Here is a 55538-nt window from a genome sequence, read left to right as displayed (position 1 = left end):
TCATACCGACGATGAATTTCGGCAAAGACATGACCGCCGCCCTCTCAACCGAGACGAGCATGCAGAAGCTGCGACTTACCCACCCGCGTAACTCCCCGTTGCGCCAAAGAGCTCTTTCTGGCTGCCCAATCCGGCCGGTTGCTTCCGACCTTCCTTACCCGTGCAGACTATGACAGGAACAATTTGCGACTCTATTAAGGCCGGCCTGCCGGAGCAAGGCCGTGCAGGTATGGTTTCCAACGATTTTACGAGATCGACTCTGCCATGCTGCGCCGCACACTCTGGCTCCGAGAGCTATTCAATGAGACGTCTGCCGCTTCAGTTAAACTCATGACTTTGATTAGTATTTTATGTGAATAACTTACCATTGCGAGTGCTTCCAGCGGCCTGCAACCGCGTTTCTTCTGCAGCAAAGAATGCACTGTCCAAAAATGGCCCGAAAAGCGGACTACATTTTCCTGGTTTTCTCTCACCTTGTCATAAACGCGCCACAAAGGTGAAAATTTGGGCAAGGCAGGTTTATTATTTAGTCAATTCATGACGTGAACATTTCAACGCGATGGGAAATTGTGTGTTGCGCTGCAGCATTTTTTTGGTATCTTGCCGTAAACCATCCGTTCAACGTATGGAGCTTCTGCATGAGGGACGTCGCCAAGTCGGCAAATGCGAGTTTTGCGCAGGCCGGCGTTGATTTTCCACCCCCCATCGGCGGTCTGCTCAAACGCAGTTTCGATGTCGTTGGTTCCCTGGCTGGGCTGATACTGCTGAGCCCGCTCTTCCTGATGGTCGCGCTGCTGGTCAAGCTTTCGGATAATGGTCCGATCTTCTATGGCCACAAGCGTATCGGCCGCGGCGGCAGGATTTTCTCCTGCCTCAAATTCCGCACCATGGTGCCGGATGGCGAGCGCGTGCTCGCTGCGTATCTGGCGGCCAATCCGGAAGCCAACGCCGAATGGATAGCGACGCGCAAGCTGAAGAACGATCCGCGCGTCACCCGCGTCGGCCAGGTGCTTCGCAAGCTCAGCCTCGATGAGCTGCCGCAGATCCTCAACATCCTGCAGGGCGACATGAGTCTTGTCGGCCCGCGCCCGGTCGTGCGCGACGAATTGGAAATCTACGGCAGCGCGGCGGTCTATTACCTGAAATCGCGCCCTGGTCTCACCGGGTTGTGGCAGGTGAGCGGCCGCAACGACGTATCCTACGACACGCGCGTCGCCTTCGATCGCCATTATGTCGAGAACTGGTCGTTGTCCGGGGATATTCGCATCATCTTCAAGACTGTCCCTGCCGTGTGGATGTCACGCGGCAGCTATTGACCGACGGGCCTGCTCCGCCAGATTCGGGGCAGGCATCCGGCAGTGATCTCATCGGGCGGATGGGGCCAAAGCGAATCGGAAAACGTATTTGACAAAAGACCTCTTCGGACTGCCCTTCGCATGCAGTCTCATATCCAGGACCACAGCCCGCTTCGGCGGCGTCTTGCTTGCTGCGTTGCTGGTCATGCCGCAGGTCGCTGCCGCCAGCGACTATCGGCTTGGACCGCTGGACAAGCTCAACATCCGGGTCGCCGAATGGCAGACTGTCGACGGCACGTTCCGCGATTGGTCGGCCCTCAATGGCGAGTATTCGGTCGGCCCGGGCGGGATGCTCTCGGTGCCGTTCGTCGGCGACATGCAGGCCGCCGGCAAGACGACGGCCGAGATCGCTTCAGCGATCGGGCTCGCCCTGCAACGAAAGCTGGCGCTGCCCGACAGGCCGGAAGCCTCGGTCGAGATGGCGCAGTTCCGGCCGTTCTACATTTCAGGCGAAGTCCAGAACCCCGGGCAGTTTCCCTTCGTGCCCGATCTGACCGTGCTCAAGGCAATCAGCATTGCTGGCGGTATCCGGCGCAATGCCGACTATGGTCCGCAGCTCGAAAAGGATCTGATTACCGCCAAGGGCAGCTATGAGATCTATGACGACCAGCGCTTGCGGCTGATGGTCAAGCGAGCCCGCATCGACGCCGACCTCGCCGGGAAGACGACTTTCGAGGTGCCTCAGGAAATTCAAGGCGATCCGAGATTGCCGACCATCGTCGCCGACGAAACGGCGATCCTGGTCTCCGACCAGAAATCGCTGAAGCTGAAGCTCGACGCACTCGACGACCTGAAGGGTGTTCTGCAGTCGGAAATCGAATCGCTGCAAAAGAAGATCGCCAACCAGCAGAAGCAGGTCGATCTGGCCTCGAAGCAGGCCGACAGCATCGGTCCGCTGGCGCAGAAGGGCCTGGTCGCCAATGCGCGCCTGCTTTCCTCGCAGCAGTCGGTCACCGACCTGCAGGGCAAGATCCTGGATTATGAGACGGCGATCCTCACCGCCAAGCAGTCGATCAGCAAGGCGGAGCAGGACGCTATTGATGCCCGCAACACACTGAGTTCGAGCCTCACCGCCGATCGGCAGCAAACGGAAGCGAACCTTAATGAGGCGGCCTTGAGGGTCGGCATGCAGAAGGGCCTAATCGCACAGGCATCGGATCCGGCAACGGCTGCCGCCTACACCGGCAATGAAGAGCCAGCCCTGCTCTATTCGCTGGTGCGCGTCGTCGACGGCAAGACCAGCGAGGTCGAAGCCAAGGAAGACACGCCTATCCTGCCGGGCGACGTAATCAAGGTGAAGCTGGCGCCGACGGCCAGCCAATAGCGCCGCCGGCCCGGGTTTGTCCGAAGCGAACCGGGACGAAGGCGGGAGGGACAAGCCAGGCTCGTTCGCGCGCAGCGCGGGCGAGCGATCTGTTTGGACCGCTTGAAGGCATAACATGCAGCCCGCAGCCCAGCGTCACGTGTATCTGAACCTCGACGCCATCCGCGGCGTGGCGGCGATCAGCGTCATGCTCTACCATTTCTCGCCATTCCTCGCCGACGGCAAGGTGCTGCCGTCGAGCTATCTCGCGGTCGATCTGTTCTTCCTGCTCAGCGGCTTCGTCATCGCGCATGCCTATGACCGCAAGATCGAAACCGGCATGGGCTTCGGCACTTTCGTGGCCATCCGCCTGATCCGGCTCTATCCGCTCTATCTAGCCGGCACGCTGCTCGGCTTCTTCTATTTGCTGGTCAAGAACAGACTGATGCCGGCGGAATATATGCCGCTGTCCGAGATCGGCATGCAGCTGACAACCGGCATGCTGTTCATACCGCTGGTCAGCGACGCCTATCATACGATCTTTCCTCTCAACCCGGCATCGTGGTCGCTGTTCTTCGAGCTCATCGTCAACATCGCCTATGTCGCTGTCTTCGTGCTCTTGTCGCGGCGGGTGCTGACGGGGATCGTCGGCGCCAGCCTCGTGCTGCTCGTCGTCGCCTCGGTTTTCGCCGGCACGCTCGATTTCGGCATGACCGGGAAGACCATCGTCAGCGGGCTGCCACGCGTAACCTTCTCGTTCTTCCTTGGCGTGCTGCTCTGCCGATCGATGGCGCGCTGGCAGGGCAGCTTCGGCTTCCTGCGGCGCGGCTTCTGGGTCGAGGGCGCGATCCTGCTCACGCTTGCCGTCTTCGCCATCGCCCCGGCTGCCGGCGCCGCGCGCGTTGCCTACGACCTCTGCGCCATCGTCATCGTCTTCCCGATCATGGTGATGACCGGCGCGGTGGCGCCGACCGCGCCACGACTGTCAGGCGTCTATGGCTGGCTCGGGCGGATTTCCTACCCGATCTACATCATCCACACGCCGATGCTGATGATCATCGCCGGGGCCGGCAAGGCCTTCTCGATCGATCCGTTCGCGCATCATCCCTTGTTCGGCATCGTGATGGCGGCGATGGTTGTCGTCATCGCCGACATCGCCACGCGCGTCTATGATGAGCCGGTGCGGCGCTTCCTGCAGCGGCAGATGCAGCGCGCCCGGGCCGTGGCTTAGCGCGGGACAAAAGCCGGTATGAAGATTCCGAAATCCATCCTGATCGATCCCGATCGCAACGAGACCTACGGCATTTTCGCCGTCGCGGTTTCCACGCTCGCCTTCGCCTACTCGCCCAATTTCGGCCAGATCCTGATCCTCGCCTACTACGCCGTCTGGCTGCCGCTACTGTTCGTCGACTACCGGCGCTTCACCTGGAAACTCTCCAGCGCCTGGCTACCCATTCTGCTTGCGGCCTATGTCTGCCTCTCGGTGTTCTGGTCGCAGGCGGCGGGCATCAGCGCGCGCGCGGCCGTGCAATATTCCTCGCACATCGTCTGCGCCTATGTCGCGGCGCGCACCATCAGCGTGCGCACGCTGGTGGTCGGCTCGCTGATCGGCATCTTCTTCGTGCTGCTCTATTCACTCGGAGTCGGTGGTTACGCGCTCGACACGATCGACGGCACGGTCAATTTCGTCGGCGCCTTCGGTTCCAAGAACCAGGTCGGGTTCTTCTCTTCGCTCGGCATCTTCTTCTGCCTGGCGTTCCTTGTCTTCTACCGGCGCAACTGGCTGAGCTTCGTCTGGACCGCGCCGATCATGCTTTTGTCGGTCTATATGCTGGCAATCGCCCATTCGGCGACGTCGGTGGCCTCGCTGCCGGCGGTGATCGGCATCGTGATGCTGCTCACCATGACCAAGGTCCTGTCGCGACGCTATCGCCGGGTGCTGTTCATCGTCGGCGCCGGGGCGCTGGTGACGGGCGTGGTGGCAGCGCTCAACCTCGGGCTGCTGGATGTCGTGCTCGGCATCTTCGGCAAGGATTCGACGCTCACCGGCCGCACCTATCTGTGGGAACAGGGCTGGAAAGCAGCGCAGCAGCGTCCGCTGCTCGGCTATGGCTATGCCGCCTATTGGGTGCAGGGTTTTGCCGATCCGGAGCGGCTGTGGGCGGAATTCTATATCTCGACGCGTTCCGGCTTCCACTTCCACAACACCTATGTCGAGACGCTGGTCGAAATCGGCTTCATCGGCGTCACCTTGCTGGCGCTGGTCATCCTGCGCGCCTTCTACGGCCATGTATCGAAGGTGGTGTTCGGCGGGTGGAGTGCCGATTCGGTGGTGCTTGCCGGCGCGACCGGGCTGATGCTGATCCGCTCCTTCTTCGAGGTCGAGATGCTCGGCCCCTATTTCATGGCGTCCTTCATCGTCTATTACGGCCTGTTCAAGCTGAACCCATTGCCGGCTTTCCGGCGCCGCCAGATGGCCGTTGCCGCCGAGGACGAGAGGCCGGCCATCGGCCGCATGCCGGCGCCGACCTGAGGGGCTTTTGGCGTGCTCGCCAGCGATCTGGGGATACGCCCGAGCGGCTTGCCCAAGCCCGAAATCCCGCACATGCCGTGTGTAAACCCTATGTTACATCGGCCTGCCGCGCCAAGCAGCTTTCCAACGGCGCAACCTGGTACGCAGAAATGCCTTGCCCCCAAACGGCAGCGAAGGTTTGCCTGGCCGCCGGCCCGTACTCTGCTGCGTCAGGCGCTGAGCGATGAGGCGGGCAAGCCGACAGCGCGGATGCATGTCGAGATCAGCCACTTGACCGGCCAGCCTCTCGGGCAGCGGCCCCGATCGCCAGGCAAGATAGGCTGCGTAGGCCTGCGGTGTTTCGATGAGATGGTGAAGATAGGCCGCCAGTTCCGCCGGTGTGCTGAAGGATGCGACGTCGATGTAGGAATTGTCGGGAACGAACGCCGCGGCATTTGGCGCGCCGAGATAGACCGGCACCGTGCCGGCCTCCAGCGGATCGAACATCTTTTCGGTGACGTAGTCGGGCGCGATCGAATTCTCCAGCGCCAGACAAAAGCGATAGCGGCCAATGGTGTCGAGCTTGGTTTGCCGGCCGAGATCGGGGCCAGTGATCTCGCGGTTGGGCCGGTAGCGGCCGTAGCAATCGACCGCGATGTGCCGGGACAGTTCGGCGGTGAATGTATCACGACCGCTCTTATTGATGCTCGATGACTGGAAGTGCACCGTCGGGCGCGCTCGGGCTTGGGCGGTATCGGCGCATGTCGGGCGGCTTCCCACCAGCTTGCGTCAGGCAGATAAGGCGTCCAGACGTCCGCCCCGGTTTCATAGGTCATGACGATGTCGAAGTGCTGCATGACGGCCGCGTCAGTCATGACGGGATAGTTGACGACGCTCTCCATCGACCAGGCAACCCAAAGCTGGCCGGGATATTTGCGGGCGTCGCCGGCCTCACGAAAATTCGGCAAATGGAAAACTACCGCATCGGCCTCGGCAAGCCGTCGCCGGTCGTTGGTCCATTCGACGGGCACTGGACATTGCGGCATGGCCGCAATGTCGGTCGGTTTGTTGAAGCAGCGCGTCCAGAACAGGATCAGCGGAGTATCAGACGGCATCGGGCCCTTCCGCTCTGGCAAGGCGCCGTCTTACCCTTATCGCGGCAATCGCGAAAGAACCACGCGGTTCCGCACTCACCCATGCAGGTCCCTTGCAATCGCCGGCCCGATCGTGAAGCCGGAGAAGGTCGCCTCAAAGCCTTCGCGCTGCGGCGAGCAGCACATCATGCCGACATCGACCGTTTTCGAGATCGGGAAATAGGCCAGGCGCACCGGTTTCCAGTGGCCGTCCGAGGCGTCCAGATACTGGATGCGGATCGCCTCGGCGTGGCGGGTCAGGCGGATCCTGACGCCGTCCTTGCCGGCGGCAATGGCGACCAGCGACCAGTCGGATGTGTCGTTGGTGACCACGACGGAGAAGTATGCCAGCCCGTCGGTGTATTCGATGCCGGCCTTGATCCAGTGCGTTTCGCTCAGGCGCAGCATCAGCCCCGCCTGATCGTAGAGCACCTTGTAGTCGCCCCTGACGGTGACTTCGACGCTGAAATCACCCTCGACGGAACGGTAGAGGAAATGGCCGTTGTCACGCCAGAAGCCGTAGAAGGTCTCGCGCCAGAAGTCGGTGTCCTTGCCTGTTCGGACGGTGAGCGTGCCGTCGCCGACCGTGTGCTGCGGCGGCGGGTTGAGCCATGTCATGTCGGCCACGCTCATCGATCTCCTCCCGGATTGGACTAGTGCGTTTCACCATTTCATGGAAACGGCGAAACGCCCTATCTCCTTGTTTTTGCGCAATTCCGGACGGAAAACCGCCAACACTTTTCCTGGAATTGCTCTAGCCGGCGAATGTATAGGCGGTTTTCACCGTGGTGTAGAACTCCATCGCGTAACGGCCTTGTTCGCGCGGGCCGTAGCTCGAGCCCTTGCGGCCGCCGAACGGCACATGGAAATCGACGCCCGCCGTCGGCAGGTTGACCATCACCATGCCGGCTTCGGAATTGCGCTTGAAATGCGTCGCGTGCTTCAGGCTGGTGGTGCAGATGCCGGAGGTGAGACCGAACGGCGTGTCGTTGGCGACAGCCAGCGCTTCGTCATAGTCCTTGACGCGGATGACATTGGCGACGGGGCCGAAAATTTCCTCGCGCGAGATGCGCATAGCATTGGTCGAGCCGACAAACAGAGCAGGCTGCAGATAAAAGCCAGGCGCGCCGCGTTCCAGCCGGTCACCGCCGAAGGCGAGCTCGGCGCCTTCCTGGCGGCCGATGGCGATGTAATCCTCGTCCTGCTTGAGCTGGTTCTGGTCGACGACAGGACCGATCTGGGTCTTGGCATCGAGCGCATCGCCGATGACGAGCTTGTCCAGGCGCTCCTTGATCGCTTCGACAAAACGGTCGTGGATGCCGTCGGTGACGATCAGGCGCGAGGATGCCGTGCAGCGCTGTCCGGTCGAGAAATAAGCGCCGTTGACCGCGCAGTCGACGGCCACCGCGAGATCGGCGTCGTCGAGCACGACGAGCGGATTCTTGCCGCCCATTTCGAGCTGAAATTTGCGCATGTGCTCCACACTTGCCGCGGCGACGCGCTTGCCGGTCCCGACGGAGCCTGTGAAGGAGATGGCGTTGACATCGGGATTGTCGAGCATCGCCTGGCCGACCACCGATCCCTTACCCATGACGAGGTTGAGCACGCCCTTGGGCAGGCCGGCGCGGTGCAGGATATCGACGATGGTCCAGGCGCTTTCAGGAACCAGTTCGGCCGGCTTGAAGACGATCGTGTTGCCGTAGGCCAGCGCCGGCGCGATCTTCCAGGCGGGGATGGCGATGGGAAAATTCCACGGCGTGATGATGCCGACAACGCCGACGCCTTCGCGCGTCATCTCGACGCCGACGCCAGGCCGAACGCTCGGCACCATCTCGCCCGACAGACGCAGCGTCTCACCGGCGAAGAAGTCGAATATCTGCGCGGCGCGGATCGTCTCGCCGACGCCCTCTGCCAGCGTCTTGCCTTCCTCGCGCGCGAGCGACCGGCCGATCTCGTCCTTGCGTGCCATGATCTCGTCGGAGGTTTTCTTCAGCACGGCATGGCGGGCCAGCGGGCCTGAGCGCGACCAGGCCGGAAAGGCCGCCTTGGCGGCCGCGATGGCCTGCTTGGCTTGCTCAGGCCCGGCCGAAGCATATTCGCCGACGATGTCGTTGGTGTTCGACGGATTGATGTTGCGCGAGCCGGCCTCGCCAAGCCACTCGCCGTCGATCAGGTTCTTACGCAGCACGGTCATTGTCTTGTTCCTTGAAGCTGGGGTAGTGGCAGTCCGTCGGCCGGTCAATTGTCGGACAAATGATATAATGATTGTCCCGTGGCAGGTCTACCGGCCTTCTGCGACAAACCTAGGGCCTTGCCGCGTCAGGTCGAGAACGACCAGAACAGGCAGGCGAGCGTGACCGCGCCGAAGGCGACGAAGAACAGGCTTCTGAGCAGGATGTTGCGGCGAAGCTCGTTCATGGTGAGATGCGCTGCAACGATCACAGCCACGAACAGGAAACGCCAGTTGAAAAGCGCCCAGAGCACCTCGTGCTGGCCGAAGGCCCATCTGGCAAGCAGCGAGCCGACGATGATCGCGAACAATACGATCGTCGCCCAGAAGATCGCATCGGCCGCATGGGTCAGTACGACGCCGGCGGCGCGGATGGGCAGGATCATCATCAGCATGGCTGCGAAGAAATAGACGGCGGCGATCGCCAGGAACGAGCCGGCGTCGGCGATGCCGTCGAGACGCTTCACGCCGAACGCGCCATAGGGATAGCCGTGCCTCGCCACGGCCAATGACAGCGCCATCAGCAAAGCGCTCAAAACCGTGACCAGTGCGAATGTGCCGAGGGCCTTGCTCATGCCTTTTCCTGTCGAGACGAATCAACAGGAGTCTAGCAGAGCATGGCCCTCGAAAGCCGCAATTCACTGCTCGACATTCTCGAAGACGTCAGGGCCTTTGCGAAGCCGAGACGAGATCGGCCTTGCGCCGGGCCGTCTCCAGGCCGACCGCGATGAAGCGGCGCGCATGACGAGCAAGCTCCATATTGTCGGTCCACAGATTGCGCCAGATCGCCGTCTTCCGCGACAGATTCTCGTCGACGATCTCGGACGAGAAGGATTCGAAGCTGAGATCGTCGCTGTAGCCGATCGCCGCCAGCGCATCGAAGATCGCCGAGAAATCGATGCTGCCGGTGCCCAGAAAGCCGCGATGGCTCTCGCCGACATGGACATAACCGATCTTCCTCGCGGCATGGCGGATGGCCAGGCCGACATCGGCCTCCTCGATGTTCATGTGGAAGGTGTCGAGGTGCAGGAAGATGTTGTCGGAGCCGGTGTCTTCGATGAAAGCTAGTCCTTGCGCGGCGGTGTTGAGCAGGTTGCTTTCGAAGCGGTTGACGATTTCGAGATTGAGCGTCACGCCGGCGGCCTTGGCCGTTTCCGCAACCCCGGCAAGTGTAGCGGCGCTGCGGTTCCACTGATCGCGCGTCGGCGGTTCGGTTTGCAGGCCGTGACTTGCCGAGAGAATGCCGCCGATCTTTTGGCCGCCGAGATCGCGCGTGAGGGCGACGGTGCGGTTCAGGATCTCGACGCCGCGCGCGGCGACCGCCTTGTCTGGGCTGGAGATGTCGCCGTCGGCAGGCAGGCCAATGCTGATCGCTACGCCCAGGCCGAGATCGGTGATGCTTTTGGCCAGCCTGCCGATATCGACATCCGCCGGATCGAGATAGGAGAATTCGATCAGGTCGAAGCCGGCTTCCTTCGTGTTGGCCAGCGTGCGTTCGAGATCCGCCTGCGCCGAACTCGCAGACCAGACGAAAGAATGGATACCAATGCGCGACATGATCGTCTCCGTCCGATGAATGAGGCGCGGCCGGACCGATCCGGCCGCGCCAGCCTTGGGAGCAGGCTTTTTAGCGGGCCGCCGTCCAGCCCTTGTAGTCCTTCAGGTTCTCGGCGGTAATCAGCTTCGGATCGAGCAGCACGGTCGGCTCGGCCGGCTTCTTGCCGGCAAGCACATCTGCCGCCATCGTCAGCGACTGGCCGGCCATGACATAGGGATCCTGCGAGGCCGAGGCCTTGATCAGCGAGGTGCCGGACGCGAACTCCTTCTCAATGTCCGGGGCGCCGTCGACCGCGGTGATGATGAATTCCGAGCGATTGAGCTGCTTGGCGGCGAGCTGCGCGCCGATCGCCGTAGGATCGTTGATGGCGAACACCGCGTCGATCTTGTCGAAGCGGGTGAGCAGCGACTGGAACACTTTCAGGCCGCCGTCGCGCGATCCCTCGGCGTTCTGGTCGTCGGACAGGATTTTGATGTCGGCGTGCTGCGAAAGAACGTTCTTGCAGCCCTTGACGCGCTCCAGGATCGACGACGAGGCCGGGCCGTTGAGGATGACGTAGTTGCCTTTGCCGCCGGTGTGATCGACCAGATACTGGCAGGCCTCCTCTCCGGCCTTGACGTTGTTGGTCATCACGGTGACGTCGGCGCCCGGCGCCGAGACGTCGAAGGCAGCGACGACGATGCCAGCCGCCTGCGCCTTCTTGACCGCGGGCGCGATCGCCTTGGCATCGACGGCATTGAGCATGATGACATCGACGCCGGCGGCGATGAAGGAATCGATCTGCGAGACCTGCTTGTTGAGGTCGTAGTCGGCCGACACCGACGTCACCTCGACCTTCGGATTGATCTTCTTGGCCGCGTCCTCGATGCCCTTGATGGTGGCGACGAAGAACGGGTTGCCGAGCAGGCCGACCGAGATGCCGACCTTGTTGAGGTCTTTGGCCGATGCCGGCGCGATGGCGAGGGCCGCGAGGGCTGCGCCGCAGAGCAGTTTGGCGATAGTCTTCATTTACTTGCTTCCTCCGATTGCCCCGCGCCTCTCACGGTGCGTTACACACAATCCGGCCCGTCTAGGCCGGCGACCGAGGTCAATCACGTTCTTGCTCCGGCCTGCAACCGGTAACGGTCGAGGGCGACCGCCACGATGATGACCAATCCCTTGATGATGTACTGCCAGATGTCCGAGACACCGGCCAAAATGAGCCCGTTGGAGAGCACGGCGATGATCAGCCCGCCGATCAGCGTGCCCCAAATCGAGCCGACGCCGCCGACGAAGCTGGTGCCGCCGAGAATGACGGCGGCGATGGCATCGAGCTCGTAGGACTGGCCTAGCTGCAGGCCATTGGCGGCGTAGAGTCTCGCCGCCGACATGACGCCGCCGAGGCCCGCGAGCAGGCCCGACACGCCATAGACGAAGAGCAGCACCAGCGGCACCTTGATGCCGGTGAGGCGCGCCGCCTCGGCATTGCCGCCCACGGCATAGATCCAGGTGCCGAGCACGGTGCGCTTGAGCACCAGCCAGGACAGCACCACCACGGTCAGCGCGATGATGACAAGCCAGGGAATGCCGAACAGTGAGCCATTGCCGATGAAGTCGAAAGGCAGGTCGGAATTGAAGACTGTCGTATCCTCGCCGAGCAGGCGGGCGACGCCGCGCACGGCGGTCAGCGAGCCCAGCGTGACAATGAAGGGCGGCAGCTTGATGTAGGCGACAAGCAGCCCGTTGATGACGCCGAAGCCGAGGCCGAGCAAAATGGCGGCCGGAATGCCGAGCATGCCCCAGTCCGGCACCAGCGACACCAGCACAGCGACCATCGCCGAGGCCGCGAGGATCGAGCCGACGGATAGGTCGATGCCGCCGGTGAGGATGACGAAGGTCATGCCCGCGGCCAGCACGATATTGATCGACGACTGCTGGCTGACGATGAGCAGGTTGGTGCCGGTAAGGAAGCGCGGGTTGATGAACTGGAAGCCGACAGCAAGCAGCACCAGAACCGGCAGCATGCCGAGCGCGGCGAAGGCCGTGCGCAGCCGTCGGCTCCTGACCGCTGCCTGATCCGCCGCTTTCGCCACTGTTGAGCTGTCGGTCATCTTGTCGGTCCTTCCTTGGCCGCCCCCGTCGCAAGTTCCATGATTTCTTCCTGACGCAGCGGCCTGCCCTCCGACGCCGTCACCTCGCCGGCGATGGCGCCGTCGCGCATCACGAGCACGCGGTCGGCCACCCCGATTACTTCGGGCAGTTCGCTGGAGATCATGAGAATGGCGATGCCCCGGCCGGCAAGACTGTCAATCAACCGATAGATCTCCGACTTGGCGCCGACGTCGACGCCGCGCGTCGGCTCGTCGAGGATGACGACCCTGGGCTCGGTCTCGAGCAGGCGGGCAAGCAGCACCTTCTGCTGGTTGCCGCCCGACAGTGAGCCGGCATTGGCCTGCGCCGAGCGCGTGCGGATCGAGAGATCGGCGATGGCCTTGGCGGCACGCCGCTCGGCGGCGGTGAAATCACGAAAACCGCCGGCGCGCGCGTCTTTCGCAAGCACGCCCATATTGATGTTGTCGGCGATCGACATGTCGAGAAACAGCCCGAGCTCCTTGCGGTCCTCGGTGAGGTAAGCAATGCCGGCCTCCAGCGCCTCGCGTGGCGAAGCGATGGCAATCGGCTTGCCGTCGAGCTCCAGCTCGCCCGCGCTGCGGCGGTCGGCCCCGAAGATCAGCCTCGCGAGTTCGGTGCGGCCGGAACCAACCAGCCCCGCCAACGCCAGCACCTCCCCGTGGTAAAGATCGAACGAGCAGTCCTTCAGCAATCCGCCATCCGACATGCCGCGCACCGACAGCGCAACCGGGCGCTGGCTGTCCGGCGGCCGGTGATCCTTCTTGTAGAAGGCCGAGAGATCGCGGCCGACCATCATCGAGACCAGGCGCGATGCATTGAGATCGGCGCGTTCCAGCGTGCCGACATAGCCGCTGTCGCGCAGCACGCTGACGCGGTCGGCGAGCTGGTAGACCTCCTCCATGCGGTGGCTGATGTAGATGATGGCAATGCCTTGCGCCTTCAGCGCCCCGATCACCTCGAACAGCCGGTCGGTCTCGCGCGAGGTCAGCGAGGTGGTCGGCTCGTCCATGACGATGATGCGGGCGCTGGTCGACAGCGCGCGGGCGATCTCGACCAGCTGGCGCTCGCCCAGCGACAGGCTGGAGACCAAGGCGCGCGCCGAAAAGGAGACGCCGAGCCGCTCGATGATTTCCTTGGCGCGACGGTTGCACTGGTCCCGGTCGACGATGCCGAACCTACGCGGCTCGTTGCCGAGGAAGATGTTCTGCGCCACAGTCAGGTTCGGCGCCAGCGACAGCTCCTGGTAGATGACCGCGATGCCCTGGGCGCGAGCCTTGATCGGATCGCCGCTGGCGACCGGCGCACCGTCGATCAGGATCTCGCCGCCGGCATCCGGCCGATAGGCGCCGGACAGCACCTTCATCAGTGTCGACTTGCCGGCGCCGTTCTCGCCCATCAGCGCATGCAGTTCGCCGGCATTGACGGTGAGCGATACGTCGTGCAGGGCCAGGACGGGACCGAAGGTCTTGGAGATGTGGCGCATCTCCAGCACCGGCCTTTGCGACGCCTCGACGTGAGCGGCGGCGCTCATTGCGCACCTCCTGCCGCCGCGCCGGCGATGTGGCGTCCGGCAATAAGGCCGCGCCAGTCGTCGCGGTAGCGATCCAGGCCTTTGAAGTCCGCGGCGCGTACCGGCTCCGGCCTATTGGCGGCGAATTCGCGGCCGATGCTCTCGAAGGCGAGAGCCGCGGCGCCCGTGGCGCTGCCTTCCAGCGTGGCCCCCTGCAGGAAGGATTGGCCGGGCCGCAGCGCCGCCAGGAGGCCGGCAAGCATCCCATCCGCATTCAGTCCGCCATCGACGATGACGGTGCCTGCCGAACGGATCAGGTCGAGCGAGAGATCGATCATCAGAGCCACATAAAGCAGCGCCACGGCGGCGCGCTCCCCCGCACCGGAAACGGGCCCGAGGATCTCGCCCGTCCGGCCCGGCAGCGGTCCGCCCGGGGCAAAGCTCGGCACGGCCATCGTGCCGGCGTCGATCGCCCGCTGTATGCCGGCCGGGGCGATCGCGCCTTGCCAGTTGCCGCTGATCGCGGCGAATTCGCGCCCGCCCATGAAGCGGATCGTAGGCACCGGGCCGCCATCGACATCGACATTGGCCAGCATGTCGCGCTCGCGGTCGAGCGCCTCGAACGGACAGTCAGGGTTGAGAACGATCACCCAGGTGCCCGTCGACACCACAGTGAGCGGCCCGAGGTCCTGCCGGCGATACGCATGGAGCGCGGCATTGCTGTCATGGACGCCGTTGTGAATGGCGACCGGTCTGCCCGCCCGGCCAAAGCGCCGCTCGCCGGTCACGGCGCCGGCGTGCGCGAAGGCGGGCATGCGGCCGCGCCAGCCCTCGGCATCGACCAGCGAGGAGAAGTCACGCTTGCTCGGTGCCCACAGATGCGAGTGGCAGCCGAGATAGGAGACTTCCGAAACGGCGTGGCCGCCGAAGCGCCAGCTCCAATATTGCGGATAGCCGAGAATCGCCTTCGCCGCCGAGAACGCGCCGGGCTCCACTTCCTTCAGCCACAGCATGTGGCGGCCATAGTTGAAGCCGAGCGGCAGGCGCGGCGAGAAGGTCTCGGCGAAATCGGGAATGCGCCGATCGATCCGCGCGGCGATCTCGGCGGGCGGCTCCTGCTCATAGTCGAGGATCGGATGCGTCAGCGCCGTATCGTCGACCAGCGCGAAGGTGCAGCCGTGGCCCGACACCATCAGACTTTCGATGCCGTGGGCATCCGCGGCCTCGTTGACGGCGTCCAGCGCCCAGTCATGCAGCGCCGTTTCGTCAAGCACGCTGAGCCCGCTTTTGCGTATCCAGTCGGGTTTCGTGCGCCGTTCGTCGAGGATGCGCCCGTCCTGGTCGAAGACGAACAGCTTCGAATTGGTCTTGCCGAAATCGAGCACCGCCACCTTCACTGGACGGCTCCCGAAGGCGAGGCGATACGCACGGCGACACCGGCATCTTCCAGCATGCGCGCATCGGCGTCGGACAGGCCGTCATCGGTCACCAGCGTGCCGATGCGCGACAGCGGCAGCGCGACATTGCGGGCGTGGATCGACAGCTTCCGGCTGTCCGCCAGCACGACGATCTGGTCGGCGCAAAGGCTGAGATCGATGATCGAGCGCACCAGCAGCGGATGCGATTCCAGCACGCCCTCATGGCCGAGGCCCTGCGCGCCGAGAAAGAACTTCGAGGCATAAAACGGCACGGCCTGGGTGAGCGAATGGATGATGCCGGGCTCGCGGTGCAGATCGCCGCCGGCGATGGTCAGGCTGCAATGGCCATGGTCGCTGAGATAGGCGGCGAGCGGCATGGAATTGGTGAAGAGGCGAATGTTGCGTTCGGCAAGCTTGACGCCGAGATGGAAGCAGGTCGAGCCGCCATGGACGATGACCGCATCGCCGTCGCGCACCATGGTGGCGGCTACAGCGGCGATTTGCCGTTTGGCATCGACCGCCAGGTCACGGTTCTCGTCATAGGGCCTCGCATAGGCGATGCCGGCATGCGAGGCGCCGTCGAGCGCCGAGATGCCGCCATAAACCTTCCTGGCTTCGCCGGCCTCGTCGATCTTGTCGATGTCGCGCCTGACCGTCGCCGCCGACACGCCAAGCCGCTCCTGCAGTTCACGCACCGAAGCGAACGGCCGGTCCCGCAATAGCTCGACGATCTGACGCTGGCGGCCGGAGTCGCTCAACTCTTCCTCCCGACAATGCCATTTTGCATGACAATTGATGCAACTTACTCAACATCAGTCGGATTGCAAGCCCGTTTTGACGATAATAGATCACTGTTGACGTAGATCGCTCGCATCTGCGATATCAGCACCAATCATTCTCCTGTAATGGGAGATCGTGCGAGACCGACGAGCCGTTGGAGGAAGATCGCAATGGCGACCACAGTTGATGCGCAGGAGCTGGCAGCCTTGCGGACACTTTCGGCAGCCATCGGCGACGATCCGCACCTGACACAGGCAGCCGGCGGCAACACATCGCTGAAGGCAGGGGACACGCTGTGGATCAAGGCCTCCGGCACCTGGTTGAGGGACGCGCTGACCGACGACATCATGGTACCGGTCGCGATGGGTCCGCTCGTCGAGGCCCTCGAACGGCGCGATCCGAGCGCCGACAAGCCGCAGGCCTTTGCCATCGATGCCCTCAATCCGCGCGGCTTGCGCCCTTCGATCGAGACCATCGTACACGCGCTGATGCCGCAGCGAGTGGTGCTGCATGTCCACTGCGTCGAGGCAATTTCACTCGCCGTTCAGGCCGATTGCGAGATCGAGGCCGGGCGGCGCCTCCAGGGCATCGCGTGGGCTTATGTCCCCTATCGCCGGCCGGGCCTGCCGCTTGCCCAGGGCATTGCCGAGCGTCTCGGGCAGGGGGTCGACGTGCTGATCCTCGGCAATCACGGACTGGTCGTCGCAGCGGAGACCGTGGCCGAGGCGGAGCGTCTGCTGCACCGGGTGAGATCGCTTTTGGCCCGCCCGGCGCGGCAGACACCGATCCCGGATATAGCGGCGCTGGCGGCACTTGCCGACGGCAGCGGTTACCGATTGCCGGCGGATATCGAGGCGCATGCGGTGGCGCTCGATGCGGACAGCCGCCGCATCGCCGAAGCCGGCAGCCTCTACCCTGACCACGTCATCTTCCTTGGCCGGGGCTCCGTGGTGGCAAGGCCTGGCGAGAAGGTCGCCGACGTCGTCGCGCGGCTGGGCACGAACCCCGTCGCGGTCCTCTTTCCAGGCGCCGGCGTGCTGATGCGCGGCGACGCCAGCTCCGGCGCGGACGCTATGCAGCGCTGCCTCGCCGACGTGACCGCGCGGATCGACACCACGGCGCGATTGAATTATCTCACCGCCGCCGAAAATGACGAGCTGGTCAACTGGGATGCCGAGCAGTATCGCCAGAGACTCAACGCGGCGGGTTAGGCGAATGGCGCCTCTTGCATTAGGCATCGATATCGGCACCTCCGGAGCGCGCGCCGTCGCGATGCGTCCGGACTTCTCCACCGCCGCGAGCGCCGCCGTGCCGCTCGAGCGCTTCGGCGCGAACGGCCGCGATCCGGCCGTTTGGTGGGCCGCCGTCGAAGCGACACTGCACGAGCTTTTTTCGCGCATCGATCGCATGGCTGTGCGCGCGATCGCCGTGGACGGTACGTCGGGAACCGTGCTGCCGACCGACGACGCCGGACGGCCGCTGGCCGAGCCGCTGATGTACAACGACAAGGTTCCGGATGCGGCCATCCTCGCCGTGATCGCCGGCACGGCGCCGGAGGCAAGTGCTGCGCATGGGGCGACCTCCGGTCTCGCCAAGGCGCTCTGGTTCCAGCGCCTGCCTGGCATCCACGCCGTGCTGCACCAGGCCGACTGGATTGCCGCGCAATTCTCGGCCCGCTTCGACATCAGCGACGAGAACAACAGCCTGAAGACCGGCTACGATGCCGAGGCGCGCCGCTGGCCGGAATGGATCGCGGCGACCGGCATGCGCGTGGAGCTTCTGCCCACCATTGTCAGGCCGGGTAGCGTGACCGGCAGGCTTACGGCCGCCGCCGCCGACCTGTTCGGGTTGCCGCGCGATGTCGCGGTGGTCGCCGGCACCACCGACGGCTGCGCCTCTTTCTTGGCGACGGGCGCGGCGGCCGCGGGCGACGGCGTCACCGCTCTCGGATCGTCGCTGACCATCAAGATCCTGTCCGACCGGCCGATCTCGGCGCCGCGCTACGGCATATACAGCCACCGGCTCGGCGATGCCTGGCTCGCGGGCGGCGCGTCGAACACCGGTGGCAAGGTGCTCGCCCAGCATTTTTCGCTCGCGCGCATCGTCGAACTCAGCGCCGCAATCGATCCCGCGACGGAGACCGGCCTCGACTATTATCCGCTCGGTTCGGCCGGCGAACGTTTTCCTGTCACCGATCCAACGCTCCAGCCGCGCCTGCTGCCCCGACCGGAATCGGACGCCGACTATCTCAAGGCGATGCTGGAAGGCATCGCGGCCATCGAGGCGCTCGGCTACCAGAGGCTCGCCGAACTCGGCGCGCCGAAGCTCACCTCGGTTCGAAGCGTCGGCGGCGGCGCCGCCAATGCCGCCTGGACCGCGATCCGACGGCGCAGGCTCAGTGTCGATTTTCTGCCGGCGCTCTCCGATGAGGCTGCGGCTGGCACGGCGCGGCTGGCGCTGATGGGCGCAAAGGAGGCGGGGCTGCTGCTGTGAGCGCGAAGCACGCCGTGCATCTCGACGGGATCGCAGCGCTCGCCGAACGCTACGAAGTGTTCCTGCTCGACCAGTTCGGCGTGCTGCATGGCGGACAACAGCCTTATCCCGGCGCGGTCGAAGCCCTGTCGGCGCTGAAGCGCGCCGGCAAGACCGTGGTGCTGATCTCGAATTCCGGCAAGCGGGCGGAGCCAAACGAAAAGCGGCTGCTGAAGCTTGGTTTTGAAGCGGGAAGCTGGGATCATTTCGTCTCATCCGGCGAGGTGGCTTGGCGCATCTTCCGAAACATGGCGGACTCGGGCGCGCTGCGGGCTGGCACGAGATGCCTGCTGATCAGCCGCGACGAGGACCGTTCGGCGATCGAGGGCCTGCCACTCGTTCTGACCGAGCGCGGCGATGACGCCGATCTGGTGCTGATCGCGGCCAGTGAAGGCGACCGCTACGACCTCGACCACTACCGAAGACTTCTCGGCCCGGCGGCGGCGCGGAAGGTGCCGTGCTTCTGCACCAACCCCGATCGGATCATGCTGACCGCGGTCGGACCGCGCTTCGGCGCCGGCGAGATCGCCGATCTTTACGAACAGCTCGGCGGCAGCGTCACCCGTATCGGCAAGCCCTATCCGGCGATCTACGAAGCTGCGCTGGCGCTTGCGGGACATCCGGCACTCAGCGATGTGATCTGTGTGGGTGACAGTGTCGAGCACGATATAGCCGGCGGCAACGCGGCCGGCGTGTCGACCGCGCTGGTGATGACGGGAATATTGGCCGACAGGAGCGACCTGACGGGGCTGTTCGCAGACCTTGGCGCGTGGCCTGACTACACTCTGGGCGCTTTCCGCTGGCGCTGATCCGCGGACCTATCCAATCCGGTTTCCGCTCTTCGGATCAAACAGATGCAGCGCAGCCGGATCGGCGCCGAGGCGGATGATGTCGCCCGGCCTCACATCGCTGCGGCCCATGACGAAGACGCAGACCTGCTGGTCGGCCAGCCTGACATAGAACTGCGTCGACAGGCCGAGCGGCTCGACCACCTCGACTTCGGCCTTCAGCGCGCCGTCGTCCACGAGCTTGATGTGCTCCGGCCGCAGTCCGATGGTGAGGTCGTCGCCATCCCTCATCGGCAGGCCATCCGGCAGCCGCAGCTTCTGGCCATCGGCGAGCACGGCATCCGCCTTGCCGCCCTTGGCGACCTTAGCCGGCAGGAAGTTCATACCCGGCGAGCCGATGAAGCCGGCCACGAAGGTGTTGACCGGACGGTCGTAAAGCTCCAGCGGGCGGCCGACCTGCTGCACATAGCCGTCATGCATGACGACGATGCGGTCGGCCATGGTCATGGCCTCGACCTGGTCGTGGGTGACATAGACCGACGTGGTCTTGAGCTGCTGGTGCAGCGCCTTGATCTCGGCACGCATATGGACGCGCAATTTGGCGTCGAGGTTGGAGAGCGGCTCGTCGAACAGGAACACCTTGGGGTCGCGCACGATGGCGCGGCCCATGGCGACGCGCTGGCGCTGACCGCCGGAAAGCTGGCGCGGCAGTCGGCCGAGATAGGCGTCGAGGCCGAGCCGCCTGGCGGCAGCACCTACCCTGCCGTCGATCATCGTCTTCTCGGCCTTCTTCAAAAGCAGGCTGAAGCCCATGTTGGAGGAGACATCCATATGCGGGTAGAGCGCATAGGACTGGAACACCATGGCGATGTCGCGGTCCTTCGGCGCGACATCGTTGACCAGCCGCTCGCCGATGTGGATCTCGCCGCCGGTGACTTCCTCCAGGCCGGCGATCATGCGCAGCAGCGTGGACTTGCCGCAGCCGGACGGGCCGACCAGCACGACGAACTCGCCATCGGCGATCTCGAGATCGACGCCGTGCAGGATGCGCAGCGCGCCGTAATCCTTCTCGACGTTTTGCAGCGTGACGGAAGCCATCTTTTATCCTTTGACCGCGCCGGCGGTGAGGCCGGTGACGAGATAGCGTTGCAGGAAAGCGAAGAAGACGCAGACCGGGATCAGCGCCAGGATGGAGGCCGCCATCATCTGCCCCCAGTCGACGGCGAACTTGCCGATGAAGGTGAGCAGGCCGACGGCAAAGGTCTTCTGCTCGTCGCTGGAGATCAGCATCAGCGCGAACAGCAACTCGCTCCAGGCGGCGGTAAAGACGAAGCCCAGCGTCGCGCCCATGCCGGGCAAGGTCAGCGGCACGATCACCCGGCGCATCGCCTGAGCGCGGGTGCAGCCGTCAATCATCGCCGCTTCCTCCAGGTCTTTCGGGATGCCGTCAAAGAAGGATTGCATCAGGAAGGTTGCGAAGGCGGTGTTGAAGGCGGTGTAGATGATGATCAGGCCGATCAGGCTGTTGGTCAGGCCGAGATCGCCCATGATGCGGTAGATCGGCGGAATGACCATGACCAGCGGGAAGGTCTGGGTGAGCAGCAACAGGATCGCCAAAGTCGCCTTGCCGCGGAAAGTGAAGCGCGACATGGCATAGCCGGCAAGAGTGGCGATGACGGTGACAAAGGCGGCCGTCGACACCGAGACGATGACGCTGTTGAGGAAATAGCGCGGAAAGTCGGAGGCCTCGAGCACGGTGGCGAAGTTCTGAAAAGTCGTCTGCGACGGCCAGAAGGTGATGCCTTCCGAATAGAGCAGACGCTCGGGCGTCACCGAGATCTTGAGCGTCCAGAAGATCGGAAACAGCGCGAAGATCACGTAGGCCGCGATAGCGCCGTAGAGACCGATGCCGCCGAAAATGCGCGAGGAGGTGGAGCGGCCGGCGATCATCAGACGTGCCTCACCAGGGTGCGGCGGATGGCGATCAGGCCGATAGCGTAGGCGATCAGCAGCACCAGAAGCAGCACCGCAACCGCCGAGGCGTAGCCTTTGTCCAGCGACTTGAAGGCGCTGACATAGATGTAGACCGGCACCGTGCTGGTCGAGCCGGCCGGCCCGCCCTCGGTCATGACGAAGATCAGATCGGCGAAGGTGGCGATCCAGATGGTGCGCAGCATGACGGTGATGACGATGGTCGGCGCCAGGAAGGGCAGCGTCACCTTGGTGAAGCGCTGCCAGGGCGAAGCGCCGTCGATGGCCGCTGCTTCATGCAACTCGGAGGGGATCGACTTCAGCGCCGCCAGCAGCGTGATGGCGAAGAACGGGATGCCGAACCAGATGTTGGCGACGATTGGCCCCCACATGGCGGTGGCGGGATCGGACAACACGTTGGTCGGCTCGGCCTTCAAGCCAAGCGCGAACAGCCAGTGCGGCAGCGGTCCGATGATCGGGTTGAACAGCCAGGCCCAGGTGAGGCCTGAGAGAAAGGACGGCACTGCCCAGGGCAGGAACACCACCGCCTGGACGACCTTGCGGCCGTAGAAAGGCTTGTCGAGCAGCAGCGCGAGACCCAGGCCAAGGAAGAACTGAAAGAACAGGCTGGCGACCGTCCACCACAACGTGTTGATCAGCGCCTGGCCGAGCACCTGGTCGGAGAGCATCGCCTGATACTGAGCGAGACCGACATATTGCGATTTGAAGGCCGAAAATTTGCGGAAGGAATAGCTGATGCCGATGATCAGCGGCACCAAAAGCACCAGGACCAGCAGGACGATCGCAGGCGATAGATAGAGCCACGGCTCGATCGCGGCCTTGCTCAGCCGTTGCTTTCGCGGCCGGGCGGCGGGTCGGATTTCGGAGACGGCGTAGGTCATGCGTTTTGGCTCTACGGTGGTGAGTGGGTGCCGGCGGGCAAAACAGCGTTCTTCTCCCCGTAAAACGGGGAGAAGATGCCGGCAGGCAGATGAGGGGCGGAGCCAGCCTTTCAGAAGTCAGCGCTGCCCCTCATCCGGCCCTATCGGGCCACCTTCTCCCCGTAGAAGGGGAGAAGGAAATGGCCTGCGCTTACTTCTTGTTCTTGGCCAGCCAGTCCTGCTGTTCCTTGGTCAGGAACTTCGCCCATTCGTCGGCCACGTCCTTGGCCGGCTTCTGGCCGAGCAGCACTTCCTGAAAATTCTTGATCGCCACCTGGTCGACGAAGTTGCCGAGGTTTTCCAGATGCGTCGGCGGAGTCACCATTTCATATTTGGAGCTGTCGTTGAGCTCGGTAAACCAGCCCTTGAACTGCTCGGTCTTGAAATGCGCGTCCTGGTCGGCGCCGTTGTGGATCGGGACGACGCCCACTTCCTTGGCCCATTCCAGATTGTCCTTGGGCGACAGCAGCGTCGCCATCAGCTTCCAGGCCTCGTCCTTGTGCTGGGAATTGGCGAACATCGCCCAGCCGGCATAGCCGAGCGTCGGGTAGGACTTACCGCTCGGACCCACGGGAAGCGGCGCCACAGCGAAGTCGTCGGCGCTCATCTTGTCGGCGATGCCAAGCAGCGCGTCGGGATCCTGGTTCAGCATGGCGCAGGTGCCGGAGTAGAAGCCGGTCACCGTCTCGTTGAAGCCCCAGCTCACCGAATCTTTCGGCGCCAGACCGTTCTTGTACATGTCTGCCAGCATCTGCAGGCCCTTGACCGAGCCTTCGTCATTGATGGTCGAGACGCCGTCGTCGGTGAAATAGCCGCCTTTGCCGTCGGCGATATTCATGAACATGTGCATGCCGTTGAAAGCGCCCGGGCCGCCGCGCAGGCAGTAGCCGTATTTGCCGGGGATGGCGGAGATCTTCTTGGAGAAGGAGACGAACTCGTCGAGGTCTGCCGGCGGACGGTCGAGACCGGCTTCCTTGAACAGCTTCTTGTTCCAGAACAGCGCGTTCACATAATAGCCATAGGGTATCATGAACTGCGTGTTGTTGACGGTCGAGCCGAACTGCTTGGCGCGGTCGCCGAGCGTCTTGGCGTCGGGCCATTTGGCCATGAAGGGACCGAGATCCTCGAGCTGGCCGTTGTTGGCATAGAGGCCCATCCAGCGTTCCGGCATCTCGACGACGTCGGGCGTGTCACCGGCCTGTACCATGGTGAGAAACTTCTCGAAGGCCTGGCCCCAGGGCAGCGAGACCACCTCCACCTTGATGCCCGGGTTCGCGGTCTCGAATTCGGCAATCTGCTTCTTCAGGAATTCGGTGCGCGGCGGGCTGGTGATGACCTCGACCAGCTTGATGGTGGTATCGGCCAGCGCGCCGCTGGCGGAAATCGCCAGGCCGGCTACGGCGGCTAACATGAAGGTCAGTTTTTTCATCTTCGGGACTCCCATTTTGGACGACTATTTTTTTGATTTGTCGAAGGCTTTACTTTTGTCGAAGGCTTGGGCGATGTCGGCCCAGAGGTCCTCGACATTTTCCAATCCGACGTTGAAGCGGATGGTTCGAGGGCTGACGCCGAAGCGCGCCATCGAATTGATGCCCGGCGTCTGCTCGAGCGAGGCTTTTGCCGGCACGACCAGGCTTTCATGGCCGCCCCAGCTGACGCCGATGCGGAAATATTTCAGCGCGTCGACGAAGGCCGGGATGTCGACATCCTCGGTGACCTCGAAGGAGAACAGCCCGGCATAGCCGGCTAAAGTCTTCTTGCCGGGGTGGTTGGAATAAGCGGGGTGGTTGACCCGCTCGACCTTGCCATGCGCCTTCAGCCGCTCGGCAATGATGAGCCCGCTCTTCATGTGATGCGGCAGCCTGAGTGGCAGCGTGCGCAAGCCGCGCAGCAACAGCCAGCCTTCGAAGGGCGACAGCTTGCCGCCAAGCTGCGAATAGGTCTGCTCGTTGATGTGCTTGATGTGGGAGGCCGAGCCCGCCACCACGCCGGCGACGGTGTCGCTGTGGCCGCTCAGATATTTCGAGGCCGAATGCAGCACCAGGTCGACTCCATGCGAAATCGGCTTCTGGAAGACGGGGGTGGCCCAGGAATTGTCGATGGTGGTGACGATGCCCTGCTCCTTCGCCAGCCGCGTCAGATGCTCCAGATCCTGCAGCTCGAACATCATCGAGGTCGGGCTTTCGAGATAGAGCAGCTTGGCGCCGGGAAGTGCCGCGGCAACCGCGTCGGGATCGGAGCCGTCGACATAATCGACCTTGATGTGAAGGCGCGGGAACAGGCGTTCGAACAGGCGGTAGGCGTCGCCATAGCAGTTGCGCACGGCAACCATGCGCTCGCCGGCGCCGACGAAGGCGAGCACCGTGGCACTGATCGCCGCCATGCCGCTCGAGAAACCGCGCGCGGCCTCAGCGCCTTCGAGCGCCGCCACGCGTGCCTCGAACTCCATCACCGTCGGGTTGTCGCCGCGCGAATAGATCGGCTGCTTCCTTCTGCCGGCAAAGGTGTCGGCCATGTCGGCGTAATTGGCGAAGGTGAAGAGCGAGGTCTGGTAGATCGGCGGCACCACGGCGCCGCCTGGAAACGGATCGTCATGCGCCAGCAGCGTCGCCGCCTCGCCGAGATAATCGCCGGCCAGGGAGGCCGGATCGAAGGTGTTGGGCTGCTCGTTCATCTGCGGTCCGAAAGTTCGAGGTTGGCGGCACCGCGCTTCAGATCGTCCTCAACGGTGGCGATGAGCTTCAGCGCCTCGGCGCGGGCGCCTTCCGGATCATGCGCGGCGATGCGGTCGAAGATGGTGCGGTGGTAGGGAAAGCTGGCATGGCCGAAGTCACGCACGCCGAGTGGATGCTCCCAGAAACGGTGGAAGAGCTCATGCATGGCGCTGATGATCTGCTCGAACAGCGGATTGCCGGAGGCGCGGTAGACCGCCTGGTGGAACTCCCAGTCTTCCTCCGAGGACATGCCTGCGCGGGTGCGGAAGGCATCTTCCATGATGTCGAGCTTGCGCTCGATCTCGGCGATCTCGGCCTTGCCGCCGCGGATGGCGCAAAGGGCCGCCGCCTCGGCCTCAAGGGCCCGGCGGATCTCCAGCGTGCGCATCAGGCCGGCAAAATCATTGCCGCCGGACAGCGTCAGCGGCATGTGCAGCATATCAGGGGAGACGGCGGCCTTGAGATAAGTGCCCGAGCCCTGCCGCCGCTCGACGAGGCCGAGACCCTCCCAGCGGGTCAGGGCCTCGCGAACCGTGTTGCGGCTGACCTTGAGGCGTTCGGCCAGGATGCGCTCCGTCGGCAGCTTCTCGCCGGGACCCAGAGCCTCCTGCCGCACGAACCCCGCCAAGGCCTTCAGCACCGCGTCGTCGCGCGCCGTGGTCTGGATGGGGGGCAGGAAATCGGTCACGCCGGCTGAGCCTAAAGTGGTTCAATGGTCCAACCAATTTCTGCACAGGCGGCGGGACGTGTCAACAGTCGAAACGAGGCTTGGCCGAACGGCGCGGATTTTCCGGTTCGTAGCGCCGAATCGGCAAATCGTTCTTACAACGGGACCGACATAGGTTGGATCGCCGCAAGGCCGGCTTCGGTCAGCGCGTAGACACCGCGCTCGGCCCTGGCGAACCAGCCATAGTAATTGTGCAGAAGGATGCTGGCGGCGCGCGGCGAGAGGGTTTTGAGATCGCGCGGCCGTTTCGGACCGTCGGCCAGGGCGGCGGCGCAGGCCAGCGCTTCCTGCCGGTAGGCGGTCATGATCGGCTTCTTGCGCGTGCTGCCGCCGATGGACGGATCGCCCTTGCGGCGGTGATGCTCCTCGACTAGGCGTGAGCGCCGCCTGGGATCCCGGCGCGGCGGCAAGGCGGCCGGACTGAGCAGCAGCTCCACCTCGCCCTTCTTGCCGACGCCTAGCAGGCCGAAGCCGAGGCGGCGGCAGAGCGCGCGGAAGCGGCGGTCATGCTCGCGGCCCTTGCCGCGCGCCGACATATAGGCGGCAAGCCACACCTCGTCGCAGGCCGCCGCGCGGTCGACGGCTTGCAGGACGAGCTCGAGGTTGAACTGCAGCTTCAACTCGCAGATGACGACAACCGGCGGCTCGCCGGCACGCACGCCGACCACGTCGCAGCCGCCGATCTCGCCCTTGACGGCGAAATCCAGGCTCTCGAGGAACCGCTTCACCGGCTCGTAGAGGGAAGTCTCCTGCATTCGGCAGGCATAGCCGATTCGCAGCGGTCCAGTCGCGCGGGCGTAGTAACAGTTTGCAGCGTCACCTTTCAGGGCCGATGCAGGTAGTCCTCGATTGACTGCGCCTTCATCTCGATCGAGAAGCCGGGCGCACGGGGCGGCATATAGGCGGCATCGCGGATCACGCAGGGTTCGATGAAATGTTCATGCAGGTGATCGACATATTCGATCACCCGTCCGTCCTTGCTGCCCGACACCGCGATATAGTCGATCATCGACAGATGCTGGACATATTCGCATAGACCGACGCCGCCGGCATGCGGCCAGACCGGCAGGCGGTATTTGGCGGCGATCAGAAGCACCGCCAGAACCTCGTTCAGCCCGCCCATGCGGCAGGAATCGATCTGCACGACGTCGATCGCGCCGCCGGCGATGAACTGCTTGAACATGATGCGGTTCTGGCACATCTCGCCGGTCGCGACCTTGATCGGCGCGACAGCCTTGCGGATCTTGGCGTGGCCGGCGATGTCGTCCGGGCTGGTCGGCTCCTCGATGAAGAAGGGTTTCGCGAAGGCGAGGTCCTTGAGCCAGTCGATCGCCTGGTCGACCTCCCACACCTGGTTGGCGTCGATCATCAAATAACGGTCCGGGCCGATGACCTCGCGGGCGATCCTGAGACGGCGGATGTCGTCGGCGCAGTCGCGGCCGACCTTGAGTTTGATGTGGTTGAAGCCATCGTCGACCGCCTCCTGGCAAAGGCGCCTGAGCTTCTCGTCAGGATAGCCGAGCCAGCCGGCAGAGGTGGTGTAGCAGGCATAGCCTTCGCGCTCGAGCGTGGCGATGCGCTCGGCCTTGCCCGTCTCGGCCTTCTTCAGGATCGACAGCGCCTCGGCGGGCGTGATGGCGTCGGTGAGGTAGCGGAAATCGACGATGCGCACGATCTCTTCCGGGCTCATCTCTGCGATCAGCCGCCAGACCGGCTTTCCGGCTTCCTTGGCCCAGAGATCCCAGACAGCATTGACCACCGCGCCAACCGCAAGATGCATGGCGCCCTTGTCCGGCCCGATCCAGCGCAGCTGGCTGTCGCCGGTCACGTGGTGCCAGAAGCGGCCGGGATCCTCTTTCACCCAGTCGAGATCGAGCCCCACGACGAGGTGGCGCAGCGCTTCGATCGCCGCGCAGCAGATCTCGTTGCCACGACCGATGGTGAAGGTGAGGCCATGGCCTTTCAGCGACGGAACATCGGTGTCGAGAATGACATAGGCAGCCGAGTAATCCGGGTCCGGATTCATCGCGTCCGAGCCGTCGAGACTTTGCGATGTCGGGAAGCGCAGGTCGAAGGTTCTGAGGTCTGTGATTTTGGTCATTGCTGCCTCGTAACTGGCTTGCCTCGTAACTCAACAGGCGGCCGAAACGGCCTCAGATCGACCAACCGCCGTCGATATTATAGGCCTGCCCGGTCGTATAGGTGGCGCCGGCGAGATAGACCGCAAGGTCGGCGATCTCCTCCGGCGTGCCGATCCTGCCCATCGGCTGACGCGCGATGAAGGCGGCGCGGGCCGCCTCATAGTCGCCCTGCGCCTGCATGCGGCCCTGAAGCGAGGGGCTCTCGACGGTGCCCGGGCAGATGGCGTTGCAGCGGATTCCTCTAGCGACGTAGTCGGCGGCAATCGATTTTGTCAGGCCGATCACGGCCGCCTTGGTGACGCCATAGGCAAAGCGGTTCGGCACGCCCTTCGGCGCGCCCGCCACCGACGCCATGTTGATGATCGAACCGTCGCCGCGCTCCAACATGCCGGGCAGCACGGCGCGGATGGTGCGGATCATGGCGCGCACATTGAGGTTGAAGGCGAAATCGAGATCCTCGTCCTTCATCTCCAGGATCGAGCCGGCATGGACGAAGCCGGCGCAGTTGAACAGCATGTCGACTTGGCCGATTTCGGCGAAAGCGGCCTTCACCGCGTCGTCGCTCAGCACATCGAGTTTTCGCGTCGTAATACCGGGCGTTTTGCCGAGTTCAGCCAGGGCCGCTTCGTTGATGTCGGTGGCGTGGACGATGGCGCCGGCTTTGGCAAAAGCCAGCGCGCTTGCCCGTCCGATGCCTTGCGCGGCCGCCGTGACGACCACGACCTTGCCTGTGATGTCAGCCATGTTCTTGTCTCCGTCTTTCAGCCGGGCCGTCGCTCGACGATATAGATGTGATCCGCCGCCAGCACGACCTCGTCGCGCTGGTTCAAAACCTCGACGCGTTCGATGATGCGTCCCGCGTTTGGCCGTTTCGGGTCGTCTTCCTTGGCGGCGATGGTTGTGCGCGTGCGGATCGTGTCGCCGATGAAGACCGGCTTGATGAAGCGCAGGCGGTCGTAGCCATAGGAGAAGGCGACGGGATTGACGACGCTCGCCGTCAGCCCGACGCCGACCGAGAAGACCAGCGTGCCATGCGCGATGCGCTGGCCGAAGGGCGTCGCCTTCATGAACTCGGCATCCATGTGATGCGGGAAAAAATCGCCGGTGTGGCCGGCATGGACGACGAAGTCCGTCTCGGTGATGGTGCGGCCGCTGGTGAGGCGCGACGAGCCGATCTCGTAGTCCTCGAAATAGGTGGTCTGTTCCATGTCCGGCCTTACGGCTTTGCGGCCAGCGGCGTCGCCGGCGCGGCACTCGATTTATAGGCGGCCTCGACCAGCGCCATGGTGTTCCAGGCATCCTCGACGGAGCTGACCAGCTCGGCATCTTCGCCGGATGCGAAGCGCTGGACATTGGCCATGCGGCCGACAAAGGCATCGGGGAACCATTCGCCGGCGAGCGGCACGGCGACCCAGTCCGACCCGCCTTTCGGATAGATTTCCAGAATATCCGGCTCGCCGCGCGGATAGTCGAGGTTGAGGCCGAGCTTGACATAGGCCGCGCCCTCGGTGCCGCAGATGCGGAACTCGCAGGCCTGGTAGCGGCGCCCGAATTTGTGGTCGTGGTTGATCGAGAGCGCGCAGCGCACGGTGTCACCATAGTCGAGGACGGCGCTGGTGCGGGTCTGCGCGACTTTGTGGTTGGGGTGGCCGAGCGTCTTGGCATGCACGCCCAAAGGATTGCCGAGAAGCTGGCGGATCAGGTCGAGATAATGGATCGAATGCATGGCGATCTCGACACGCGGCGCCTTGAGCAGGAATTCCCAGAGCTGCCAGGGCGTGTCCAGCGCCAGAAGCGCGTCGAAATCCACCACCTCGCCCAGCCAACCCTTGGCGATGGCGTCCTTCAGCGCCAGCATCATCGGCGCGAAACGGAGCTGGAAATTGACCGCCGCCTTGAGCTGCTTGGCGCGGCAGATTTCGAGGATCTCGGTGGCCTCGCCGAGATAATTGCCCATCGGTTTCTGGATCAGCGCCACCGCGCCATCCGGCAAAGCTTTTAGCACCTCGGCATGGCGGCCTGGCGGCGTCGCCAGATCGAAGATTGCGTCCTTCACCGCCGCAGCTTCCTCGACCGAACGGAACGCCGTCACGCCCCATGTCTCGGCCAGTTTTTGCGCCTTGGCCTGATCCGGATCGTAGAGGCCGGAAATCGGGAAGCCGGCCTTACGATAGGCGGGAAAATGCGCGTCGCCGACGATCGAGCCGGCGCCGAACGTCACGATCGAGCGCGGTTTTAAAGGCTTCGGCCAGGACTGCGCCAGCGATGCCGGATCGAAGGCATCAGTCATAATGGAAGACCTCGTCCATCGAGGCCCACCACTCGCCTTCCTTCCGCGTCTCAAGCGGCTCCTGACAGGGCATGCAAACGGACCACCATTCCTGCGTCTTCGGGTCGGCGGCCATCTTGGCCATGTCGGCGGCGTAATCGGTGCCGTGATATTCGAAATAGGAGAAAAGCAGGTTCTCCGGCCGCTTCAGGTAGATCGAATAGTTCTTGATGTTGCAGGCCGAGATCATGCTCAGCACGCCCGGCCAGACGGCAGCGTGAAGGCGGACATATTCTTCGACCTTCTCGGGCTTCAAGCCCAGTACCATTCCCATGCGCTGCATATCCGTCTCCCTATTTCACGATCGCCGTGGTGAACTCGGCGATGCTCTTTGCCTTCACGGCGTCCCAGTCCCAGTCGATGCCGATGCCGGGCTCGCTGGGCGCCAGCGCATGGCCATTCTCGATGCGCATCTTGTCGCCCGTCAACTCGTCGAGCTGCGGAATATATTCGACATATTTGCCGTTCTGGGTGGCGCAGACCAGGCTGACATGCAGTTCCATCAGGAAATGCGGGCAGACCGGCATGTCGAAAGCCTCCGCGGCGTGGGCGACTTTCAGCCAAGGAGTGATGCCGCCGATGCGGCCGACATCGACCTGGATGATGTTGCAGGCGCCCTTCTGCATGTATTCGCGAAAATGCCTTATCGAATAGAGCGACTCGCCGACCGCGATCGGCGTCCCGGTCGAGTTCGACAGCCGCGCATGGCCGTCGATGTCGTCGGCCGGCAGCGGCTCCTCGATCCAGGCGAGATCGAGCTCGCGCAACCGCTCGGCGCGGCGGATCGCCTCGTCGACGGAAAAGCCCTGATTGCAGTCGGTCATGATCTCGTAGCCGTCGCCGACCTCCTTGCGCACCGCCGACAGCCGCGCGACGTCCTCCGAACCGTGCGGCTTGCCGATCTTAACCTTCGAGCCAGTGAAGCCCTTGGCCTTCGCTTCCAGTGCATCGTCGACCAGTGCCTGCGTTTCGATATGCAGCCAGCCGCCCTCTGTCGTGTAGAGCGGGCAGCGGTCCTTGGTGCCGCCGGCGAGCTTCCAGAGCGGCAGGTTCTGCTTCCTGGCGCGCAAGTCCCACAGCGCGGTGTCGATCGCGGCCAGCGCAATCGCGGTGATGGCGCCGATGGTGGTGGCGTGGGTGGCGAATTCGAGGTCGTGCCAGATCGCCTCGATCTGGTCGGCGTCGCGGCCGATCAGGCGCGGCGCAAGATGGTCGGCCAGAAGCCGCATCACCGATGAACCGCCGGTGCCGATCGTATAGCTGTAGCCGGTGCCCGATGCGCTGTCGGCATCGGTGATGGTGACGATCGGCGTTTCCTGGCTGACGAAGCTCTGGATGGCGTCCGTGCGCTTCACCTTCGGCATGAGGTCGACCATGCGCAGTTCGATTTTCTCGATTCTCGCCATGCTCAGCTCCTCAGCGATTTACCGGTTTCGGCGGAGAACAGATGCGCGCGGCTGAGATCAAAGCTCATGCCGATCCTGTCGCCGGCTTTCAGCGACTTCGGATTGAGCATGCGCGAGACCCAGTCGGTGCCGTTGAACTCGGCGAAGACCAGTGTCTCGTTGCCGAGCGGCTCGGTGATGCTGACCGGCAGCTCGGCGCGGTGGACTTCTGTTTCGCCGCCCGAGCTCAGGCCGTGGCCGGTCGGGTAGAAATCATCGGGACGGATGCCGAACACGACCCTGTCGCCGGCAGCCGTCTTCGACTTGAACTGGCCGGGCAGAGGCAGGCTGTCGCCGCCGCTGAACATCAGCCTGCCATCGCTCACCGTCGCTTCGTGCAGGTTCATCGGCGGCGAGCCGATGAAGCCGGCAACGAAGCGGGTGGCGGGCCGGCTGAACACCTCGTCCGGCGTGCCGACCTGCTCGATATGGCCCGAGTGCATGATGACGATGCGGTCGGCCAACGTCATCGCCTCGACCTGGTCGTGGGTGACGTAGATGACCGTCGACTTCACCTTGGCGTGCAGCTTCTTGATCTCGGTGCGCATCTGCGTGCGCAGCTTGGCGTCGAGGTTGGAGAGCGGCTCGTCGAACAGGAAGACATCCGGGTCGCGCACGATGGCGCGGCCCATGGCAACGCGCTGACGCTGGCCGCCGGAAAGCTGCGAGGGGCGGCGCTCAAGCAGTTCGTCGAGGCCTAGGATGACGGAGGCCTCGGCGACGCGCCGGTCCATGTCGTCCTTGGCCGCACCCGCGATCTTCAAGGAGAAGCCGAGATTCTCGCGCACCGTCATATGCGGGTAGAGCGCGTAGGACTGGAACACCATCGAGATGTTGCGCGAGCGCGGCGGCAGGTCGTTGACCATGCGCCCGCCGATGTCGATCATGCCGCCGCTGATGTCCTCGAGGCCTGCGATCATGCGCAACGTCGTCGACTTGCCGCAGCCGGACGGGCCAACCAGCGCGATGAATTCGCGGTCGGCGATCTCGAGATCGATGCCGTGCACGATCTCCATGTTGCCGTAGCGTTTGGTGAGCTGTTTCAGCGAAACCGTTGCCATGGAATTCAACCTTTCACCGCGCCGGAGGTGAGGCCGCCGACGAGGTGTTTCTGGACGATATAGGTGAGGGTCAGCGCCGGGATGATCATTACCACGGCCAGCGCGCACATGCCGCGCCAGTCGATGGTGAACTCGGCCGTATAGTCGAGTAGGCCGACCGGCAGCGTCTTGGAATTGACGGAACGAGTGAGCTGCGAGGCCAAAGCGAACTCGTTCCAGCAGGTGAGGAAGGCGAAGATGGCGGCCGAGGCGATGCCCGGACGCGCCAGCGGAAATTCGACCTGCCAGAACGCCTGCCAGCGCGTGCAGCCGTCGATCTGGGCTGCTTCGGCAAGATCCTTCGGCACTTGGCGGAAGAAGCCGTCGATCAGCCAGATGGTGAACGGCACGTTGAGCGCGACATAGGCGAGGATCATGCCGATATGGGTGTCGATTATGCCCAGCCGCACATAGAGGAAGAACAGCGGCAGCGACAGCGCGATGCCGGGCACGGTGCGGGTCAGCATCAGGCCGAGGAACATGCCCGACTTGCCTCGGAAGCGGTAGCGCGCGAAGGCGTAGCCGCCGGCCATGCCGATTGCGACCGCGATCACCGTCGACGTGACCGAGATGATCAGCGAATTGCGGAAATAGTCGAGCACCGGAATGCCGCCTTTGCCGATACCGCTGAACATGGCGATGTAGGCATCGAGCGACACTTCTTGCGGGATCCAGACCGGCGGCTTGGCCATGATCTCGACGGTGGGCCTGAGCGACGACAGCACGATCCAGATGCCCGGCAGGCAGATGACGAGCATGGCCAGGAACAGGCCGACGCGATGCGCGACGGTCAGCGCGCGGCGCGTCAGGCGGGCGGAGGCGTTCTCGTCCATTCTCACCACTCCGCGCCGATCTGCGCGCGCGCCGCGGCGAGCTTGTTGTAGAAATAGACGGTGAAGGCGATCGACAGCAGGATCGAGAAATAGGCCATGGCATTGGCCAGGCCCATGCGGGCGTCGCTGTAGGCGGTGCGTCCGACCAGCGTCCACAACAGCTCCGTGCGGCCGGCCGGGCCGCCATCGGTCATGATCTTGACGATGTCATAGGCGCGCGCCACGTCGAGCGAACGGATCGTCATGGCGATGTAGGCGAAAGGCATGACGAAGGGCCAGGTGACATAGCGGAAGGTCTGCCAGGGCGTGCAGCCGTCGACGCGGGCGGCCTCGATCGGCTCCTTTGGCATGGCGAGCAGGCCGGCCAGGATCAGGATGGCGAAGATCGAGGTCGACGACCAGATCTCGGCGATCGTGATGGCGATGAAGGCGAGGTGGCCCTCGATCAGCCACGGGATGGCGTCCTCAGTGATGCCCAGCGACTGCAGCGCGTTGTTCACCAGGCCGATATTGTCGTTGAACATGAATTTGAACTGGAAGCCGACCAGGATCGGCGAGAACATCATCGGGAACATCATCAGCGTGCGCAGGATGCGCTGGCCGCGCGTCGCCTTCTCGACCAGCATGGCCAGGCCGAGGCCGAGCAGCATCTCGAGGTTCAGCGCGATGGTGAGCAACAGAACGGTGCGGCCGAAGGCCCACCAGAAATCCGCATTGGTGAGGATCGACAAATAGTTCCTGAAGCCGACGAAGACGAAGAAGGTCTCGGGCCGCGTCAGGCGGAAGGGCGTGAAGCTGGAATAGAGCGACAGGATCAACGGTAGCACCACCACAGCCGCCAGCACGACCATGGCCGGAAGCAGCAGCAGGAACGGCGCGGATGGCTTGAAGCCCTTCATCAGGATCCTGTGGTGTATTGCATTCATTTCGGGCCGCCACGGGCATGGCCCCGGCCGGAGCGGAAAGTCAGCGGCGACAAGACGCTGTCGCCTCCCCCATTCACGATGGGGGAGGCAGCCTTGGGAGTGCTGCTTAGAGCTTGCCGGCGTCCTGAAGGATCTGCGTCGCCTTGGCGGCCGCCTCGTCCAGGGCCTGCTTGGACGTCTTGTCGCCAAGGATCGCCGCCTGCAGCTCGGGGTAGACGGCGTTGGAGATCTCGATCCACTCAGGCGTCTGCGGCACGGCGAAGGCGTGCTTGGCTTCCTCCTGGAAGGCGGCGAGGACCTCCTTCTTGTACGGATCGTTCTCAGCCTGCTTCAGGTCCCAGTCCCAAACCGCGGTGCGGGTCGGCAGCGGGCCGGCGGCGGCTTCCAGCTTCTGGCTGTCCTCATTGGTCAGCCACCACGCCAGAGAGGCGGCGGCTTCCTTGTTCGGGCAGTTCTCGGTCACTGAGAAGCCATGGAAACCCGACCAGCCGGTGCGCTTGCCGGAAGACCCCTTGGGCGCGACCTTCACGCCGACATTGCCGGCGACCTTCGAGGACTTCGGGTCGTTGAAGAAGCCGGCCCAGCCCGGCCAGTCGAGGTTGATCGCCACGGTGCCCGAGGCAAAGCCCTGGCCGAGATCGTCCCAGAGATAGTTGGTGGTGCCGGCCGGCACGGCCTTGGCCTTGTAGAGGTTGACGAACCAGTCCAGCGCTCGGATGCCCGCCTCGGAGTTGAAGACGGGCTTGCCGTCCTTGTCGAGATATTCGCCGCCCTCGGCGACCACCATCTCGTAGAAGCGGCCGTTGATCGCCTCTTCCTTGCCGGCGAACTGGGTGCCGTAGAAATTGGGCGGGTTGGCGAAGAACTCGGCCTGGTCGGTCACTTCCTTCCAGGTGTCGGGTGGCGCAAGGTCATAGCCGTATTTGGCCTTGAACTTGGCCTTGTTGTCGGCGTTGTCGTAGAGGCTCTTCTGGTAATAGAGCGCCGAGACATCGAACTGCGCGCGCGGCAACATTTCCAGCTTGCCGTCGATGGTCGCGGCCTTGATTGTCGACGGCACGAAAGCGCCGATCTCTTCCTTCGGCAAGAGCTTGCTGAGGTCGGTGTAAAGGCCGGTATATTGCGGCGCGAAGGACGAATGGTTCCAGCCGACGCACCAGTTGGTGCTGCCCGAGGCGACGTCGGACTTCAGCTCCTTGTCGATGTCGAAGCCGTTCTTCTTGGTCAGGATGTTGACCTTGGCGCCGGTCGCCTTCTCCCATTCGGGGATGCGCTCGTAGAGCTTTTCATATTGCTGGCCGCCGATCAGCTTCACGTCGATCGTCACGCCCGGAAATTTGCCGGGCAGATCGGCCGAAAACGCAGTGCCGCTCAGCAGCAGGCCAGCCAGGCCGGCGGAAATGCCTAGAACCAGTCTCGTCATGTTCTCCTCCCATAGGCTCGCAGCGACGGCCTGCCGAGTGCGCGGCTAATCGCTTAAGTTTCATTCATATGCAAATAGCATTTTCATTCCCGGGTCAAGCCGATTGTGCTTCCAGCGGAATGAAGTTCATGCATATATGCAGACCGAAATTCACTGGAGGGACGGGTGGCAGAGGAAGAAGACGGGGACCGCTACCGCGCGCCGGCGCTGGACAAGGGGCTGGATATTCTTGAGTTGTTGTCCAGCGTGGACGGCGGGCTGACGCAGGCGGAGATCGCAAAGCGGCTCGACCGCAGCCCGAACGAGTTCTACCGCATGCTCGACCGCCTGGTGCGGCGTGGCTATGTCACCAAGATCGATGGCGACCGTTACTCGCTGACGCTCAAGCTCTTCGGCCTCGCGCAATTGCATGCACCGGTTCGCCGGCTGGTGTCCTATGCGACGCCGATCATGCGGGAGCTGGCCGAAACCTCATCGCAGGCCAACCAGCTGGTGGTGTTCGACCGGGGCGCCGCCGTGGTCATTGCGCAGCAGGAAGCGCCGCGCTATTGGGGCATCTCGATCCGCGTCGGCTCGCATATCAGCTTGTTCGACACTGGTTCCGGCCATGTGTTGCTTGCCTTCCGCTCGCCCGAAGAGCGCAAGATGATGATCGCCGAGCATCTGCAGAGCACCGAGCATCTCAATCTGACGCCGGAATTCTTCGCCCGCCTCGACCAGGTGCGCGACCGCGGTTACGAGATGATGGCGTCGCTGCAGACCGCCGGCGTCTACAATCTTTCGACGCCGGTGCTGGGGCCGGACGGCAGAGCCATCGCGGCGTTGACCATTCCCTACATCACCTTGGTCAACGCCCCCACGGCGCCGGACATCACGCTGACAATCCGGCATCTGCAGGATGCAGCGGCAAGGCTCTCGCAGCTCGCCGGGTCGGATGTGCCACAATCGTCGTAATTTCTTATTTGAATAATAGATTTTTCGGCGAGATAGTGTCGGAAGCCGGGGAGGATACGCCGTCATGATCATCGACACACATCTGCATCTGATCGACCAGAGCGCGCTTCGCTATCCATGGCTGGCCGGCGTGCCGGCGCTGAACCGCGACTTCTCCTACGAGGAATACGCTGCCGATGCGCGGCGCTCAGGCATTGAAGCCGTGTTGCACATGGAGGTCGACGTCGACCCCGCCGACATCGCCGCCGAGACGGCGCATGTCAAGGCGATCGCCGGCCAGGCGGGCAGCCTGCTTCGCGGAGCGATCGCCTCCTGCCGGCCCGAGGAGGCCGGTTTCGAGGCTTATCTGGAAACGGTCAAGGCCGAGCCGTTCGTCAAGGGTTTCCGCCGCGTGCTGCATGTCGTTCCCGACGATCTTTCCGAAGGCGCGCTGTTTCGCCAGAACATCAAGCGGCTGGCCGGCACCGGCCTGACGTTCGATCTTGTGGTGCTGCCGCATCAGATCCCAAAGGCAATGGCGCTTGCCGACCTCGCGCCCGACGTCCAGTTCGTTCTCGACCATTGCGGCGTGCCCGACATCAAGGGCAATGCCGAGCATCCGTGGCGAGAGCATATGGAAGCAATTGCCAAGCGGCCCAACGTCGTCGGCAAGATTTCCGGCGTCGTCGCCTATGCCGATCCGGCGACGTGGACGGTCGAGACGCTCCGGCCCTATGTCGAGCACACGATCCGGTGCTTCGGCTGGGACCGAGTGATCTGGGGCAGCGACTGGCCGGTCTGCACGTTGGGCGGCGGGCTGACGACCTGGATCGCCGCCACGCATGCGCTGCTGGCCGGTGCAAGCGATTCAGAGCGGACCCGCCTGCTCTCGGGCAATGCACGCCGGCTGTGGCGGATATAGATGTCAAGCTCGCCGAGCGTCGCGGCGGCGATCGGCACATCTAGCCGGCGGCGGCTGGCGCGAAACTCTCCCGGAACAGGCGATTGATGTCAGCGATGACATGGCCGGCGTCCTGCCGGCCGGCAAGGCCTTCATTGATGCGGTCCGAAGCCAGCTGCTGGAAGGCCATGTAGCCGTCATGGCGCGGGCGGACCCAGGCGCCCTCAAGCGTCGCCCGCGTAGCGCGATAGAAGTCGCCGGTCGCGGCGTTGACGGCATCATCTTCCCAGGCTGCGGCATGGCCGGGCTGGCCGCCTGCGGCGGCGTAAGGCCCGCGCTGCACGTCGCCGCTGGCGATCCAGTAGGCGAAGTCGATTGCCGCCTGGCGCTGGGCAGAAAAGGCGGAGACGGCAATGCCGGTGCCGCCAAGCGCCGAGCCGACCGGGCCGTTGCCGCTGGCAACCGGTATGTCGGCGAAGGCGAGGCGGTGCGGGCGGAAACCCGCCACCGCATAAGGAACATAGCCATAGATCAGCGGTGCGCAGGCGATGCGCGAGCCGGGCTTGGCCATCTTCTCGAAGACGGCGATCGGATCCATCGTCAGGCATGCGGGATCGACAAGTGCTGCGATCTCACGCAGCATCTCCAAGACGGTTTCGCCGGTCTCGCCGTCGACAAGATCGGCCGAACCGTCGACTATGCATGGCCGGCCGAGATCGGCGGCCAAAGTGTAGAAGCACATCAGCGAATGCGGCGGCCGCAGCGGCAAGAGCACGCGGCCCTGCTCGGCAAGCGCCAGCACTTCGGTCCAGATCGCCGGCGCAGCTTCGATCAGATCGGGCCGCCAGGCCTGCACCTGGGTCGCGGCGTCGATCGGGAAAGCCCATTGCCGACCCTGCCAGCTATAGCTCGGATAGGACTGGCCGACGCTTGCCGCAGCCAGCGCTTCGCGTTCCGCCTCGCGTCCGGGCACATCGAGCGGCGCAAGGCATTTCTCGGCGGTGATCTGGCCGACATGCGGGTGGTCGATGACGATCAAATCATAGGCGCGGGCGAGCTCTTCCACCGGGAAGGATTCGAAATCCTGCAGCGAGCGCTTTTCCCATTCGATCGAGACGCCGGCCTTTTCCTGCCACAGCGCCGAGCACGCCACCATCGGGTCGTAGCCGCGCGGATGGTTCCAGGTCATGCCTTTCAACCGGATCACAGGCCGAACTCCGCGCGGATTTTTTCGCTGTGCTCGCCGATGCGAGGGGCGGCCCGATCCATCTTGGCGCGCGCGCCGTCGACGCGCAGCGGCGAACGCGTGGTGAGGATCGACACGTTGTCCTCGCGTGTCACGGTCTGCAGCATGTCGAGGGTCTTGAAGCCATCGCTCTGCATCAGCTCCGGCCAGGTCAGCACCTTGGCGCACCAGACATCGGCGGGCTCGAGGACCGCCAGCCATTCGCCGATGGTCTTCTCGGCGATGCGCCTGGCGATGATCGCCTTGATCTCGTCGCGGGCGGTGAACCAGGTCGCGGGCTTGTCGCGGAACGGGTCGAGCTCAGGCAGCTCGAGCAGGTCGGCTATCTTCGGGATCGGCGTCATGGCAATCGCCAGGTAGCCGTCCTTGGCCGGATAGACGCCGTAAGGCGCCGAGAGATAAGCGTGGGCGCTGCGGAAGGACGACCGCTTCGGCAGGCGGCGGCCGTCGTTGAGATGCGTGGTCAGCACCTCGAACTGGAAATCGACCAGCGCCTCGAGCAGGCTGGTTTCGACATGGCCGCCCTCGCCCGTGATGCCGCGCCGCACCAGCTTGGCCAGGATGCCTTGGGCGCTGGCCGCGCCCGCCAGCATATCGGCGATCGCCAGGCCGAACGGCACCGGTCCCTGCTCCTCGTCGCCGTTCAGCCACATCACGCCGGAACGAGCCTGCGCAAGCAGGTCCTGCCCAGGGCGCTTCACCCATGGCCCTTCCTCGCCATAGCCGCTGATCGAGGCATAGATGAGCCGGGGGTTGATCGTGCTGACATGCTCATAATCGAGGCCGAGGCGCTCAATGACGCCCGGTCGGAAGTTCTGGATGAGCACGTCGGCCTTGGCGATCAGACCGCGCAGCGCGGCGAGGTCGGCTTCGTTCTTCAAATCGACGGCAAGGCTTTCCTTGCCGCGGTTGATGGCGTGGAAAATGGTGGAATCGCCGCCGATCTCGGTGTCGCTGAGATAGAGCCGGCGCGACAGGTCGCCGCCATCAGGCCGCTCGATCTTGATGACGCGCGCGCCGAGGTCGAGCAGGCGCAGCGAGCAGTAGGGGCCCGACAGGAACTGGCTCATGTCGACGACGACGAGGCCGGTCAGCGGAAGTTCTTTGTCAGCGGCCACGATTCACTTCTCGGTCTTGCCGACAAAATCGGCCGGGTTCTTGTATTTCACGGTCTGCAGATGCTCGCAGTAGAGCACCAGCTCCCCTTCACCCTTGAAGACTTCATAGCTGGCGCGGATCAGGCCCATATCCTGGTAGCGCGGCTTTTTGTCGAGGTTGGTGCGGATCGAATAGATGGTGTCGCCGATGAAGACCGGCTTGATGAAGCGCAGTCTGTCGTAGCCATAGGAAAAGGCGTTGATGCAGTTGGTGGCGACCAGGCCGAGCCCGGCCGAGAAGACGAAGGCGCCCGCCACCAGCCGCTTGCCGAAGATACCTTCCTTCTCGGCGAACATCTGGTCCTGCACGTAAGGATGGATATCCAGCACCAACGCATTGAACATATGGCTTTCGCCCTCGGCGATGGTGCGGCGAAGCGAGCGGATTTTGTGGCCGACCTGCCAGTCCTCGTAGAACCAGTTTTCCGAATTCCAGACAGGGATGTCGGCATGCGCCTCAGGCATGTCGGCAGGATGCGTCGAGGCGACACCGACGGTCGGCGCGAATGCGCTCATGATCCTCTCCGGGAGCTTCCGGCGCGGCCTGCAAGGCGGTTCCGGGCGCGGTGCCGGATGGCGAGATGCATGGTCGCTTTCCTCCCACTGTTTTCTTTTGTGAATAATATTTTCACATATGGGATTACCTTGCAAGCGACGATCGGCGAAATTTTCGCCAAGGCCGGCACCAGCGGAGGAGCCGCCGGCGACGCCAGGGAAGATCGATGCGAAGCGCCTGTCTTGCCTTTGTTGGCAGCCCCAATCGCGAGGCGCCCTACTTCCAGGGCGCGGCGTCTACGCTTTCGACAAGTGGACGCTCGCCGTGCAGAAGCTTGCCGAGACCGACGAGGTCGGAACGCCGATGTGCGTGCGGATCATCGAGGACCGGCTTCAATACTAATCTTAGCGAGTGGAGTTCTTAGCGACTGACTTTGCTCACTGGCTGATCCGGGCGAACGAGCCGGTATAGGTCTGGCCGGCAAGCGCGTAGGTGACGTTGAGCGTTCCCGGCGACGGCATCGTGGCGGTGATGTCGGCGCCGTTCGGCAGGCGCCCGAGCTTCAACGTGCTGCCGACGATCCTGCCGGAGCCGTCGGCGACGCCGGGCTTGTTGTCGGCCAGGTCGCCCCATGCGTAGCTGGCCGTCACCTGCCCGCCTGAAGACACGGTCAGGATCGCCAGCTTGCCGTCATACATGTGGTTGAGCTGCCCCGCCCATATGCCGGAGAATGCGGCGTATCTGGCGGGAACGCCCTTGCCGGGTGGAACGACCGCAGCCGCCTCATCCAGCACCGCCGAATTCGGTGAGGCCGGAGCGGGAGCGGCGGCCGGAGCGGGTTGCGGGTCAGCAACAGGCTGTGTGTCTGGGGTCGATTGACAAGCAGCAAGCGCGACCGCAATGCAAAACATCGGCAAGAGACTGTTTGGCCGCGCAAGCAGTCCAGATTGAACCCGTTCCTCTACCAGTTTCCCACCCAAAACCGGAACTCTCATAAGCATCCCTCCGACAGGAAGCCTTAGCCTAGTTGCGGCCACCGGCATAGGGATTTCCTCGGGCGCTTGTTTCGCCGAATAGGACCTGCGTTCGCTTCCGCTGGAGCAGCTTTCCCGACATCTCGACTTGCAGGCATCCATCGACGCTCCGTCGCGGGCATGATGCCGGAACTCCCGTCAATGCCCAGCGTTCCAAAAGAAACCAGTAGCGAGCGCGCTCCGCCGATCCGAGCAAAGATTGTTCGTGAATTCCTCCGAGAAGAGCGCGATAGGTGCACGGAGCTCCAGCCATGGCTTTCACGCTTGAGAGTCCAGCCTTTGAAAACGGCCATACCATTCCCGAGCCCTACGTCAGCAACGGAGGCAATCTGTCTCCTCCCCTTCGGTGGAAGAACGCGCCAGCCGGGACCAAAAGCTTCCTGCTTGTCGTCGAGGATCCCGATGCGCCACGCGGCATGTTTCGCCATTGGGCGGTCTATGACATTGCCGCCGGCCGGGACCACCTGCCTGAAGGCACCGCCGGGCCGGAAAGTTTCCGCCAAGGCGTCAACGACTTCGGCAATGCCCATTACGACGGCCCCCAGCCGCCAAAAGGACACGGCGTTCACCACTATCACTTCCGCCTTTCGGCACTCGACGTTGAGGCGCTGGAAACCGGCGGGGAACCGGAAATCGCGAATCTTCTGACCCAGGCGGCGCCCCATATGATCGCCACTGCCGACCTCGTCGGCACATATGAAAGCCGCTGATGCGCGATCCGACGCATCCTGTCGGCATTCGATCATGCCCCCGTTCGAACGAGGAGAAAGACAATGCCGGACAAGAAAACCATTGAAAAGGCGCGCGAGGACAAGCGCGAAGGCAAGTCCGCTAGCACGCAGGCCGGTGAATTTGTTCACGCGGAAATCGACAAAGTCCGCAAGGGCAAGCACGGCGCCCGCTCCACCAAACAGGCGATCGCCATCGGCCTTTCGGAGGCGCGCCGCGCGGGCGTCGACCTGCCGCCTCCGAAGAAAGATGATGTGAAGGAGAGCACGCGCAAGAGCGCCAAATATGCTTACGAGGCAGGCCAGGGCGAACGGAAGCCGAAGCGCCAGCCGAAGGTCTCGAAGGCGGTATCAAAGGTGCTTGAGAACGAGCCTAAGAGCACCGCCTCCCACAAGGCTCTGTCGAAGCAGGCCAAGAGCGCCGCAGCTGGCCGCACAGCCGAAGAGCGGTCGGCGGCGGCAAGGAAGGCCGCGCAGACCAAAGGCGCCGCCGGACGATCGGCTGCAGCGCGCAAAGCAGCCAGAACCCGCGCCCAGCGCGGTTAGAGCAATTTCAGGAAGGACTGTTTGGTGGAGCCAATCGGAATCGAACCGACGACCTCTTGAATGCCATTCAAGCGCTCTCCCAACTGAGCTATGGCCCCACTCCCGGCAGTCGGCCGGCGCCGTTTCCGGCGAAGAGATCCGGCGCGGTTGGGAACCGCGCCGTCGTTTAGTGCTGGCGGCTTCTAGCGCCGCCTTCGGTCAAGATCAAGCCTTGAAAAGCCGCTTTTTCGTCACAGGCCAAAATGGCCGGCAAACGAACTCAGACTTCGTCATCGTCGTCGCCGACGCCGATCATATCGGCGACGTCATCGTCCTCTTCCTCTTCGTCGGCAAGGAAGGTGTCGTCCTCATCGTCGCCGAGATCGACATCCTCTTCATCGTCGCCAAGATCGGGAAGCTCGTCGCCGCCGCCCTTCACCTCGTCATCGGCCTCCTCGAGCGAGACGACTTCGGCGCCTTCCTCTTCGTCGGCGTCCACTTCCTTCTCGGCGATTTCCTCATCTTCCTCGAGGGCGGAAATCTTGCCTTCCTCGAAATAGGAGCGTGGATAGCTCTTGCCGGTATAGGGCGAGACGATCGGGTCTTTGTTGAGATCGTAGAATTTCCGACCCGTTTCGGGGTCGACACGCTTGGTGCCAAGTTCAGCTTTTGCCACAGCAGGCCTCGTCAATAAAAGAGTGGTCCCCATAACCGCAGTTTTGAGCGCTGTCAAAGCCAAAAGCCGGCATTGTAAAATGCTGGTATTCGAAGGCCTCGCACTAGGGGATGACCATTGCAACGCACCGTGATACGAGACCGCCGCAGCATGACGAACCGAGCCGGCCAGCCGGCATTTCATTTGGAAGACAAGGATGTCTCACTCCGCCGCCGCTAAGCCGGCCACGGCCCGCAAATCCCCTGCCCTTGCCGGCACCGCGCGCGTGCCGGGCGACAAGTCGATCTCACACCGCTCGTTCATGTTCGGCGGCCTTGCCTCCGGCGAAACCCGCATCACCGGCCTGCTCGAAGGCGAGGACGTGATGCGCACGGGCGCCGCCATGAAGGCGATGGGCGCGCATATCGAAAAGAACGGCGGCGAATGGGTCATCCGCGGCACCGGCAACGGCGCGTTGCTGCAGCCTGAAGGCCCGCTCGACTTCGGCAATGCCGGCACCGGCTCGCGTCTCACCATGGGGCTCGTCGGCACCTATGACATGGAGACGACCTTCATCGGCGACGCATCGCTTTCCGGCCGGCCGATGGGCCGCGTGCTCGATCCGCTGCGCCAGATGGGCGTGCAGGTGCTGAAGGCCGCTCCCGGCGACCGCATGCCGATCACGCTGCGCGGCCCGAAGCATGCAGCGCCCATCACCTATCGCGTGCCGATGGCATCCGCCCAGGTGAAGTCGGCGGTGCTGCTTGCCGGCTTGAACACTCCCGGCATCACCACGGTGATCGAACCCGTGATGACGCGCGACCATACCGAAAAGATGCTGAAGGGGTTCGGCGCCAACCTGAGCGTCGAGACGGATGAGCGCGGCGTGCGCCACATCTTCATCGAAGGCCAGGGCAAGCTCACCGGACAGACGATCGCCGTGCCGGGAGATCCATCCTCGGCCGGCTTCCCGCTTGTCGCGGCGCTGATCGTGCCGGGCTCGGACATCGTCATCGAGAACGTGCTGATGAACCCGACGCGCACCGGGCTGCTGCTGACCTTGCAAGAAATGGGCGGCCGTATCGACATCCTCAACCCGCGCAATGCCGGCGGCGAGGACGTGGCGGACCTGCGCGTGCGCTCCTCCGAGCTCAAGGGCGTCATCGTGCCGCCGGAGCGCGCGCCGTCGATGATCGACGAGTATCCGGTGCTGGCCGTCGCCGCGAGCTTCGCCGAGGGCGAGACGCTGATGCAGGGGCTGGAGGAATTGCGCGTCAAGGAATCCGACCGTCTGGCGGCGGTGGCTCGGGGCCTGGAGCTCAACGGCGTCGACTGCACCGAGGGCGAGGCCTCGCTCGCCGTACGCGGCAAGCCCGGCGGCAAGGGCCTGGGCGCTCATCCCAACGGCCCCGATACGGCGGTGAAGACGCATCTCGACCACCGCATCGCCATGAGTTTTCTGGTGATGGGCCTAGCCACCGAGAAGCCGGTGACGATCGACGACGCCAACATGATCGCGACGAGCTTTCCGGAATTCATGGGGCTGATGAAGGGGCTGGGCGCGGAGATTGGGTGAGGTCGATGAGATTGGCCCAAACTGAAAGGCTGGCGGGACAGCACCCCCCTCTGTCCTGCCGGACATCTCCCCCGCAAGGGGGGAGATCAGCTGTCGCGTCGGCTTTCGCCAATCACCAGCGTTTAAAGATCGAGCGGGGCGCCGAAGCTGCCAATCTCCCCCCAAGTGGGGGAGATGTCCGGCAGGACAGAGGGGGGCGCGAAGGATCGCGGCGGTTATTGTATTTGTCGCCCCCTCCAACCGCGACGCTCCAGCCATGAGCACCCCCTTCACCATCGCCATCGACGGGCCTGCCGGTGCCGGCAAGGGCACACTCGCGCGCCGGCTTTCCGACCACTACCGGCTGAACCTGCTCGACACCGGCCTCACCTATCGCGCGGTGGCCCACAAGCTGCTCGAACTCGGCCTGCCGCTCGACAATGTCTCGGCGGCGGAAACCGCGGCGCGGCAGGTCGACCTCTCCAACCTCGACCGCACCGTGTTGGCCGCGCATGCGGTGGGCGAGGCGGCCTCCAAGGTCGCGGTCATTCCGACCGTGCGGCGCATTCTGGTGGAGAAGCAGCGGGTCTTCGCCAAGGCGCCGCCGGGTGCCGTGCTCGACGGCCGCGACATCGGCACGGTGGTGTGCCCCGATGCCGACATCAAGCTCTATGTCACGGCAAGCGCCGAAGTGCGCGCCAGGCGCCGGCTGGCCGAGATCGAGAGCATGGGCGGCAGCGCCGATTTCGCCACCATCCTTGCCGATATCGAGCGCCGCGACGAGCGCGACATGGGCCGCGCCGACTCGCCGCTGAAGCCGGCGGCAGACGCGCACTTGCTTGATACCAGCGAAATGGCTATAGAAGCCGCGTTTCTGGCGGCGATGGCGATCGTTGACGACGTCCTTGCCAAGAGAAACAAGGCCTGATCAGGTTTTTCGATTGCCGTTGGCGGCGAAAATACCCATATCGGGCACGAACCAGCCTGCCAGCATTCTTCATGCGCCGGACTTGCCGCCTGAACAGCGGCCAAGGGCTTTCAGCCCGGAACGCCGGCAGGCTCACGCAACGCTAACCCACGGCGCCCGCCCCGCTTGAAGACCGGGGTATTCCAGGAGAAACAATGTCAGTAGCTAATCCGTCTCGCGACGATTTCGCGAGCATGCTCGAAGAATCATTCACCGCCGGCCATTCCGGCGAGGGCCAGGTTGTCCGGGGCACGATCACCGCGATCGAAAAGGACATGGCCATCATCGATGTCGGCCTCAAGGTCGAAGGCCGCGTGCCGCTGAAGGAATTCGGCGCCAAGGGCAAGGAATCCTCCCTCAAGGTCGGCGACACCGTCGAGGTCTATGTCGAGCGCATCGAAAACGCGCTTGGCGAAGCCATGCTGTCGCGCGAGAAGGCTCGCCGCGAGGAGAGCTGGGTGCGTCTCGAAGAGAAGTTCACCAAGGGTGAGCGCGTCGAAGGCGTCATCTTCAACCAGGTCAAGGGCGGCTTCACCGTCGACCTCGACGGCGCCGTGGCGTTCCTGCCGCGCAGCCAGGTCGATATCCGCCCGATCCGCGATGTCACCCCGCTGATGCACAACCCGCAGCCCTTCGAGATCCTCAAGATGGATCGCCGCCGCGGCAACATCGTGGTGTCGCGCCGCACCGTGCTCGAAGAGAGCCGCGCCGAACAGCGCTCGGAAATCGTGCAGAACCTCGAGGAAGGCCAGGTGGTCGAAGGCGTGGTCAAGAACATCACCGACTACGGTGCGTTCGTCGACCTCGGCGGCATCGACGGCCTGCTGCATGTCACCGACATGGCCTGGCGCCGCGTCAACCATCCGACCGAGATCCTCAACATCGGCCAGACGGTCAAGGTGCAGATCATCCGCATCAACCAGGAAACCCACCGCATCTCGCTCGGCATGAAGCAGCTCGAGTCGGATCCGTGGTCGGATATCGGCACCAAGTTCCCGATCGGCAAGAAGATCAAGGGCACCGTCACCAACATCACCGACTACGGCGCGTTCGTCGAGCTGGAGCCGGGCATCGAGGGCCTCATCCACGTTTCGGAAATGTCGTGGACGAAGAAGAATGTGCATCCCGGCAAGATCCTGTCGACGACGCAGGAAGTCGACGTGGTGGTGCTCGAGGTCGATCCGGCCAAGCGCCGCATCTCGCTCGGCCTCAAGCAGACGCTGGAAAACCCGTGGCAGGCTTTCGCCTCGAGCCATCCGGTCGGCAGCCAGGTCGAGGGCGAGGTCAAGAACAAGACCGAGTTCGGCCTGTTCATCGGCCTGGAAGGCGACGTGGACGGCATGGTGCACCTCTCCGACCTCGACTGGACCCGTCCGGGCGAGCAGGTCATCGAAGAGTACAATCGCGGCGACATGGTCAAGGCGCAGGTGCTCGACGTCGATATCGAGAAGGAGCGCATCTCGCTCGGCATCAAGCAGCTGGCCCGCGACACTGTCGGCGAAGCGGCCAGCAGCGGCGAGCTGCGCAAGAACGCCGTCGTCACCTGCGAGGTCATCGGCGTGAAGGATGGCGGTCTGGACGTGCGGCTGGTCGACAGCGGCATCGAGACCTTCATCAAGCGTTCGGACCTTTCGCGCGACCGCGACGAGCAGCGCCCCGAGCGCTTCACCGTCGGCCAGAAGGTCGATGCCCGCGTCATCGCCTTCGACAAGAAGACCCGCAAGCTGCAGGTCTCGATCAAGGCGCTGGAAATCGCCGAGGAGAAGGAAGCGGTCGCTCAGTACGGCTCGACCGACTCCGGCGCTTCGCTGGGCGACATTCTGGGCGCCGCGCTGAAGAAGCAGGGCAACTAAAGCCTTCCGGGAAAGCCGTTTGCGGCTTTCCGTCGGAATTGCGTAAGCCCTTTGGCGAACAGCAAAAACCCCGCCGGAGCGATCCGGCGGGGTTTTTCTATTGCCTGGATTTCTGTGCGGTCAGGCGCGTCCATAAAGCGGAACAAGCGTGCCGCTCATCGCCAGGTTGGCGGGCGAGGCGAGGTAGGCGATCGCTTCCGCCGCGGCCTCCAGGCTGACCCATTTGGCGAAATCGGCATCGGGCATGTCGGCGCGGTTGGCGGGCGTGTCGAGCGTCGAGGGCGCCACGGCGTTGACGAGGATGCCCTTGCCCTTCAACTCCTCGGCCATGGCCACCGTCATGGCCGCGACCGCCGCCTTGCTTGCGGCATAGGCAACCATGCCGGAGCCGCGCCTCGGATCGAGTCCGGCGCGCGCGGTGACGTTGACGATGCGGCCGGCCGTATTGGACTCCAGCATCGAGCGCACCGCGGCGCGGCTGCACAGGAAAGCCGTGCGGGCGTTGGTGTCCATCATCTCGGCGAAGGAGGCCGACTCGATCTTTTCGACCGGCGCCATGGTGAAGCCGCCGGCAAGGTGGATCGAGGCCCAGAGCTCGGGAACCTGATGGTAGAAGGCCTCGACCTTGGCCGGATCCGACAGGTCGACGTTATGCGCCAAATGCACGCTGGCATGGGCTGCGTAAGGAAAATGCGGCGGGGCCGCCGCGTGGGCATTTGGCACGTGGCAGATCGCGCCTTGCTCCAGCAGTCTGCCGACAACCGCGCCGCCGAGCGCCCCAGTGCCGCCCGTCACCACGACATGCCTGCCATTCAGCGTTTCCGTCATACCTAGACCGCTCCTGTCATTTTTTTATGATTATATCTTGGGTTATGCCGCCCCAGGCTCGAACGTCGCGCCTTTCGCGCTGTCACTCAATTGAAATATCGACATGGCTGGCGCAGCGTCTTTGCATGCGTCGGACCTTGGCGGCGGCATGGATTGCCGGCGCCGAAAGGGGTCAACCGGCAGATGCACCGATCTTTCAGTCGACGGTGATTTCGATGACGCGCGGCTTGCCGGCCGCCCGCGCGCGCTTCAGCGCCGCGGCGAGGCCGCCAGCCCCGGCCAGCCGCTCGGACTCGATGCCATAGGCCTCGGCGAGCTTGCAGAAATCGGGCGGTGCCGGCGACACGCCGACCGGCTCGACGCCGACATCGAGCATCGAGGTTTCGATCTCGCGATAGCCGCGATTGTTCCAGACGACGAAGATTACCGGCGCTTCGGCGTCGAGCGCGGCGCCGATCTCCGGCAAGGTGAACTGGAAGCCGCCATCGCCGGTGAGGCACACCACCGGCGCCTCCGGCACCGCAAGTGCTGCGCCGATCGCCGCCGGCGGACCGTAGCCCAACGCGCCGAAGCCGGTCGCGGCGTTGAACCAGCCGCCGGGACGGTCGTGGTCGTAATAGAGGTTGGCGGCATAAATCGGCTGGGTCGAATCGCCGACGATGATGGCGCCCGGCAGCGCGTCGCGGATTGCCTCCACGGCGCGCACCTGCGCCAGATATTCGGGCTTCAGCTCGGCCCGAGCGGCCTCGCGCGCGGCGGCCGCACGAGCCTCGCCATCGCTTGCCGCGGCATGGCCAGATCCGATCGCTGCAAGCAGCGCCTCGATCGCTTCCACGCAATCCGCCTGGATGCCGACCGTCACCGGCCGGCGCGCGATCTGGTCGGCGCCGATATCGATGCGGATCAGGCTCGGCGGCAGCACGAAGCCGCCGTCGCCATAGCCGTCATAATCGGTCGGGCCGAATTCAGTGCCGGCGGCAATCACCAGATCGGCGCCCGCCATCAACGCGCGCACGGCCTTGAGGCTGGGGCTCGCCGGCACGCACAGCGGGTGGGTATGCAGCAGGCCACGCGCATTGGCGGTCTCGACCACGGGGGCGCCGAGCATCTCGGCCAGACGCCGCAGCGCCGCATCGGCTTTCTTGGCGCCCCCGCCTGAAAGGATCAGCGGACGGCGTGCGGCCCTGCAAAGCCGTGCCGCCTCGGCGATCGCCGCCAACTCCGGAGCGGGCGGCGCGGCATTGCTAAGGACGGCCGCAACACCATCGGCGGGCTTGACCATGACGTCGGTGGGGATCTCGATATGGACCGGCCCCGGGCGTGAGGAGGAGAAAACGGCGAAGGCGCGGGCGAGCGCGCCAGGCAACTGCCCGGCCTCGGTGATGCGCTCGGAAAACAGCGCCACCTTCTCCATCATGCCGCGCTGGTCGGGCAGCTCATGCAGGAAGCCCAGCCCTTTTCCCAGCGTGTCGGTGGCGTTGACGCCGGAGATGACCAGCATCGGCACCGAATCGGCGCGCGCCTGTCCCATGGCGGTGATGGTGTTGGTGAGGCCCGGCCCGGTGATGACGAAGGCGACGCCGGGACGGCCGCCGGCGCGCGCATAACCGTCGGCCATGAAGCCGGCGCCCTGTTCGTGGCGCGGCGTGACATGGCGGATCTTCGAGCCCGCCAGGCCGCGATAGAGTTCAACCGTATGCACGCCCGGAATGCCGAAGACGGTGTCGACGCCATGCGCCTCGAGCAATTTGATCAGCGCTTCGCCGATGGTGGTCATTGGTTTCCTCCCTTTTCCGGCGCCAAGCCGAGCTCGGCCTCTATGGCTTTGACGCCAATCGCCGCCAATTCGCCAGGCGAGAACATCTCTGCTGCCAGGCAGCCTTCGATCCAGAGCCCGTCGATGATCGCGTTGATCGCGATGGCATGGCGGCGCAGCTCGCCTGCGTCCGGCTTGCGCCGCTCGGCGGCGAGCACCTCGGCAACGACCGCTTCCACCTCGTCGCGAAAGCCGAGATAGCCTTCGCGATGGGCACGGGCGAGCGCCGGATCGGCATTGGCGCGGCCAAGGAAGGTTGCCCAGAGCGAAAACACCCGCCGGTCGACGATCGGCGCGTTGAGGTTGGCGGTGACGAAAGCCGCGAGGCGTTGGCGAGGCGAGGCGTCTTCCATGACCAATGCCGCCTTCGCCTGCTCGGTCATGCGGCCGACCAGCGCCGTATAGGCTTCCTGCAGCAATTCTTCCTTGCCGGGGAAATAGTGCCGGATCAGCCCGGCGGTGACGCCGGCGCGCAAGGCGATGGTGCGCAAGGTGGCGCCCTGAAGTCCATATTCCGCCACGCTGTCCAGCGTCGCATCGATCAGATCCTGCCGCCGCCGCTCCTCGCCCTCGCGGCGGAACTTGCGGCGCGCATTCATTGGCGCAGGATCGGCCGCGTCAGGCATGTCGGCCCGCCTTCGCAGGCGATGCAGAGCGCATCCGCCTCGAATGTCTCGACCGTGCAGCCGGCGGCTTCCATCGCGGCCTTGGTTTTGGGAAAACCCGCAACGGCGATGACCTTGTGCGGGCTGGTCGGCAGCACATTCAGGCTGAGGCCGTTGGAAGCGGCGAACTCTTCGGCGTCGCCTTCGACCAGCCGGATGCCGCGCGCCTTCAGCATCTGATAGAACGCCGCCGGCAGAAGCGGCGAATGGACCAGGGCCAGGTCGTCGGCCAGCGGGCTGATCACCGACATCAGATGCAGGCACGCCTCTTCGCCCTGCCACAGCGGCAAATCGAAGCCGTAGACGGAAATGCCCAGCGGCGTCAGCAGGTTGGAAACCTGCTGGATGCCTTCCTGGTTGGAGCGCACACCACGCCCGATCGCCAGCGAGCGGGCATCCACCCATACGCAGTCGCCGCCTTCGACCTGACCAGGCGCCTCGACACGACCGAGGACGGGAATGCCCAGTCTCTTATAGGTTTCCTCATGCAGCGAGGGCTCCCGGGCGCGCAGTGGCTTGCCCATGGACAGGATCAGCGCGCCGCGGTCGGTCATCAGCGACGGGTCATGCGTGAACACCGAATCCGAAAGGCCGTCGGCCGTGTCCTCGATCCATTCGATCTCGGCGCCGGAAGCCGCCACCATGTCGGCAAGGGCCGCATGCTGCACGGCTGCTTTCGCCGGGTTGAATCCCGGGCCATAGTGCCAGGCCGCCCTGTCGGCGTCGCGCATGGCGTTGGCCGCCGACCGCATCAGCACGCGCCGCAGCGGCGCCGCCATGGACTGTGACCCGAAAGCGCTCATCGATGCCCTTTTAAGATGAAAAAAATCGTGAAAATTTCATGAAAGGCTATTTATACACTTGCGCAACAAGGCCGCAAGTGCCGTAATGAGCGGGATTGACGGGCTCGCGCTGTCGGGTCCATGCTGAAGCCTGGAGCGGGTCAGTGCAGCGTATGTTGATTAGCCGGATAGACGTTCGACGACCTGCCGTCGGCCAGATAGAGGTCACCCGGTGAGCGCTGCAGCAGCTGCCGCAGTCCAATCCGGTGAGGCGCAGAACGGCGCCGCCGAAGCCATCCATGTCGAAAACCTGCACAAGAAATTCGGCCAGCTGCACGTGCTGAAGGGAGTTTCGCTGTCGGCGCGCGACGGCGAGGTGGTCGCCATCATCGGCGGCTCCGGTTCCGGCAAGTCGACGCTCTTACGCTGCATCAACTGCCTGGAGAACCCGACAAGCGGCATCATCCGGGTCAATGGCGAGGAGATCAAGCTCAAGGCCGACAGCCATGGACACACCGTTCCGGCCGACCGCAGGCAGATCGAGCGCATTCGCTCGAGGCTCGGCATGGTGTTCCAGAATTTCAACCTGTGGAGCCACATGACGCTGATCGAGAATGTCATCGAGGTTCCGGTGCATGTGCTTGGCGTCAAGCGCAGCGAAGCGATCGCCCAGGCCGAGAAGCTGCTCGCCCGCGTCGGGCTGGCGGAAAAGCGCGACGTCTATCCGGCTTTCCTGTCCGGCGGCCAGCAGCAGCGGGCCGCGATCGCCCGCGCGCTGGCGATCAATCCGCGCGTCATGCTGTTCGACGAACCGACTTCCGCGCTCGATCCCGAGCTGGTCGGCGAAGTGCTGAAAGTCATCGGCGACCTGGCGCGCGAGGGGCGGACCATGGTGCTGGTGACGCATGAAATGAAGTTCGCCCGCGAGGTCGCGACGCATGTCGTCTATCTCTACAACGGGCTGGTCGAGGAGGAAGGTCCGCCGGAACAGCTGTTCGGCGCGCCCAAATCCGAAAGGCTCAAGCAATTCCTCCGCAATGTCGGCTAGGTGCCGGCATCAAGCGGAGCGAAAAACCGGGAACAACAACAAACTGGGAGTCCTGACATGAAGACTGTTCTCAAGACATTTGCCGCCGCGCTGCTTCTCGGCGTCGCGGCGATGGGCGGAGTGGCCAAGGCCGAGCAGGTCAAGATCGGCGTCGCCGCCGAACCCTACCCGCCCTTCACCTCGCCCGACGCCAGCGGCAAATGGGTGGGCTGGGAGATCGACTTCGTCGACGCCGTCTGCGCCGAAGAGAAACTTGACTGCGTGATCACGCCGGTGGCCTGGGACGGCATCATCCCGGCGCTGACGACCAAGAAGATCGACGCCATCGTCTCTTCCATGTCGATCACCGACGAGCGCAAGAAGACGATCGACTTCTCGGACAAGTACTACAACACCCCGACCGCGATCATCGGGCCGAAGGACCAGAAGTTCGGCGCCACGCCGGACGATCTCAAGGGCAAGGTGATCGGCGTCCAGGTCTCGACCGTGCATGCCGTGTACGCGAAGAAGCACTTCACCGGCGCCCAGGAAATCAAGGAATACCAGACCCAAGATGAAGCCAACCAGGATCTGGCCGCTGGCCGCATCGACGCGGTGCAGGCCGACTCGATCGCGCTCGGCGAATTCCTGAAGTCGGACCAGGGCAAGGCCTGCTGCGACCTGAAGGGCATGGTGGCGCCCGACGACGAAGTGCTTGGCCCGGGTGTCGGCGCCGGTATCCGCAAGGAAGACACCGCGCTCAAGGAAAAGTTCAACGCCGGCATCAAGGCGATCCGCGCCAACGGCAAGTATGACGAGATCTCGAAGAAATATTTCGACTTCGACATCTATGGCGGCGCCACGCAGTCGAACTGAGCCCTCTCGAAATGAGTGAGGGCATGGCGTCCGCGCCATGCCCGATCTTGCCACGCGTGCCCGCCGCCGACCTGACCATCGGCGGCTCGCCAGCAATCCGGGGACGAAGCTGATCGACGCCTTTCTTCCGGCCTCCGCGGCCGGCATCATCGAACTCCTGTCGCCCGTGGCGCCCGGCTGGGGCGGCACGCTGCTGGTCGGCCTGCTGCATTCGATCGAGATCGCCATAGGCGCGACGTGCCTCGGCCTCATGATCGGCACCGCCGGCGCGTTCGGCAAGCTCTATGGCGGCCCGGTGACGCGCGATCTGCTCGCGGTCTACACGACGGTCGTGCGCGCCGTGCCGGAACTGGTGCTGATCCTGCTGCTCTATTACGCCGGCACCGACCTCATCAACCAGGTGCTGACTGCGATCGGCTACAGCCGTGTCGACATCAGCGGGCTCGCGGCCGGCATTTTCGTGCTGGGCTTCGTCCAGGGCGCCTATTCGACCGAAGTCATCCGCGGCGCCATCCTCGCCATCCCGCAAGGCCAGATCGAGGCCGCCCGCGCCTACGGCATGTCGCCGGGCCTGATGCTGCGACGCATCACTGTGCCGGCCATGCTGCCCTTCGCCATCCCTGGCCTGGCGAATCTGTGGCTCATCGCCACCAAGGACACCGCGCTGCTTGCCGTCGTCGGCTTCTTCGAATTGACGCTGGCGACGCGCCAGGCGGCCGGCGTGACCAAGGCCTACCTTCTTTTCTACCTTGCGGCCGGCGCGCTCTATCTCGCGCTCTCGTTGTTCTCCAACCTGGTCATCGGCCGCGTCGAGGCCTGGTCGCGGCGCGGCATGCCCTCCGTCAGGGAGGCGCGCTGATGTCCGCCGAAGCCTCCGCGATCCACATGGCGGCGCGCGCCTCGATCTGGCTCAAGCCGCACCGCATCGTGCTGATCCTGATCGGGCTGGCGCTGGTTCTGTGCGCCGCCGTCTTCATGCGCTGGGACTGGCTGCCGCAATATTGGGAAATGGGCCTGATGGGTCTATGGCGGTCGCTCTGGATCCTCGCCGTCACCTGCGCGCTGGGCTTTGCGCTTGCGGTGCCGCTCGGGCTCGCCCAGGCAGGCGGACCGATCTGGTTCTCGGCACCGGCGAAGGTCTTCTGCACCATCATCCGGGGAACGCCGCTGCTCCTGCAGCTCTGGCTGCTCTATTACGGCCTCGGCTCGATCTTTCCGCAATATCCATGGATCCGCGAATCGTGGCTTTGGCCGTATCTCAGGCAGGCCTGGCCGTATGGCGTGGTGGCGCTGACCTTCTCCTTCGCCGGCTACGAGGGTGAAGTGATGCGCGGCGCATTCGCCGGCGTGCCGCGCGGACAGTTGGAGGCCGCCCGTGCGTTCGGCATGAGCCGCTGGAAAATCTTCCGGCGCATCTGGCTGCCGCAAGCCTTCTACCGGGCGCTGCCGACGCTGACGGGCGAGACGGTGCTGCAGCTAAAATCGACACCGCTGGTGGCGACGATCAGCGTCATCGATATCTTCGCCGTCTCCTCCAAGGTGCGCCAGGACACCTACCTGACCTACGAGCCTTTGCTGCTGCTGGCGCTGATCTATATGACGATCACCGGTATCCTGGTCTTCGTCTTCAGCCGGATCGAGGCACGGATTCCGGTCAAGATCGGATAGTAGGGAGTAAGGGAGTAGGAGAGTAGGGGAGTAGGGGAGTAGGGG

Annotated in this window: 55 protein-coding genes, 1 tRNA gene and 1 pseudogene (1 of these 57 running past the window's edge); 18 read left to right on the top strand and 39 right to left on the bottom strand. The window is 64.1% G+C overall.

Translation table 11 applies throughout. The annotated features are described in order from the left end of the window. Positions 1-31, bottom strand: partial view of an exopolysaccharide production repressor exox gene (locus tag FJ423_RS24515; protein WP_140845608.1) — the beginning only. 242 nt of this gene lie to the left of the window's left edge; only the first 31 of its 273 coding nucleotides appear in the window; the start codon lies at positions 29-31; its stop codon lies off the left edge, out of view. 607 nt (positions 32-638) lie between these two features. Between FJ423_RS24515 and FJ423_RS24510 the strand changes: the two genes are divergently transcribed. The 4 genes from FJ423_RS24510 (at position 639) to FJ423_RS24495 (ending at position 5191) form a co-directional block, all read left to right on the top strand. Further along, a complete protein-coding gene (locus tag FJ423_RS24510) occupies positions 639-1316 on the top strand; it encodes a sugar transferase (RefSeq protein WP_140544958.1) in 678 nt (225 codons plus the stop codon). A gap of 184 nt (positions 1317-1500) precedes the next feature. After that, on the top strand, positions 1501-2679 hold the full coding sequence (locus tag FJ423_RS24505) for a polysaccharide biosynthesis/export family protein (protein ID WP_140845645.1): 1179 nt from the start codon (positions 1501-1503) through the stop codon (positions 2677-2679). Between the two features lie 115 nt (positions 2680-2794). Beyond that, on the top strand, positions 2795-3889 hold the full coding sequence (locus tag FJ423_RS24500) for an acyltransferase (RefSeq protein WP_140845607.1): 1095 nt from the start codon (positions 2795-2797) through the stop codon (positions 3887-3889). Between the two features lie 18 nt (positions 3890-3907). Next, positions 3908-5191, top strand: a complete 1284-nt coding sequence (locus FJ423_RS24495; protein WP_140845606.1) for an O-antigen ligase — start codon at positions 3908-3910, stop codon at positions 5189-5191. A 93-nt stretch (positions 5192-5284) separates the two neighbouring features. Here the strand turns inward: FJ423_RS24495 and FJ423_RS34300 are convergent, their stop codons facing one another. From FJ423_RS34300 to FJ423_RS24445, 11 genes and pseudogenes are all read right to left on the bottom strand, one after another. Continuing rightward, on the bottom strand, positions 5285-5896 hold the full coding sequence (locus FJ423_RS34300; RefSeq protein ID WP_246680276.1) for a glycosyltransferase family 10: 612 nt from the start codon (positions 5894-5896) through the stop codon (positions 5285-5287). Positions 5897-6027: 131 nt separating this feature from the next. Then, positions 6028-6216: pseudogene (locus FJ423_RS34295) on the bottom strand (alpha-1,3-fucosyltransferase); the annotation flags it as partial. Between the two features lie 144 nt (positions 6217-6360). Then, positions 6361-6936: a DUF1349 domain-containing protein gene (locus tag FJ423_RS24485; protein ID WP_140845605.1), complete on the bottom strand. Its 576-nt coding sequence runs from the start codon at positions 6934-6936 to the stop codon at positions 6361-6363. A 121-nt stretch (positions 6937-7057) separates the two neighbouring features. Further along, positions 7058-8497: an aldehyde dehydrogenase family protein gene (locus tag FJ423_RS24480; RefSeq protein WP_140845604.1), complete on the bottom strand. Its 1440-nt coding sequence runs from the start codon at positions 8495-8497 to the stop codon at positions 7058-7060. Between the two features lie 125 nt (positions 8498-8622). Beyond that, entirely contained in the window at positions 8623-9108 is a 486-nt protein-coding gene (locus FJ423_RS24475; RefSeq protein WP_140845603.1) for a hypothetical protein, read from the bottom strand. An 88-nt stretch (positions 9109-9196) separates the two neighbouring features. Next, positions 9197-10090 carry a sugar phosphate isomerase/epimerase gene (locus tag FJ423_RS24470; protein WP_140845602.1) on the bottom strand — a complete coding sequence of 298 codons (894 nt, stop codon included), beginning with the start codon at positions 10088-10090 and terminating at the stop codon, positions 9197-9199. 70 nt (positions 10091-10160) lie between these two features. After that, positions 10161-11099: an ABC transporter substrate-binding protein gene (locus FJ423_RS24465; protein WP_095769327.1), complete on the bottom strand. Its 939-nt coding sequence runs from the start codon at positions 11097-11099 to the stop codon at positions 10161-10163. Between the two features lie 83 nt (positions 11100-11182). Continuing rightward, positions 11183-12181 carry a ribose ABC transporter permease gene (locus tag FJ423_RS24460; protein WP_140845601.1) on the bottom strand — a complete coding sequence of 333 codons (999 nt, stop codon included), beginning with the start codon at positions 12179-12181 and terminating at the stop codon, positions 11183-11185. Then, the gene (locus FJ423_RS24455) at positions 12178-13734 is read right to left on the bottom strand and encodes a sugar ABC transporter ATP-binding protein (protein ID WP_140845600.1); all 1557 of its coding nucleotides are present in this window, start codon (positions 13732-13734) and stop codon (positions 12178-12180) included. Before FJ423_RS24455 ends, FJ423_RS24460 begins: the two co-directional genes overlap by 4 nt. Further along, a complete protein-coding gene (locus tag FJ423_RS24450) occupies positions 13731-15110 on the bottom strand; it encodes an FGGY-family carbohydrate kinase (protein WP_140845599.1) in 1380 nt (459 codons plus the stop codon). Before FJ423_RS24450 ends, FJ423_RS24455 begins: the two co-directional genes overlap by 4 nt. Further along, the gene (locus FJ423_RS24445) at positions 15107-15889 is read right to left on the bottom strand and encodes a DeoR/GlpR family DNA-binding transcription regulator (protein ID WP_140845598.1); all 783 of its coding nucleotides are present in this window, start codon (positions 15887-15889) and stop codon (positions 15107-15109) included. The genes FJ423_RS24450 and FJ423_RS24445 overlap by 4 nt, the downstream gene beginning before the upstream one ends. 192 nt (positions 15890-16081) lie before the next feature. Here FJ423_RS24445 and FJ423_RS24440 point away from each other — a divergent pair, with 192 nt between their 5' ends. The 3 genes from FJ423_RS24440 to FJ423_RS24430 are packed head-to-tail and all read left to right on the top strand — an operon-like array spanning position 16082 to position 19252. After that, the gene (locus FJ423_RS24440) at positions 16082-17122 is read left to right on the top strand and encodes a class II aldolase/adducin family protein (protein ID WP_140845597.1); all 1041 of its coding nucleotides are present in this window, start codon (positions 16082-16084) and stop codon (positions 17120-17122) included. A 4-nt stretch (positions 17123-17126) separates the two neighbouring features. Beyond that, positions 17127-18404 carry an FGGY-family carbohydrate kinase gene (locus tag FJ423_RS24435; protein WP_140845596.1) on the top strand — a complete coding sequence of 426 codons (1278 nt, stop codon included), beginning with the start codon at positions 17127-17129 and terminating at the stop codon, positions 18402-18404. Beyond that, positions 18401-19252 (top strand): TIGR01459 family HAD-type hydrolase, encoded by an 852-nt coding sequence (locus FJ423_RS24430; protein WP_140845595.1) that lies wholly within the window; start codon positions 18401-18403, stop codon positions 19250-19252. The genes FJ423_RS24435 and FJ423_RS24430 overlap by 4 nt, the downstream gene beginning before the upstream one ends. Before the next feature lie 9 nt (positions 19253-19261). Here the strand turns inward: FJ423_RS24430 and ugpC (FJ423_RS24425) are convergent, their stop codons facing one another. From ugpC (FJ423_RS24425) to FJ423_RS24345, 17 genes are all read right to left on the bottom strand, one after another. Next, positions 19262-20329: a sn-glycerol-3-phosphate ABC transporter ATP-binding protein UgpC gene (gene ugpC, locus FJ423_RS24425; protein WP_140845594.1), complete on the bottom strand. Its 1068-nt coding sequence runs from the start codon at positions 20327-20329 to the stop codon at positions 19262-19264. Between the two features lie 3 nt (positions 20330-20332). Then, complete coding sequence (locus FJ423_RS24420; RefSeq protein WP_095769336.1) at positions 20333-21181, bottom strand: carbohydrate ABC transporter permease; 849 nt, start codon at positions 21179-21181, stop codon at positions 20333-20335. Beyond that, positions 21181-22104 carry a sugar ABC transporter permease gene (locus FJ423_RS24415; RefSeq protein WP_140845593.1) on the bottom strand — a complete coding sequence of 308 codons (924 nt, stop codon included), beginning with the start codon at positions 22102-22104 and terminating at the stop codon, positions 21181-21183. The genes FJ423_RS24420 and FJ423_RS24415 overlap by 1 nt, the downstream gene beginning before the upstream one ends. Before the next feature lie 190 nt (positions 22105-22294). Continuing rightward, complete coding sequence (locus tag FJ423_RS24410; RefSeq protein ID WP_140845592.1) at positions 22295-23572, bottom strand: sugar ABC transporter substrate-binding protein; 1278 nt, start codon at positions 23570-23572, stop codon at positions 22295-22297. 24 nt (positions 23573-23596) lie between these two features. Beyond that, positions 23597-24817, bottom strand: coding sequence for a PLP-dependent transferase (locus FJ423_RS24405; RefSeq protein ID WP_140845591.1), 1221 nt, complete (start codon positions 24815-24817; stop codon positions 23597-23599). Beyond that, positions 24814-25545: a FadR/GntR family transcriptional regulator gene (locus FJ423_RS24400; protein ID WP_140845590.1), complete on the bottom strand. Its 732-nt coding sequence runs from the start codon at positions 25543-25545 to the stop codon at positions 24814-24816. The genes FJ423_RS24405 and FJ423_RS24400 overlap by 4 nt, the downstream gene beginning before the upstream one ends. Positions 25546-25679: 134 nt before the next feature. Continuing rightward, the gene (locus tag FJ423_RS24395) at positions 25680-26339 is read right to left on the bottom strand and encodes a DUF2161 family putative PD-(D/E)XK-type phosphodiesterase (RefSeq protein ID WP_140845589.1); all 660 of its coding nucleotides are present in this window, start codon (positions 26337-26339) and stop codon (positions 25680-25682) included. Positions 26340-26407: 68 nt separating this feature from the next. Further along, positions 26408-27685: an L-fuconate dehydratase gene (locus FJ423_RS24390; RefSeq protein WP_140845588.1), complete on the bottom strand. Its 1278-nt coding sequence runs from the start codon at positions 27683-27685 to the stop codon at positions 26408-26410. A gap of 52 nt (positions 27686-27737) precedes the next feature. Beyond that, positions 27738-28469, bottom strand: a complete 732-nt coding sequence (locus tag FJ423_RS24385) for an SDR family oxidoreductase (RefSeq protein ID WP_140845587.1) — start codon at positions 28467-28469, stop codon at positions 27738-27740. Positions 28470-28486: 17 nt separating this feature from the next. Continuing rightward, positions 28487-28933: a MaoC/PaaZ C-terminal domain-containing protein gene (locus tag FJ423_RS24380; RefSeq protein WP_140845586.1), complete on the bottom strand. Its 447-nt coding sequence runs from the start codon at positions 28931-28933 to the stop codon at positions 28487-28489. An 8-nt stretch (positions 28934-28941) separates the two neighbouring features. Then, on the bottom strand, positions 28942-30015 hold the full coding sequence (locus tag FJ423_RS24375) for a Gfo/Idh/MocA family oxidoreductase (RefSeq protein WP_140845585.1): 1074 nt from the start codon (positions 30013-30015) through the stop codon (positions 28942-28944). Next, complete coding sequence (locus FJ423_RS24370; protein WP_140845584.1) at positions 30008-30337, bottom strand: L-rhamnose mutarotase; 330 nt, start codon at positions 30335-30337, stop codon at positions 30008-30010. Before FJ423_RS24370 ends, FJ423_RS24375 begins: the two co-directional genes overlap by 8 nt. 10 nt (positions 30338-30347) lie before the next feature. Next, the gene (locus FJ423_RS24365; RefSeq protein ID WP_140845583.1) at positions 30348-31460 is read right to left on the bottom strand and encodes a mandelate racemase/muconate lactonizing enzyme family protein; all 1113 of its coding nucleotides are present in this window, start codon (positions 31458-31460) and stop codon (positions 30348-30350) included. 2 nt (positions 31461-31462) lie between these two features. Further along, a complete protein-coding gene (gene ugpC, locus FJ423_RS24360; protein ID WP_140845582.1) occupies positions 31463-32560 on the bottom strand; it encodes a sn-glycerol-3-phosphate ABC transporter ATP-binding protein UgpC in 1098 nt (365 codons plus the stop codon). 5 nt (positions 32561-32565) lie between these two features. Continuing rightward, entirely contained in the window at positions 32566-33432 is an 867-nt protein-coding gene (locus FJ423_RS24355) for a carbohydrate ABC transporter permease (protein WP_140845581.1), read from the bottom strand. Between the two features lie 2 nt (positions 33433-33434). Further along, positions 33435-34331 (bottom strand): sugar ABC transporter permease, encoded by an 897-nt coding sequence (locus FJ423_RS24350; RefSeq protein WP_140845644.1) that lies wholly within the window; start codon positions 34329-34331, stop codon positions 33435-33437. Positions 34332-34464: 133 nt separating this feature from the next. After that, a complete protein-coding gene (locus tag FJ423_RS24345; RefSeq protein WP_140845580.1) occupies positions 34465-35781 on the bottom strand; it encodes a sugar ABC transporter substrate-binding protein in 1317 nt (438 codons plus the stop codon). Between the two features lie 165 nt (positions 35782-35946). On the opposite strand from FJ423_RS24345, the gene FJ423_RS24340 reads away from it, so the two are divergent. Beyond that, complete coding sequence (locus FJ423_RS24340) at positions 35947-36735, top strand: IclR family transcriptional regulator (protein WP_095769349.1); 789 nt, start codon at positions 35947-35949, stop codon at positions 36733-36735. 64 nt (positions 36736-36799) lie between these two features. Continuing rightward, on the top strand, positions 36800-37636 hold the full coding sequence (locus FJ423_RS24335) for an amidohydrolase (RefSeq protein WP_140845579.1): 837 nt from the start codon (positions 36800-36802) through the stop codon (positions 37634-37636). Positions 37637-37676: 40 nt separating this feature from the next. Here FJ423_RS24335 and FJ423_RS24330 read toward each other — a convergent pair whose 3' ends face one another. The 4 genes from FJ423_RS24330 to FJ423_RS24315 all read right to left on the bottom strand — a co-directional run bounded on the left by FJ423_RS24330 (position 37677) and on the right by FJ423_RS24315 (position 41308). Beyond that, entirely contained in the window at positions 37677-38804 is a 1128-nt protein-coding gene (locus FJ423_RS24330) for an extracellular solute-binding protein (RefSeq protein WP_140845643.1), read from the bottom strand. A gap of 14 nt (positions 38805-38818) precedes the next feature. Beyond that, positions 38819-39979 carry a CaiB/BaiF CoA-transferase family protein gene (locus FJ423_RS24325; RefSeq protein ID WP_140845578.1) on the bottom strand — a complete coding sequence of 387 codons (1161 nt, stop codon included), beginning with the start codon at positions 39977-39979 and terminating at the stop codon, positions 38819-38821. 3 nt (positions 39980-39982) lie between these two features. Further along, positions 39983-40534 (bottom strand): MaoC family dehydratase, encoded by a 552-nt coding sequence (locus tag FJ423_RS24320; protein ID WP_140845577.1) that lies wholly within the window; start codon positions 40532-40534, stop codon positions 39983-39985. Positions 40535-40951: 417 nt separating this feature from the next. Beyond that, positions 40952-41308 (bottom strand): hypothetical protein, encoded by a 357-nt coding sequence (locus FJ423_RS24315; protein WP_246680273.1) that lies wholly within the window; start codon positions 41306-41308, stop codon positions 40952-40954. 491 nt (positions 41309-41799) lie between these two features. Here FJ423_RS24315 and FJ423_RS24310 point away from each other — a divergent pair, with 491 nt between their 5' ends. Continuing rightward, positions 41800-42258, top strand: coding sequence for a YbhB/YbcL family Raf kinase inhibitor-like protein (locus FJ423_RS24310; RefSeq protein WP_140845576.1), 459 nt, complete (start codon positions 41800-41802; stop codon positions 42256-42258). Positions 42259-42321: 63 nt separating this feature from the next. Continuing rightward, positions 42322-42822, top strand: a complete 501-nt coding sequence (locus tag FJ423_RS24305) for a DUF6496 domain-containing protein (protein WP_140845575.1) — start codon at positions 42322-42324, stop codon at positions 42820-42822. Between the two features lie 22 nt (positions 42823-42844). On the opposite strand, the gene FJ423_RS24300 is transcribed toward FJ423_RS24305, so the two are convergent. Together FJ423_RS24300 and FJ423_RS24295 are read right to left on the bottom strand one after the other, a co-directional pair. Continuing rightward, positions 42845-42920 (bottom strand) — tRNA-Ala (locus tag FJ423_RS24300). 161 nt (positions 42921-43081) lie between these two features. Continuing rightward, on the bottom strand, positions 43082-43477 hold the full coding sequence (locus FJ423_RS24295) for a TIGR02300 family protein (RefSeq protein ID WP_140845574.1): 396 nt from the start codon (positions 43475-43477) through the stop codon (positions 43082-43084). Positions 43478-43673: 196 nt separating this feature from the next. On the opposite strand from FJ423_RS24295, the gene aroA reads away from it, so the two are divergent. From aroA to rpsA, 3 genes are all read left to right on the top strand, one after another. Further along, positions 43674-45032, top strand: coding sequence for a 3-phosphoshikimate 1-carboxyvinyltransferase (gene aroA / locus FJ423_RS24290; protein ID WP_140845573.1), 1359 nt, complete (start codon positions 43674-43676; stop codon positions 45030-45032). Positions 45033-45288: 256 nt separating this feature from the next. Next, a complete protein-coding gene (gene cmk, locus FJ423_RS24280; protein ID WP_140845572.1) occupies positions 45289-45939 on the top strand; it encodes a (d)CMP kinase in 651 nt (216 codons plus the stop codon). A 194-nt stretch (positions 45940-46133) separates the two neighbouring features. Next, positions 46134-47831: a 30S ribosomal protein S1 gene (gene rpsA / locus FJ423_RS24275; protein WP_095769359.1), complete on the top strand. Its 1698-nt coding sequence runs from the start codon at positions 46134-46136 to the stop codon at positions 47829-47831. 120 nt (positions 47832-47951) lie between these two features. Here the strand turns inward: rpsA and FJ423_RS24270 are convergent, their stop codons facing one another. The 4 genes from FJ423_RS24270 to FJ423_RS24255 all read right to left on the bottom strand — a co-directional run bounded on the left by FJ423_RS24270 (position 47952) and on the right by FJ423_RS24255 (position 51943). Continuing rightward, positions 47952-48659 carry an SDR family NAD(P)-dependent oxidoreductase gene (locus tag FJ423_RS24270; protein WP_140845571.1) on the bottom strand — a complete coding sequence of 236 codons (708 nt, stop codon included), beginning with the start codon at positions 48657-48659 and terminating at the stop codon, positions 47952-47954. A 196-nt stretch (positions 48660-48855) separates the two neighbouring features. Further along, positions 48856-50436 (bottom strand): 5-guanidino-2-oxopentanoate decarboxylase, encoded by a 1581-nt coding sequence (locus tag FJ423_RS24265; RefSeq protein WP_140845570.1) that lies wholly within the window; start codon positions 50434-50436, stop codon positions 48856-48858. Next, a complete protein-coding gene (locus FJ423_RS24260) occupies positions 50433-51101 on the bottom strand; it encodes a TetR family transcriptional regulator C-terminal domain-containing protein (RefSeq protein WP_095769362.1) in 669 nt (222 codons plus the stop codon). The genes FJ423_RS24265 and FJ423_RS24260 overlap by 4 nt, the downstream gene beginning before the upstream one ends. Beyond that, positions 51071-51943 (bottom strand): dimethylarginine dimethylaminohydrolase family protein, encoded by an 873-nt coding sequence (locus tag FJ423_RS24255; RefSeq protein WP_140845569.1) that lies wholly within the window; start codon positions 51941-51943, stop codon positions 51071-51073. The genes FJ423_RS24260 and FJ423_RS24255 overlap by 31 nt, the downstream gene beginning before the upstream one ends. Before the next feature lie 211 nt (positions 51944-52154). Here FJ423_RS24255 and FJ423_RS24250 point away from each other — a divergent pair, with 211 nt between their 5' ends. The 4 genes from FJ423_RS24250 (at position 52155) to FJ423_RS24235 (ending at position 55493) form a co-directional block, all read left to right on the top strand. Beyond that, positions 52155-52970, top strand: a complete 816-nt coding sequence (locus FJ423_RS24250) for an ABC transporter ATP-binding protein (protein ID WP_140845568.1) — start codon at positions 52155-52157, stop codon at positions 52968-52970. A 57-nt stretch (positions 52971-53027) separates the two neighbouring features. Continuing rightward, positions 53028-53825: a transporter substrate-binding domain-containing protein gene (locus FJ423_RS24245; protein WP_140546720.1), complete on the top strand. Its 798-nt coding sequence runs from the start codon at positions 53028-53030 to the stop codon at positions 53823-53825. Between the two features lie 193 nt (positions 53826-54018). Beyond that, positions 54019-54684, top strand: a complete 666-nt coding sequence (locus FJ423_RS24240; RefSeq protein WP_246680287.1) for an ABC transporter permease subunit — start codon at positions 54019-54021, stop codon at positions 54682-54684. Next, a complete protein-coding gene (locus FJ423_RS24235) occupies positions 54684-55493 on the top strand; it encodes an ABC transporter permease (protein ID WP_140845566.1) in 810 nt (269 codons plus the stop codon). The genes FJ423_RS24240 and FJ423_RS24235 overlap by 1 nt, the downstream gene beginning before the upstream one ends. The last annotated feature ends 45 nt before the right edge of the window (positions 55494-55538 follow it).

The organism is Mesorhizobium sp. B2-8-9, from assembly GCF_006439475.1.
GTDB lineage: Bacteria > Pseudomonadota > Alphaproteobacteria > Rhizobiales > Rhizobiaceae > Mesorhizobium.
The sequence above is the reverse complement of the archived record's forward strand: the minus strand, read 5'-3'. Positions and strand labels throughout refer to the sequence as shown.

Coding starts and splice junctions, on each gene's coding strand:
- FJ423_RS24510 (WP_140544958.1), top strand. CDS start 639: ATGAGGGACGTCGCCAAGTCGGCAAATGCGAGTTTTGCGCAGGCCGGC.
- FJ423_RS24505 (WP_140845645.1), top strand. CDS start 1,501: ATGCCGCAGGTCGCTGCCGCCAGCGACTATCGGCTTGGACCGCTGGAC.
- FJ423_RS24500 (WP_140845607.1), top strand. CDS start 2,795: ATGCAGCCCGCAGCCCAGCGTCACGTGTATCTGAACCTCGACGCCATC.
- FJ423_RS24495 (WP_140845606.1), top strand. CDS start 3,908: ATGAAGATTCCGAAATCCATCCTGATCGATCCCGATCGCAACGAGACC.
- FJ423_RS24485 (WP_140845605.1), bottom strand. CDS start 6,936: ATGAGCGTGGCCGACATGACATGGCTCAACCCGCCGCCGCAGCACACG.
- FJ423_RS24480 (WP_140845604.1), bottom strand. CDS start 8,497: ATGACCGTGCTGCGTAAGAACCTGATCGACGGCGAGTGGCTTGGCGAG.
- FJ423_RS24475 (WP_140845603.1), bottom strand. CDS start 9,108: ATGAGCAAGGCCCTCGGCACATTCGCACTGGTCACGGTTTTGAGCGCT.
- FJ423_RS24470 (WP_140845602.1), bottom strand. CDS start 10,090: ATGTCGCGCATTGGTATCCATTCTTTCGTCTGGTCTGCGAGTTCGGCG.
- FJ423_RS24465 (WP_095769327.1), bottom strand. CDS start 11,099: ATGAAGACTATCGCCAAACTGCTCTGCGGCGCAGCCCTCGCGGCCCTC.
- FJ423_RS24460 (WP_140845601.1), bottom strand. CDS start 12,181: ATGACCGACAGCTCAACAGTGGCGAAAGCGGCGGATCAGGCAGCGGTC.
- FJ423_RS24455 (WP_140845600.1), bottom strand. CDS start 13,734: ATGAGCGCCGCCGCTCACGTCGAGGCGTCGCAAAGGCCGGTGCTGGAG.
- FJ423_RS24440 (WP_140845597.1), top strand. CDS start 16,082: ATGGCGACCACAGTTGATGCGCAGGAGCTGGCAGCCTTGCGGACACTT.
- FJ423_RS24435 (WP_140845596.1), top strand. CDS start 17,127: ATGGCGCCTCTTGCATTAGGCATCGATATCGGCACCTCCGGAGCGCGC.
- ugpC (WP_140845594.1), bottom strand. CDS start 20,329: ATGGCTTCCGTCACGCTGCAAAACGTCGAGAAGGATTACGGCGCGCTG.
- FJ423_RS24420 (WP_095769336.1), bottom strand. CDS start 21,181: ATGATCGCCGGCCGCTCCACCTCCTCGCGCATTTTCGGCGGCATCGGT.
- FJ423_RS24415 (WP_140845593.1), bottom strand. CDS start 22,104: ATGACCTACGCCGTCTCCGAAATCCGACCCGCCGCCCGGCCGCGAAAG.
- FJ423_RS24410 (WP_140845592.1), bottom strand. CDS start 23,572: ATGAAAAAACTGACCTTCATGTTAGCCGCCGTAGCCGGCCTGGCGATT.
- FJ423_RS24405 (WP_140845591.1), bottom strand. CDS start 24,817: ATGAACGAGCAGCCCAACACCTTCGATCCGGCCTCCCTGGCCGGCGAT.
- FJ423_RS24395 (WP_140845589.1), bottom strand. CDS start 26,339: ATGCAGGAGACTTCCCTCTACGAGCCGGTGAAGCGGTTCCTCGAGAGC.
- FJ423_RS24390 (WP_140845588.1), bottom strand. CDS start 27,685: ATGACCAAAATCACAGACCTCAGAACCTTCGACCTGCGCTTCCCGACA.
- FJ423_RS24385 (WP_140845587.1), bottom strand. CDS start 28,469: ATGGCTGACATCACAGGCAAGGTCGTGGTCGTCACGGCGGCCGCGCAA.
- FJ423_RS24380 (WP_140845586.1), bottom strand. CDS start 28,933: ATGGAACAGACCACCTATTTCGAGGACTACGAGATCGGCTCGTCGCGC.
- FJ423_RS24375 (WP_140845585.1), bottom strand. CDS start 30,015: ATGACTGATGCCTTCGATCCGGCATCGCTGGCGCAGTCCTGGCCGAAG.
- FJ423_RS24370 (WP_140845584.1), bottom strand. CDS start 30,337: ATGCAGCGCATGGGAATGGTACTGGGCTTGAAGCCCGAGAAGGTCGAA.
- FJ423_RS24365 (WP_140845583.1), bottom strand. CDS start 31,460: ATGGCGAGAATCGAGAAAATCGAACTGCGCATGGTCGACCTCATGCCG.
- ugpC (WP_140845582.1), bottom strand. CDS start 32,560: ATGGCAACGGTTTCGCTGAAACAGCTCACCAAACGCTACGGCAACATG.
- FJ423_RS24355 (WP_140845581.1), bottom strand. CDS start 33,432: ATGGACGAGAACGCCTCCGCCCGCCTGACGCGCCGCGCGCTGACCGTC.
- FJ423_RS24350 (WP_140845644.1), bottom strand. CDS start 34,331: ATGAAGGGCTTCAAGCCATCCGCGCCGTTCCTGCTGCTGCTTCCGGCC.
- FJ423_RS24345 (WP_140845580.1), bottom strand. CDS start 35,781: ATGACGAGACTGGTTCTAGGCATTTCCGCCGGCCTGGCTGGCCTGCTG.
- FJ423_RS24335 (WP_140845579.1), top strand. CDS start 36,800: ATGATCATCGACACACATCTGCATCTGATCGACCAGAGCGCGCTTCGC.
- FJ423_RS24330 (WP_140845643.1), bottom strand. CDS start 38,804: ATGACCTGGAACCATCCGCGCGGCTACGACCCGATGGTGGCGTGCTCG.
- FJ423_RS24320 (WP_140845577.1), bottom strand. CDS start 40,534: ATGAGCGCATTCGCGCCGACCGTCGGTGTCGCCTCGACGCATCCTGCC.
- FJ423_RS24310 (WP_140845576.1), top strand. CDS start 41,800: ATGGCTTTCACGCTTGAGAGTCCAGCCTTTGAAAACGGCCATACCATT.
- FJ423_RS24305 (WP_140845575.1), top strand. CDS start 42,322: ATGCCGGACAAGAAAACCATTGAAAAGGCGCGCGAGGACAAGCGCGAA.
- aroA (WP_140845573.1), top strand. CDS start 43,674: ATGTCTCACTCCGCCGCCGCTAAGCCGGCCACGGCCCGCAAATCCCCT.
- cmk (WP_140845572.1), top strand. CDS start 45,289: ATGAGCACCCCCTTCACCATCGCCATCGACGGGCCTGCCGGTGCCGGC.
- rpsA (WP_095769359.1), top strand. CDS start 46,134: ATGTCAGTAGCTAATCCGTCTCGCGACGATTTCGCGAGCATGCTCGAA.
- FJ423_RS24270 (WP_140845571.1), bottom strand. CDS start 48,659: ATGACGGAAACGCTGAATGGCAGGCATGTCGTGGTGACGGGCGGCACT.
- FJ423_RS24265 (WP_140845570.1), bottom strand. CDS start 50,436: ATGACCACCATCGGCGAAGCGCTGATCAAATTGCTCGAGGCGCATGGC.
- FJ423_RS24260 (WP_095769362.1), bottom strand. CDS start 51,101: ATGCCTGACGCGGCCGATCCTGCGCCAATGAATGCGCGCCGCAAGTTC.
- FJ423_RS24255 (WP_140845569.1), bottom strand. CDS start 51,943: ATGAGCGCTTTCGGGTCACAGTCCATGGCGGCGCCGCTGCGGCGCGTG.
- FJ423_RS24245 (WP_140546720.1), top strand. CDS start 53,028: ATGAAGACTGTTCTCAAGACATTTGCCGCCGCGCTGCTTCTCGGCGTC.
- FJ423_RS24235 (WP_140845566.1), top strand. CDS start 54,684: ATGTCCGCCGAAGCCTCCGCGATCCACATGGCGGCGCGCGCCTCGATC.